This is a genomic window from Hydrogenophaga luteola (assembly GCF_042648585.1).
Lineage (GTDB): Bacteria > Pseudomonadota > Gammaproteobacteria > Burkholderiales > Burkholderiaceae_C > Hydrogenophaga > Hydrogenophaga luteola.
The window spans coordinates 384,102-439,501 of the sequence record NZ_JBHRXX010000002.1 but is presented as its reverse complement, the minus strand read 5'-3'; the positions used below and the strand labels follow the sequence as shown (position 1 = coordinate 439,501).

Genomic DNA, 55,400 nt, shown 5'->3' with positions numbered 1-55,400 from the left:
GCTCGCCGCACTCGGCGAGGCCCTGCCCGAGGGCACGGTGCTCGACGGCGAGATCGTTGTGTGGCGCGAGGGCAAGCCGCAGCCCTTCGCCGACCTGCAGAAGCGCATCGGCCGCAAGACCCTGGGCCCCAAGATCCTGCGCGAACTGCCCGTGGCGCTGCTGGCCTACGACCTGCTCGAACACGGTGGCCAGGACCTGCGCGAACAGCCGCTGCACACCCGCCGCGCGGCGCTGGACGCGCTGGTGCAGGACCTGAACCACCCGCTGCTGATCGCCAGCCCGCTGCTGACCGGCGACTCCTGGACCCAACTCGCGGCCCTGCGCGAACAGGCGCGCGAACGCGGCACGGAAGGCTTCATGCTCAAGCAGCGCGCCAGCGCCTACGGCGTGGGCCGCACCAAGGCCGCCGGCACCTGGTGGAAATGGAAGATCGACCCCATGAGCGTGGACGCGGTGCTGATCTACGCCCAGCGCGGCCACGGTCGCCGCGCCAGCGTGTACAGCGACTACACCTTCGCGGTGTGGAACGCACCGCCCGGCACCGAAGGCCGCGCGCTGGTGCCGTTCGCCAAGGCGTACTCCGGCCTGTCGGACGCCGAGATGGCGCGGGTCGACGCCATCATCCGCGCCACCACCATCGAGAGCTTCGGCCCGGTGCGCAGTGTGCGCCCGACCCTCGTCTTTGAACTGGGCTTCGAGGGCATCGCGCACAGCCCGCGCCACAAGAGCGGGATCGCGGTGCGCTTTCCGCGCATGCTGCGCTGGCGCGAGGACAAGCCGGTGGACGACGCCGACACGCTGCAGACGCTGGCGGCGCTGCTGCCGACCGCCAGCGCCTGAACCGAGCACCACCCGGCACCAGGAGATGGTGGGTGCGCAAGGTGGCTATGCGGCTTGTGGCAACAGAAAGCCGAAACGGGTGCCTCGCATCGGTTCGGAATGCACCTGCACCGCGCTGCCGTGAAGATCGAGGATGCGCTTGACGATGGCCAGGCCGAGGCCTGAACTGGCGCCGGCTGCACCGTCGTCGGGATCTGCGGCCCGCCAGTAGCGCTCGAAGATATGCGGGAGGTGTTCGCTGGGAATGCCTTTGCCGGTGTCGCTGACGCTGATCTCCATGTAAGCACCGTGGTTCTCCAGCGCCAGGCTCACCGAGCCTCCCGTCGGTGTGTGGCGCAAGGCGTTGTCGACCAGGTTCTGCAACACACGCTCGATCATGGCAATGTCCGCCCGCACCCGGGCCTTGCCGTGGCTGCCAGCGGAGAACTCGACCTTCACGCCGCGCGCCTCGGCGGTGAGCTGGTAGTTCTGCACCACGTCCTGGAGCAGTTCGGCCAGGCAGAACACTTCTGTCTGGGGCTTGGAGCGATCGGCATCGAGTTTGGACAACTCAAACAGATCGGCAATGCGCTTGCCGAGCAGGTCTGCGTGCCGCAGCGCGGTACGCAGGTGCCTGGTGCGGGATTCGACGTCGATGCCATCCCCACGCAGCATGACCGTTTCCACATAGCCCCGGACGTTGGAAAGCGGTGTGCGCAGGTCGTGCGAAATGTTGCTCACCAACTCGCGCCGCTGGCGGTCGCTGTCTTCAAGCTGCCGGAACTGCTCGACGATGCGGTCCTGCATGTCGCGCACCGATGCATGCAGCACCTCGATCTCGTCCCCGCGTCCGGTGATGGCGTTGGGGCTGCCTTGTGGCCGGAACGCACACAGCTCGTCCGTCAGTCTGCGCAACGGTCGCGTCAGGTGATGCCACGCCAGCCAAAGCACCAGCGCCGCGAGCGCAGAAACCGCGGCGGCAGCCACCGCCATGGCCTGCAAAGTGCCGGAATTGACCAGGCTGGTGGCTTCGGCCTGTGCCAGGCGGCTGTTGAGGATCATGTAGAGGTAGCTACCCACATGGCCATCGGCGTTCAACAGCGGGGCGACCGAAAAGACCGTGTCCTGCCCGGGTGCCAGCGGGTTGGAGCCCATGACCGGCAGGCGCACAGCGTCTCCTTCCGGCGCTTCCAGAAGTTGACGGACCGGTCGCAGGTCAACCGATGCGCCGACGGGGTCGGTGTGCTGCAGTCCTTCCAGGGCATGGGCCAACACCCGGCCTTCGAGGTCCAGAAAGTACACCTCCACGGCAGGGTTGATTTTCATGACGTGCATGGCCAGTTCCTGCACCCGGTCGCTGCGGGGATGACCTTGCGCGTCCAGCAAGCCGGGCTCCTGATGCGCGGCAACGTACTGCGCAAGGCCCAGGTTCATGCGCTGGCTCGCTTCCAGGGCGTTCTGTGCACTGAAGTGCTGGAGCAGCAGGTACATGCAGACACCCAGCAGCAGCATCAGGGGGGCGGTCAGTGCCGCAGCCCGCACATGCAGGCGTCGCCATGCAGGCACCGGAGGCCGGGTCGGGATGGGCATCATGCGGGTGCTTCGAAACGGTAGCCCACACCCCATACCGTGTGGATGAACCCGGCGTCTGTCCGCTCGTCGCCCAGCTTGCTTCGCAGCCGGTTGATGTGGCTGTTGACGGTGTGGTCGTAGCCATCGTGACTGAGGCCCCACACCTCGTCGAGCAGCTCGCTGCGGGTGAAGACCCGACCTGGCTGCTGCATGAAATGCCAGAGCAGATCGAATTCGCGCGGCGCCAGCGTGATTTCCGTCTGCCCCAGCCAGGCACGGCGCTGCAGGCGGTCCACCTTGAGGTGACCCTGCACGAGCGTGGTGGGCTTCTGTGAATTGGCGTCATTTCGCGCCGCCGTGGTGATGGCCGAACGCCGCAGCAGTGCCTTCACGCGCGCCTGCAGCTCGATCACGCTGAAGGGCTTGGTCAGGTAGTCGTCGGCGCCCAGCTCCAGGCCGAGCACCCGGTCCAGCTCCCCGCTGCGCGCGGTCAGCATCAGGATGGGCACCGGCGAGAGCTTGCTGCGCAGTTCGCGGCACAGGTCCAGGCCGTTCAGACCCGGCAGACGGATGTCGAGCACGATGGCATCCCACTGCCGCTGCATCGCAAGGTCCAGGCCACCCAACCCGTCATGGGCGATGGTCACGTTGGCGGGCAGTTCCGACAGGTGCAGGGCAATCAGATCGGCAATGTCGCGCTCATCCTCGATCACCAGGATGTTGCGGACCGCCGAATCGGCCCGAGGGGTCGTGGGGTGCGGGCTGAAAGTCCCGGTGGCGATTGCGTGGTTCATGGCTTTGGCGTGCTTCGGCGTGTCCATTCCGATTCGAGGCGCTCCAGATCGCCGGCCCAGTCGATCAGGGCGCTGCTGATGACTTCGGCGTCCTGGTCGTGGAACGCGGCGGTTCGATCCGCCTGCCGGGCCAGCCAGCGGTCACGCCGCCTGAGCAGTTGCTCGATCACCGGCAGGTACATCTGGACGAAGCCCGCCAACCACTGGCTGGAAAGGGCATGGCGTTGGGCGCTGCCCAGGTTCAGCCCCTGCAGCCAGTGAAGGATCGTCGGCGTGTCCAGCCAGTGACCGCCGGTCACCCAGCGGTTCACGGTGAAGATGGACACCGGCAGGCCCCTCGCATCCAGACCGATGGCGATCAGATGCGAGGGATCCGTGCGAATCCAGTGGTCTCGGTCTCGCGCCCTGCGCTTCCGTCCGGACCGGGTGGCATGGGCAAACACATGCACATGGCCATGCTCCAGGCCGTCGTCGCGGTGGCAATGGTAGAAAAACTGATAGCCGTGCTGCACATCCTTCACGTCAGCAGGCGGGTAGTGCTCCATGGCCACCACCGGTACACCACCCACCCAGCTCTGGATCAACGAACCATCCTCGGCGGTGGCCTGGGCAAAGCCCTGCAGGCTGAACTGCGCGGCTTGGAAGCTGCGACGCAGTTCAGCCATGGACAGGCGTTTGAGCGGCAGATGCATGGGGTTCTGTCGCTGTGGGCGGCGAAACCTTACGCGTCACTTCTTGGCGCCGCAGGCTCCGCACTTCTTGGCACAGCAGGCTCCGCACTTTTTGGCGCAGCAAGCGCCGCATTTTTTGGCACCGCACGCGCCACATTTCCTGGCGGTGCAGCCACCGCATTTTTTGCCGGCGCAAGCGGCAGCGGGGCGGCAGCGTGCGGCGCAACCTGCGCTGGCGCAACCAGCCAGAGCGGATGTGGTGACCACCGCCGTGGCCAGAGCGCGGGAGAGATGGGAGGCGAGTGAACTCATGGTGATGTCCTTGATGGAGTGGAGGGAACGAGAAAAGAAAGACAGGGTTGGGCCCAGGGCAACCCTGCCTACTGGTCCTTCAGGGTGATCCAGTTCTTGGTGGCCTGTGTGATGTGACCGGGTATGTCGACCTGCCAACGCTTCTGTACGGCCGGACTCAGGTTGAGATACAGCTTGCCGTCCACGATGGCAAAGGCGCTCGGGTCGATGTCCGGTTTGACACCCTGCGCAACGCCGTAAGCGCAATACCCGCCAAACTGCGGCTCGTAGCGCTGCGGGTCGTCCGCAAAGGCCTTCTGGTGGGCGACCGACGAAAACCAGTACACCGCCCCGTTGAACCGGGTGCTGAACTCCGGTTTGCCCTTGACCGGCTGCCCGACCTCGAAGTACGCCACCGGGTCGTACCCTTTCAAGGCCACCCCTTGTGCATCGACGTTCACCGGTCCTGCGGCGAACGCGACCGTGGGCGATAACGCCAGCAGCGCGGCCATCGCCAGCCAACGGCGGCGCCGCAGGTCGTGGGTGGGTGGCGGCATTCCAGATGGGTGTTGGGTGTTCATGCGCCGCAGTTTGCGGAAACCCCGTGCCCAAGTCCTCACCGAATCGTCACGGACTTCTCATGAATTGGGGGGCCGAGAAGACGCCAAGGCAGGCCCGGCGCCCCCCGTCACGATCCGTCGCACCCGCGGAACGGACGCGTCCCGCGGGGAGGGGTCAGAGGCTGCCGGTGTACTCGCCCCGCGCCGGGTAGTCCTTGGCGATGGCGAAGTCGATGGCGCCCAGCAGGTCCTGAAACGCGGGACGCGCAAACGGCATGGTCTGGGTCGACCCGTAGTACAGCGTGCCGTCGGGGCGGACGATGAAGACCCCGGGCTCGCTGAAGAGCTCGGGCTCATCGATGCCGATCGAGGTCTTGCCGCGCGAGGTGCTGATGTACAGGCCCCACTGGCGCGCGCTGCGCAGCGACAAGCTGTGACCGAAACGCAGTGCCTTGGCCTGGACCTTCTCGGCCATCGCGCGCGCCCGCTCCTCGCCATCGCTGCTGAGCGCCAGCACCTGAACACCGCGCTGGTGGAACTCGGGCACCAGGCGTTCAAGCTCCATCAGGTACTTGGCGCAGATCGGGCAATGCAGGCCGCGGTAGAACACGATCAGATCGAAACGTTCGCCCGGCTGGGCGCCGAGCACAAAGCGTTCTCCGCCCAGGAGGGGCACGTTCAGCGCCGGGACGGGCCAGCGGGGCATCAGGGTCGAGGGGGTCATGCCGTTCCTTCGGTTGGGGTTTGCACCGGCAAGCGGTGATGGGGTGACAACAGTCTCCAGTACCATCGGCAAATCAAAGTACACATTTGTTTGCTGTTCGTTCATAAACATGGCTGCGCCACCCGCCCGTCTCGACCGCCTTTCCGCCTTGCTCGAGGGCCTGGCCCCCACCGTGCTGCTCGACCCCGGCACCGCCGACGCGGACGGCGCAGCGGCGGCACCCACCCCCGAAGACCTGCGCCTCTACCTGCTGACCCGGGATGGCATGCGGCTGCGACTGGCCGGCAGGACATTGCCTGTCCACGCGCCGGCCATGGTGGTCATGCGCGCCAGCGCCCCGCACCGCCTCGAAGGCAAGCGCCTGGGCGGTCAGGGCCACCTCATCCGCGCGCGCGTCCGGCTCGCCGGCCCGGTGGCCGACCTGTTCCTGGAGGAGTTTGCCGAGCCCCGCGTGCTGAGCCTGGCGAACGACGAGCCGGCCCTGCGGCTGGCGGTGACGCTGATCGAGACGGAACTGGGTGCGCCGCGCTGCGGACAGCCGGCCCTGCTCCACCGCGCCGGCGACATCCTGTTCATCGGCCTCTTGCGCCATCTGGTGGCCCACCCCGGCCCCGGCGCCACCGGCCTGTTCAGCGGGCTCGCCGACCCGAGGATCGCCCGCGCGCTGGTGGCCATGCACCAGCGCCCGCAGGCCGACTGGTCACTGGAGCGGCTGGCGGGCGAAGCGGGCATGTCCCGCACGGCCTTCGCCAGCACCTTCCGCGAGGTGATGCGACGCACGCCCGGCCGCTACCTCTCGGCCATCCGGCTGGCGCTGGCGCGGCGTGCCGTCGATTCGGGCAAAGGGCTCAAGGAAGCGGCCCGCGTGGCCGGCTACGGGAATGTTTCCGCCCTGTCCCGCGCCCTGTCCCGGGCGCGGGCGGGCAGCGACAACGCCGACCCCGTGCCCGACGGGTTGTCGGCCGTTCAGGCGGTCTGAGTGCCGGGACCGAGCGCAGCCACCAGGTGGTCGATCAGCGCGCGCACCTTGGGCGCGGTGTGGCGCGAAGCGGCGAACAGCAGGTAAGCCGTGCCCTGGTAACGGGTGTCGAAGGTCCAGTCGGCCAGCAGGCGCACCACACGGCCGGCGGCCACGGCCTCGCGCGCGCCGAAGTCCGGCATGCAGCCAATGCCCAGCCCGGCCTCCACCGCGGCCAGCCGCATCTCGCTGTGGTTGACGGTGTAGCGGCCGGACACCGCCACCTCCACGGCTTCATCACCCCGCACGAAGCGCCAGCGCCCGTCGCGCTCCTGCTCGCCCAGGGCAATGCAGCTGTGCGCCATCAGGTCGTCGGGCGTGTGCACCGGCGGGTGCGCCGCCTGGTAGGCCGGGCTGGCGACCACCCACTGCTGCACCGGACACAGTGCGCGCGCCACCATGCCCGGCGGCGGGTCGTCGGTCAGGCGCACCACCAGGTCCACACCTTCGCGCAGCGCGTCCACCGGCCGGTCCTGCACCAGGAAGTGCACGTCCACCTCGGGGTAGCGCTGCAGGAAGTCCAGCACCGGCTGGTGCAGCACCTGGCGCGCGAAGGCCTTGGGCGCGCTGAGGCGCACGCGCCCGCGCGGCACGCCCACATGGCCTTCGGCCACTTCCAGCGTGGCGCGCGCGGCGGCCACCATGGCGCGGCCGTGTTCCAGCACGGCCAGGCCGGCGTCGGTCAGGCGCAGCTGGCGCGTGGTCCGCTGCAGCAGGGCCAGGCCCAGGGCTTTTTCCAGCCGCGCCACCTGTCGGCTGATGGCCGAGGGCGTGACGCCCTGCGCCCGAGCGGCGGCCGAGAAGCTGCCCGCCTCCGCCACGCGAACGAAGGCCACCAGCTCCTGCATCACATCCAGAAAATCATTGCTTCCCACGGCGCACAACTCCTGTTCCAGCGGCCAGTCTAGTCGGCGCGGGGCCGGCCCCGAACAATCGCCGCATGTCCTCTTCCCTTGCGCTTCCCGCTTCGTTCCCCCGCACGCTCCGCGTCGAATGGCTGCTGCTCCTGGTGGCCGCCATCTGGGGCGGCAGCTACAGCGCCGCCAAGGTCGCCACCGAACAGGTGCCGGTGCTGCAGTTCCTCTTCCTGCGCTTCGGCCTGACCTTCGTGCTGCTGCTGCCCGCGCTGCGCGGGCTGGCCGTGCCCCACTGGCGCGCCGCGCTGGCCGGCACCAGCTTGCTGGGCGCCAACCTGCTGGCCATCTACCTGTGCGAGACCTTCGGCGTGTCGCTAACCACCGCGTCGAACGCGGCCTTCCTGATCAGCCTGTGCGTGGCCTTCACGCCGCTGTGCGAATGGTGGTTGCTGGGCCAGAAGCCCACCGGCACGGTGCTGGCCGCGGCGGCGCTGTCGCTGGCGGGCGCGGGCTTGCTGGCGTTCCAGCACGGCGGCGGTGGGGCCGGCTGGTCCTGGGGCGACACGCTCATGGTGGCCGCGGCCTTTCTGCGTGGCGTCATGGTCTGCCTCACGCGCCGCATGGGCCAGCGCCACGGCCTGCCGGCGCTGACCACCACCGCGGTGCAGATGGGCGTGATGGCGCTGGGCACGGCCGTTCTGATGGCGGTGGCGCCCGGCCCGGGCTGGGTGCCGCTGCCCACGGGCGCCAGCTTCTGGGGCGCCATGGCCTTCCTCGTGCTGCTGTGCACGGTGCTGGCCTTCTTCGTGCAGAACCACGCGGTGGCGCGCACCAGCCCTTCGCGCGTGGCCCTGCTCATGGGCAGCGAGCCGCTGTGGGGAGCGCTGATCGCGGTGCTCTGGCTGGGCGAGCAGCTGACCTGGATGGGCTGGCTCGGCGGCTTGCTGATCGTGGCCTCGGCCGCCTGGGTGACGCGCCCGCGCGCTTGACCCCGGCCGGGCGCGGCGGCCGGCCCGCTGCCAGAATGGCCGCACCGTGCCCGCCCGCGCCAATGCCCCCCACCGCCCCGACGCCGCCGCCTGGATGGCCGCGCGCGGCTGGTCGCCCTTCCCCTTTCAGCGCGAGGTCTGGGACGCGATGGCGCGCGGCGAAAGCGGCCTGCTGCACGCCACCACGGGCGCCGGCAAGACCTACGCCGTGTGGCTGGGTGCGCTGCAGGCGCTGGCCGATGCGGACGCCAAGCGCACACCGCCGCTCACGGTGGTCTGGCTCACGCCCATGCGCGCGCTGGCCGCCGACACGCTGCGGGCATTGCAAGCGCCACTGCCCGACCTGGCGCCCGCCTGGACCGCCGGCGCACGCAGCGGCGACACGTCGAGCAGCGAACGCGCCAGGCAGGCCGAGCGCCTGCCCACCGTGTTGGTGACCACGCCTGAGAGCCTGAGCCTGCTGATCGCGCGAGCCGACGCGCAGGAGCAACTGGGCCGCACCGCGCTGGTGGTGGTGGACGAGTGGCACGAACTGATGGGCAACAAGCGCGGCGTGCAGGCGCAACTGGCCATCGCGCGGCTGCGGCGCTGGAACCCGGCGCTGCGCATCTGGGGCATGTCGGCCACGCTGGGCAACCTCGACGAAGCCATGCACACCCTGCTCGGCCGGCAGGCCGCAGCGGCCGGCCGCATGGTGCGCGGCCAGACCCCCAAGCAACTGACGGTGGACACCCTGCTGCCGCCGCGCGTGGACCGTTTCCCCTGGGGCGGCCACCTGGGCCTGGCCATGCTGCCGTCGGTGGTGAGCGAGATCGAGGGCAGCGGCAGCACCCTGGTATTCACCAACACGCGCTCTCAGGCCGAGATCTGGTACCAGGCGCTGCTGGACTCCAAGCCTGAGTGGGCCGGCCTGATCGCGCTGCACCACGGCTCGCTGGACCGCTCGGTGCGCGAGTGGGTGGAGGCCGGGCTCAAGGCGGGCGAACTGCGCGCCGTGGTCTGCACCAGCAGCCTGGACCTGGGCGTGGATTTCCTGCCGGTGGAGCGCGTGCTGCAGATCGGGTCGCCCAAGGGCATTGCGCGGCTGCTGCAGCGCGCGGGCCGCTCGGGCCACGCGCCGGGCCGGCCCTCGCGCGTGAGCATCGTGCCCACGCACAGCCTGGAGCTGGTCGAAGGCGCGGCCGCCCGCGCCGCTGTCTACGCCGGGCAGATCGAGGCGCGCGAGACGCCGCGCCAGCCGCTGGACGTGCTGGTGCAGCACCTGGTGACCGTCGCCCTCGGCGGCGGCTTCCAGCCCGACGCGCTGCTGGCCGAAATCCGCAGCACCGCCGCCTACGCCGAGCTGCCCGACGAGCACTGGCGCTGGTGCCTGGACTTCGTCTCGCAAGGCGGGCCGTCGCTCGCGGCCTACCCGGACTACCACCGCGTGGTGGCGGACGAACACGGCGTCTGGCGCGTGCCCGACGCACGGCTGGCGCGACGCCACCGCATGAACATCGGCACCATCGTCAGCGACGCCAGCATGGCGGTGCAGTACGTCGGCGGCAGCAAGATCGGGAACGTCGAAGAGAGCTTTGCCGCGCGTCTGAAACCCGGCGACTGCTTTCTGTTCGCGGGCCGGCTGCTGGAGCTGGTGCGCATTCACGACATGACGGCCTGGGTCAAGCGGGCCACCGGCCGCAAGCCCGCAGTGCCGCGCTGGAACGGCGGCAAGATGCCGCTCTCGACCACGCTGGCCGACGCCGTGGTGGCGCAGCTGGCGCGGGTGCAGGCCAGCGACTTTGACGACCCCGAGCTGCAGGCCGCACGGCCCCTGCTCGAACTGCAAGCGCAGTGGTCCGCCCTGCCTTCGCCCGACACCTTGCTCGCCGAGGTCATGCACTCGCGCGAGGGCACGCACCTCTTCCTCTACCCCTTCGCCGGCCGGCACGCGCACCTGGGCCTGGCCAGCCTGATCGCCTGGCGCGTGGCGCAGCACGCGCCCAACACCTTCTCCATCGCCGTCAACGACTACGGCTTCGAGCTGTTGAGCGCCACCGCCATCGACTGGCCATCGCTGCTGCCCGCCCTGTTGAAGGAACAGACCGACGACGAGGCCTTGCTGAGCGAGATCCTGCAGAGCCTGAACGCCAGCGAACTCGCGCAGCGGCGCTTTCGCGAGATCGCGCGCGTCTCGGGTCTGATTTTTCAGGGCCACCCGGGCGAGAAGCGCAGCAGCCGGCAGCTGCAGGCCTCCAGCAGCCTGTTCTGGGAGGTGTTTCGCAAGTACGACCCTGGCAACCGCCTGCTGCAACAGGCCGAGGCCGAGCTGCTGGCGCAGGAGCTGGAGATCGGCCGCCTGCGCGAAGCGCTGCGCCGCATGGCGCGGCAGTCGCTGGTGCTGAAGGATCTGGCGCGGCCCACACCCTTTGCCTTCCCGCTGATGGTCGAACGCCTGCGCGAAAAGCTGAGCAACGAAAGCGTGGCCGACCGCATCGCGCGCATGCTGGCGCAGCTGGAGAAGGCTGCAGGCGGCCACGCCGACAGCGACCCGGAACAGGTGCGCGGCTCGCTGGCCTTTGGGCGCGAGGGCGCGCCGGACAAGCCCCCCGCGGCGGCGAAGCGGGCACGGCGGCCACACCGCCCCCGAAGACCGCTTTAGGCTGCAGACTCCAGGCCCAGCCGCCACAATCCGTCGCTTCACCTTCCACACCACGCGACCATGACCCTCATCGTCCACCACCTGAACAACTCCCGCTCGCAGCGCCTGCTGTGGATGCTCGAAGAGCTGGAACTGCCCTACGAGATCCGCTTCTACGAGCGCGACAAGGCGACCATGCTCGCGCCGCCCGAACTGAAGAAGGTGCACCCGCTGGGCAAGTCGCCGGTGCTGGAAGACGGCAAGCTCAAGCTGGTGGAGACCGGCGCCATCTGCGAATACCTGGTCGACAAGACCGGCAAGCTCGGCCCCGCCAACCAGGGCGACGGGCTGCTGCAGTACCGCCAGTTCATGCACTACGCCGAAGGCTCGCTCATGCCCAACCTGCTGCTGATGCTGGCCATGAGCAAGGTGCCGCTGATCGGCGGGATCGCGGTGAAGAAGGTGCAGCCCATGGTGGACGTGCACCTGGACTATGTGGAGCAGGTGCTGGCCTCGCGCCCCTGGTTCGCCGGCAAGCAGATGACCGCGGCCGACATCATGATGAGCTTCCCGCTCGAAGCCGCCGTCTCGCGCGCCGGCCTCGGCCCCTCGCGCCCGGCCACCATGGCCTGGCTCAAGAAGATCCACGCCCGCCCGGCCTACCAAACGGCTCTGAAAAAAGGTGGCACCTACGACTACGCCTGACGGGCACGCCACTGTCCATTGGGCCGGCGAGGCGCTGCACCTGCTGCCCGCGCACGCGCTGTGGTGGCCGGCGGGCCAGGCGCTGTTCATCGCCGACCTGCACCTGGGCAAGGCCGCGAGCTACCGCGCGCTGGGCCAGCCCGTGCCCGGCGGCACCACGCGCGACAACCTCGCGCGGCTGAGCGATCTCATCGCGGTGCACCACCCCGAACGGCTGGTGTTCCTCGGCGACTTCCTGCACGCGGCCACCGGCCGCACGCCCCCGGTGCTCAAGGCCCTGCACGACTGGCGCGAACGCCACCGCAGCGTGGCGATGACCCTGGTGCGCGGTAACCACGACGACCGCGCGGGCGACCCGCCGCCCGAGGCGCGCATCGAGGTGGTGGACGAGCCCTGGCTGCTCGGCCCCTTCGCCTGCTGCCACCACCCACAAACCCACCCCACCCACTTCGTGCTCGCCGGCCACCTGCACCCGGTCTGCCAGCTCAGCGGCCCCGCGCGCGACGCGCTGCGCCTGCCCTGCTTCGTGAGCGAACCGGGCCAGGCCGTGCTGCCGGCGTTTGGCGCGTTCACCGGTGGGCATGCCCTGCCGGCTGCGCCGGGCAGGTGCTTTCATGCGATTGGCGGGCAGCGGGTGTGGGCTGTGCCGGGGCGTTGACGGTTTTCCCGCCGCGAAGTTGGGCACGTGCAGGCTGCTTGTTGGGTGTGCCTTCAGCCGCTATCGGCAAGCAACCACCATCCGAAAGCATGGGCTGCACGCTGTTCCCAACGACTCCTATCCGCCAGAGCGAATGGCTCTTCGCGACCCACCGCGGTCGTACAAGGACCCAAAGGGAAGTGGTCACTGGTTGGATGTGGATGCCGGGTTTCGTGCTTTACTTGTACCTGGATAGAAATCAGGCCTCCGCCTCCAACCCATTGACGCGATTGAGTTTTCTGGAGGTTGAAGTGACCAGAATATCCCGCACCGTCCAATTTGTCCCGCAGGTTCTGCGGGATGCATTACGTTAGGTCTTACGAGCATGGCACGAGAGTTCTATAAGCGTTTGCGCGACTACTATCAGAAGGTTGCGTAGGTTCTACGCGGTGATGCTGAGGCGGCGTCTATATTCCCGAATACCAGCGACATTGGCACTTCACGGGAACGAATTTACGCGGATTTCCTTCGTCAGCACGCCCCATCCAAATGCAATGTCTTCCTTGGTGGATTTCTCTTTCACGACGACGGCACCGAATCGAAGCAACTCGACGTGATTGTGACTACAGACACGGCACCCCGTTTTGACTTTCATAATGCGGACGGCGGTGGAAAATCGTTCTCTCCGGTTGAAGGGACACTCGGTGTTGCATCTATTAAATCAACACTGGACAAGAATCAGCTTTTCGACGCATTGGGCGGTATCGCGTCAATTCCACCTATGAAGAGCCTCGATGGGCGCGTCTCGTTCACAATCCAAATACCCAACTATGACGACTGGCCCTACAAGATAATTTATGCAAGTAGCGGACTTGAGGGCCACACAATTCTCCAACACGTCGACACATACTACAAAGAGAACTCCGACATCCCTATGAGCCGGCGGCCTCATCTGATACACGTTGCCGGAAAATATGCAATTTTTCGCGTCATCAAAGGAATGAAATTAGAATCAACCACTGGTGGCCCAGACGAGAAACCAGAAGTAGGTTCTTTTTGTCTCATCACTCGCGACCCCGACCTGCAAGCAATTGTTTGGGCACTGCATGGCCTCCAGCAAAACGCTGCGGCATCCACCGAAATCCTTTATTTATATGGGGACATCATTAACAACGTGCATAAAGCGGCCTAACAATCCGTTGCACACGGAGCAGCGGGTCACGCGGTATTGAAATCGAAATTCGTTCGCCGCGGCTTTGTGGACGATACCGTTGAATGGCAGCTTTCCCGCTTGTCCACCGACTGCTACTGGCCGGCAGTTGCAGTCCGTGGACAGTGCCGATTCCTGGCTTTGGTTGGCGAGAGCTCCTTCAGTGAAGGACATGTTCCCGGCACTGCCGCGTGCTCAAGCTCCCGGCCAGAAGCGGTCGTCATCAGTCCGACCTAGAACATCTCAAATGAAAGTGTCTTTTCGGCTCTTCCTCATCGTCTTGCTCGCACCAGCGTTGGTACACCTGACTGCGGTTCTCTTGGCTCCAATGTTGGTGTTCACCGCGTGGTTCAGCTACCCAATCAGCGTACTCGTCGCTGGAATTGCCGTTCCTTTGCTTCACGCGTTTTTGGTACGTCGCCCAAGAAGCGTGGCACAGCAGTTTGCACTTGCAGCCCCCATGGGCGCGGCGCTCGGGGCGGGCGTGTACGAAGTGCTGTTTTGGGGAGCCGAGTGGTCAGGAAGCATGGCCGCTGGGTACGCGGCATTCGGAGTTTTGAACAGCGTCCTATGCTGGCTGCTATACAACTGGGGGCCTCTGAGTGTTTCGGGTGAGGCTTGTTTTGTGCGTAGTCCTACGCCCCGATAAGGCCGCCGAACGGTACGTCCAACCGGCCGCTATTGGCCCGAATTGGACTTCCCGACTACGTGATCTGGCCAGGCAGTGTCGAATCGTTCGAGAACAGTTCCGGTCGCAAAATACCCACCATCCCAGAGCTCAAAGCTCACGCCTGGCCTGATGGCTGCTGAGAAAATTTCAGGTGTCACTACGACGCAGTCGACTCTAGCCGTATCACCGGGATGGAATGTCGAAGGCTCTTTTACCCACATTCCGATGGTGTTCAACCCGTCTACGCCGTTCATGGACATCGGCACGCGACGATGTAAGTCTTCACCGAACATAAACCAACGCCTGCGGTCCGGCGCCGCGTGCTCATTGAAGTGGAACCGTAGTTCCGCAGTGAACTGTGGGTTGGGTTTCATTTCAAATGAATATCCGCATGTGGCCGGTAGTATGAGTACGAGGCCGCTTCAGGAAGCTGACTCCCGGAGCGATGGCTCTACAAGTCAATGTCCACTGTCCGTGTTTTCCAGGGGAACCCGGTCCTGGCCCTTAGGAACTTGTCCGTTCTTCAGATCGGCCAGATTTCAACCTTTGGGAGATCACCCGTCAGGACACTCACACAGCCATTTTGGCTTGCCACGAAGTACTCCGAGAGACCTTTGACTTCGCTCCGAATAAAGCCAGGCCGAGAGGCTTCCAAGTCAAACCAACCGTTCTCTTCTATTCGGAAGAGCCAGCCTTGGGCCGCTGCACACGCAGGCCAAAACTCAAGTAGATCGCCTTCGTCCAGAAATCTGAAGCCTATGATTTCACTGAACCTAACGACTGCGACCTTCCTATCTCCACCCGACATAAGCGTTATGGCTAGTTCGCCCCATTCGAGATGAACACTCATGATGTCTGTTCCAGATTGAAATACCCATGGGGTTTCAATTGACGTGGCGATAACGCGTTGCATTCGAACTCCTTCCCGCTCCGAGGATCTGGCGTGTCTCGCGACTGCGTAGCGCAGCGCTCGTATTGACCAGCAGCCTATGTAATGTATTCCGCAGAACCTGGCCGTCCATCCACAGGCTGAGTCCCCGGTGACCTGCCATCCTCTCCAGCCTCCAGCGGCAGTCTTGCCCGAAATCGCCCCGGCATGCACAGCCTTGAACTTTGCCCCGCCCAGCCCCTCACACCGCCCATGCCCCACAGCCACCCCCACCTGATCGAGGCCCATGGCCTGTCCATGCAATACACCATCGGCACCCGCCAGGTGCAGGTGCTGCGCGATGTGAGCCTGCGCGTCGCGGCGGGCACGAGCGTGGCCATTGCCGGGCCTTCGGGGTCGGGCAAGACCTCGCTGCTGCTCCTTCTGTCGGGTCTGGAGCGGCCCGGCGCGGGGCGCATCCGCATCGACGGCACCGACCTGGGCAGCCTGAGCAGCGACGGCCTGGCCGACCTGCGGCGCGAGCGGGTGGGCATCATCTTTCAGAGCTTTCACCTGCTGCCCAGCCTGAGCGCGCTGGACAACGCCGCCCTGCCGCTGCAGATGGCGGGGGCCAGCGGCGCGCGCGAGGCGGCGGCGGAGATGCTGCAGCGGGTGGGCCTGGGGGACCGGCTGCACCACCGGCCATCGCAACTCTCGGGTGGCGAGCAGCAGCGCGTGGCGATTGCGCGGGCGCTGGTTCACCGCCCGCGCCTGCTGCTGGCCGACGAGCCCACCGGCAACCTGGACGACCAGACGGCCGAATCGGTGCGCGAGCTGATCTTCAGCCTCAACCGCGAGCTGGGCACGACCCTGGTGCTGGTGACGCACGACCTGGATTTCGCCGCCCGCTGCGACCGCGTGCTGCGCCTGCACGACGGTCAGCTGCATGAAACGCTGGAGGGGCGCGAAGCACCGACCACCCGCCAGCCGGAGGCGAGCGATGCCCTTTCTGCTTGACCTGGCCTGGCGCGACCTGCGCGCCAGCGGCCGGCGCCTGTGGATCTTTGTCGCCTGTCTGGTGCTGGGCGTGTCGCTGGTGGCCGCGGGCGGCGGCCTGTACCGCCAGGTGGCCGACGCGCTGCGCCACGACGCGCGGCTGATCTTTGGCGGCGACGTGGAGGTCGAATCGCCCCAGCCGCTGCCGGCCGATGCGCTGGCCTGGATGCAGGCGCGCGGCACCGTCTCGCGCGTGATCGAGCTGCGCACCATGCTGCGTCTGGAGAGCGGCCGCGCGCAGCTGATCGAGCTGCTGAGCGCCGACGCCGCCTACCCGCTGTATGGCGCGGTGGCGCTGCAGCCGGCGGGCACGCTGGCCGACACCCTGGCGCAACGGGACGGCCAGTGGGGCGCGGCGGTCGATGCCGCGCTGGCCACGCGCCTGGGCCTGAAGCCCGGTGACCGCATCGAGGTCGGTGACCTGACATTGACGGTGCGCGCGCTCACCATTCGCCAGCCCGACCGCAGCCTGCGCGCCGACTGGGGCGCGGCGCCGGTGCTGGTGGCCGAGGGCGCGCTCATGGCCACCGGCCTGGTGCAGCCGCTCAGCCGCGTCGAATACCAGTACCGCGTGCGCACCACCGAGCCGGCCAACGCGTGGCGCGACCAATTCATCGCCGCCTTCCCCACGCTGGACGCCGAGACGCGCAGCTTCGACGAGCGCAGCGACCGCATGGCCGAGGTGCTGGGCCAGATCGGCTCGGGCCTGCTGCTGATCGGTTTCTCGGCGCTGTTCATCGGCGGCTTGGGCGTGTTCAACAGCGTGCAGGCCTACCTGCAGGGCAAGCTGACCAGCCTCGCCACGCTGCGCGCGCTGGGTCTGCGCGACGGCCGGCTGGCTGCGTTTGTGTTGCTGCAGATCGGGCTGCTGGCGGTGCTGGCGAGCGCGGCGGGCGCGCTGCTGGGCATGGGCCTGGCGCTGGCCGGCGCGCAGCTGGCGGCCGACAAGCTGCCGGTGACGCTGCTGCTGCACAGCCTGTGGCCGCCCGCGCTGCTGGCGCTGGTGTTCGGGGTGTTGACGGCGCTGGCGTTTTCGCTGCCGGCGCTGGGGCGGGCCTTGTCGGTCAGCCCGGCCGCGCTGTTTCGCGGCGTGGAGGGGCAGGCGCTGCACACGCCGCGCCGCGCACGCTGGCTCACCGCCGCCGTGGCCGGCGCCACGCTGGCGCTGTTGGTGGCCACCCTGCCGGACCCGCGTTTTGGCCTCGCCTTCGTGCTGACCACGGCCGCGCTGCTGGGCGTGCTCGACCTCGCCACACGCGGCGTGCGCCGCGTGGCCGCGCGCCTGCAGCACCACCGGGCGCTGCCCTTGCCGCTGCAACTGGCGCTGGCCGGACTGCAGCAGCCGCATTCGCCGCTGCGCACCGCCCTGCTCTCGCTGGGCTCGGCGCTGACGCTGCTGGTGGCCTGCACCCTGGTGGTGGCCACGCTGCTGCGCACGGTGAATCAGACCGTGCCCGAGCAGGCACCGGCCCTGGTGTTCTTCGACGTGCAGACCGACCAGCTCCCGCTGCTGCGCGAGACGTTGCAGGCCTCACCCGGTCTGGAAGCGGTGAAGACCGCGCCGCTGGTGCTGGGCCGGCTGGTGGCTGTGAACGGCGAGGCGCTGCGCGAAAGTGGCGATGGCGAACGCGCCCGCGAATCGCACGACGAACACAAGCTGAGCGACCGCAGCGGCAACTTCGACGACGTGGTGATCGACCGTGGCGCGTGGTGGCCAGAAGACCACCGGGGCGAACCGCTGGTGGCGATGGAAGACAACGAAGCCGACGGGCTGGGCCTGCAGGTGGGCGACCGGCTGCGCTTCGAGATCATGGGCCAGCCGGTGGAGGCGACGCTAAGTGCCATCTACAGCCAGCGGCGCATGCAGTCGCGCCTGTGGCTCGAAGCCATCTTCAGCGACGGCGTGCTGGACCCCTTCATCACCCGCCACGTGGGCGCGGCCTGGATGCCGACCGACCAGACGCTGGACGCTCAGGACCGGCTCGCGGCGGCGGCGCCCAACATCGCCACCGCGCGCACCGAGTCCATGTTGCGCGAGACCCGCGCGCTCATGGGCCGCGCCACCGGCGGGCTGGCGGTGGTGGCGGGCGTGTGCCTGGCCGCGAGCCTGCTGGTGCTGGCCAGCGTGGTGGCCGCCAGCCGCAGCCGCCAGCTCTACGACTCCACGGTGATGCACGCGCTGGGCGCGCGGCATTCGCTGCTGCGGCGCGTGCTGGTGTGGGAATACGTGCTGCTGGCCGCCGTGACCGCCGGCTTCGCCCTGCTGGCCGGCAGCGCGCTGGCCACCGCGCTGCTGCAGTGGCGGCTGGACATGAGCCCGGCCGGCCTGTACTGGAGCGGGCTGCTGACCGCGGCGGGTGTGAGCGCGATGAGCTTGGGGCTGGGCGCGCGCTACCTGCTGGCGCAGATGCGCCTGAACCCCGCCATGCTGCTGCGCAGCGGGGGTTGAGAGGGGTTCACGGGTCTGCAGGAAGTCGGCGCTGGCGGAGTTGGATCAGTCAGGCTCCAGCAGGGCGAGAACGGCGTCGCGCCCGAAGCTCGCACCGGCGGGAACGCGCAGCGCTGCGATGCGTCCCGCCACCGGCGCCACGATGGGAACGCTGGCTTTGACGAGTTCGGCCACGCCGACCTCCTGTCCCACGGTCACGCTCTGACCGGGCTGCACATCCCAGCTTGACAACAACGCCTCGGCGTCGTCATCCAGTGAATCAAAGGCCACCGGATCCAGTCGCAGCTCAACCATGGGCGTACTGCCTTTCGAAGTCTGCCGCCAGCACGGCCCTGGCGGCGGCCACCAGATCAGCCACCTGTGGAATCACGGCCTGTTCGAGCACCCGGCTGTAGGGAATGGGCACATCCGGAACGGCCACGCGCCGCATCGGCGCCCGCAGCTTCACGCGCCCCAAGGCCTCGCCCACCACCGCCATCACCTCACCACTGAGCCCGTGGCTGCGGTAGTCCTCGTCGGCCACGAGCAAGCGCCCCGTGCGCGCCACCGAGGCGATCACCGCCTCCCGGTCCAGAGGGACCACGGTTCGCAGATCGATCACCTCCACATCAATGCCCTCGTCCGCCAGCCGGGCCGCCGCGATCTCGGCCTTGTGCACCATCTGGCTGATCGTCACCAGGCTCAGGTCGCGACCTTGGCGAACTGTGCGGGCACGGCCCAACGGGATGCGATACGGCGTCTCCGGCACGGCCACGGTGGCGCCTTCGAAATAGGACATCCAGGGCAGCCCCATCAGGCCTTTGTGAAACATGAAGACCACCGGGTTGTCGTCGGCAATGGCCTGCGCCATCAGGCCCTTGGCGTCATAGGCGTTGCTGGGCACCACCACTTTCAGCCCTGGCACATGCCCGAAGCTGGCGTACAAGCATTGCGAATGCTGGGCCGCATCGTTGTAGCCGCCACCGATGGCGGTGGTCAGCACGACAGGCAACTTCACCTGCCCCCCTGACATGTAGTGGTTCTTGGCCAGGTGGTTGTAGATCTGGTCGAAACACACCCCGAAGAAGTCGGCGAACATCAGCTCGACGATGGGCCGCTGCCCTTCAGCGGCTGCCCCCAGGGCCGCACCGATGAAGGCCGTCTCGGATATCGGCGTGTCGCGCACCCTGTCGGCGCCGAACCGATCGAACAACCCGGAGGTCGCGCCGAATATGCCGCCGTAGCGACCCACATCCTCGCCCATCACGAAAACCCGTTCGTCGGCGGCCATCGCCTCAGCGATGGCTTCGGAAATGGCCGCAGCCATGGTCAATTTGCGTTCGGTCATCACAGTGCCTCCTCGGCAAACACATGCGTCAGGGCCTCTGCGGCCTCGGGTTCAGCGCTGTCGCGCGCAAACCGGAAGGCCGCGGCCACCCGGGCGTGAATGTCGGCGGTCAATGCGGCCTCCGCTGCGTCGTCCAGCAGGCCATCCTGCTTCAGGCGCGCCGCCAGCGCGGGAATCGGGTCCTGCGCCCGCAGCGAGGCCACCTCGTCCTTGGGTCGATAGGTTTCAGGATCGCCCTGGAAGTGCCCGAAGAGACGGTCGGTGACCACCTCGATCAGCGTCGGCCCGCCGCCTTGGCGGGCGCGCGCCACCGCACCCCCGGCGGCCTCGAACACCGCCACCGGGTCGTTGCGCTCGACCAGCACCCCGGGCATCCCGTAGCCGGCGGCGCGCACATGGTTGAACGGCACGGCGGTCGAGTCGGCCTTGGCCACCGAAATGCCCCAGCGGTTGTCTTCGATCACGAACAGCACCGGCAGCTTCCACAGCGCCGCCAGATTCAGCGCTTCGTGGAATGCGCCCTGGTTGGCTGCACCCTCACCGAAGAACGCCACGGCCACCCGATCACTGCCACGCTGCCGGTAGGCCAGCGCGGCGCCACAGGCCTGCGGCGCGCCCGCCGCCACGATGCCGGAACAACTGAAGCGCCTGGGCGGATCGAAAAGGTGCATGTGTCCGCCCTTGCCGCGCGAGAGCCCTGTGACTTTGCCGAACATCTCGGCCGTCATTTCAGGAAGGGGCACGCCCTTCGCGATCGCAAAGTGGTGAGGCCGATGCGCACCGACCACCGTGTCGCCATCGTCCAGGTGCGCACACACCCCGACGGCCACCGGCTCCTGCCCGGCGGCCAGATGCATTTCGCCCGGTACCGGGCCGCTGCCGATGTCGAACGCGAGGCCTTTCTGAATCTTCGGCGGCAACTTGCCTTCCAGGTAGACCTGGGCCATGGTTTCCTCGTAATGGCGGATTTCCACCATTCGCGCGTACATCCAGCGCAGCTGGTCGGGGGTGGGGGACATGGGCTTCTCCGTGCCCGCCACAGGCGGGCGGTTGTCGGGACAGGCTGCGCTGAGGCGAGCGAAGCCGGGACGCTTGCGGGTGGAGACGGGCTCAGGCCCTGTCGGCGAAGAACTGGTGGTCGAGGATCATCTTCGTGCCGCCGTCTTCGTCGAGGAACACCACCGGACCATGGTTGGTGAACAGCAGTTCGCTGTCCTCCACAAAGCTGGTCAGCTCATGCAGCGCACCCAGCGGCTCATAGCCATAGTCCCCGGCCTCGGCGACGCCCATGCGGTAGTCCATGCGGCCTTTGATCATCAGGTACTCGCCCGCACCGTAGTGCCTGTGCGCCGGAAACGCCGAGCCCTTGGCGCAGCGGAACAGCACGGTCCAGACCCCGGTCTCGGAACTGGTGCGCAAGGTTTTGAAATCGATGCCGGGGCCAAATTCCACCCAAGGCTTTTCGCTGGCGCGCAGCAGCACTTCGGCGTTAGGGTTGGTGGTGGGGATGTTCATGTCCATGGTGTCTCCGTGTTATGGGTATGGGAGACGCCATGATGCGTGGCGGACGCCACGCTGTCTTGTCAAGGACTGACCGACGTTTGGTGTTCCTGCGCCAGCGAGAGTGCCTGCCGGCGGCACTCGCTGGCGCTCATGCCGAACGCCGCACGGAAACACTTGCTGAACTGGCTGGGGTCGTCAAAGCCCCAGTGGCCGGCAATCTCGGTCACCTGCCGTGCCGCCAGCAAGGGGCTTTCGAGGTCGCGCCGGCACATCGCCAGCCGACGCGCGCGGATGTGGCCACAGACCGTCTCGCCGCTGCCTTCAAACAGCTTGTGCACATTGCGCTCGGTCATTCGAAAGTGGCCGGCGATCGACGCCACATCCAGTGCAGCATCCGTCAGGTGTTCTTCGATGTAGGCCCGCACACGCTCCTGCAACATCAGGCGCAAGCTCGGCGCTGGCAAGGCCGGATGCTGGCCGAGGCACACGGCCAGCAGGTCCAGCGCGCTGTCCAGAACGGTTGGCCTGGCGCTGGGCGTCACCTGAGGCAGCCGATGGACCAGCGCCATCAGATGATCGACGAAGAGCCCTGCGGCTCCTTGGTGACCGTCGATGGGACGACCGACCAGATCGCGCACCCTCGGAATTCGCCTCAGCAACTGCGCCTCTGGCACGATCAAGGACAGTTGTCGCAGACGGTCACTCGTGGCAAATGCCATCGGCTGGGTGCTGTCCCAGAGCGTGAACATGCCAGCCTGCAATTCAATGTCGCTGCTGCCGTTCGGGCCGAAGCTCAGCCGTTCGCTGCCTTCTGCAACCATCACGACATTCAGGTAGGTGTTGTCGTCTCGGGCAATCTGCGGGGCGCGGCGTGAGCCCTTCACCCGGGCGCTGGCGGTGCAGTCGGTGATTCGAAGTTCCCCGACACGGAGCTGGCGCATGTAGGCCGGAAAACTCTCGCAGCGAATGCCCGGGATATCCCAAGCCAGATGCGCGTCCACAATGACCTCGCGCCAAGCGCCAAACTGCGCCGCAGGGGGCAGATCGACCGTGCTCCAGTGCTCGCTCACGGGTGCCATGCTGGTCTCCTGTTGTGGGCACAAGCCTATTTTTTTGGGACGCATCAGCGTAGCACGTCACCCCGTGACCTGAACAGGCCGGACTGGTGCGGTCGCGAACATGCGCTGGTGCACGAGTGAACGCCCCTTTCCACGTCATGAGGGTGAGCGACCAGCCCGCCGCTCTCCGTGCGCCGACGGCACAATGACCGATCTGCTCTCGGAACCTGCGCATGACCACGTTCACCAACCCCTACGCCAGCACCCGCCTGCCGCTGTTCGCGCGCAACGTCGTCAGCACCTCGCACCCGCTGGCCGCGCAGGCCGGGCTGCGCATGCTGCTGCAAGGCGGCAACGCGGTGGACGCGGCCATTGCCGCTGCCGCGGCGCTGACCATCACCGAACCCGTGAGCAACGGCCTGGGTTCGGACGCGTTCTGCATCCTCTGGGACGGCCAGCAGCTGCACGGCCTGAACGCCAGCGGCCCCGCGCCCATGGCCTGGACGCCGGACTACTTCCACCGCAAGCACGGCACCGATGCGCTCACGCCGCCCAAGCGCGGACTGGATTCGGTCACCGTGCCCGGCGCGGTGGCCGGCTGGGTGGCGCTGAGCGAGCGATTCGGAAAGCTGCCGTTCGCCGACCTGATGCAGCCGGCGATTGAACTGGCCGAGCGCGGTTATGCGGTGCCGGTGGTGGTGCAGCAGAAGTGGGCCGCGGCCACGCCCGAGCTGCAATCGCTGCCAGGGTTTGCCGAGGCATTCCTGCCCTGGGGCCGCGCGCCGCAGGTGGGCGAGCTGTTCCGCTTTCCGGCAGCGGCGCGTGGGTTGCGCGCCATTGCAGAGTCGAAGGGCGATGCCTTCTACCGTGGACCCATCGCGCAGGCCCTGGCCCGCTTCGCGACGGAACACGGCGGTTCGCTGACCGAGGCCGACCTCGCCGCCTACCGACCCGAATGGGTGACGCCCATTGCGCAGGACTACCGGGGTTACACGCTGCACGAGATCCCACCCAACGGCCAGGGGATCGCTGCGCTGATCGCGCTGGGCATCCTCTCCAACTTCGATCTCGCTGCCATGAAGGTCGACAGCGTGGCGGCGCAGCACCTGCAGATCGAAGCCATGAAGCTGGCCTTCGCCGACGTGTACCGCTTCGTCGCCGAACCCGGCGCGATGGACGTGACGGCCGCGCAGATGCTGGACCCGGCCTACCTGAAGCAACGCGCGGCGCTGATCGACATGAAGCGGGCGCAGGACTTCGGCGCCGGCAACCCGGCCAAGGGCGGCACGGTCTACCTGACCGCCGCCGACGAGCGCGGGATGATGGTCAGCTTCATCCAGAGCAACTACATGGGCTTCGGCTCGGGTGCGGTGGAACCCACCTTCGGCATCAGCCTGCAGAACCGCGGCCACGGCTTCAACCTCGGCACCGGCCCCGGCCGCAACACCGCCAACCTGGTGGCGCCGGGCAAGCGGCCTTTCCACACCATCATCCCGGCCTTCCTCACGAAAGACGGGCAACCGCTGATGAGCTACGGCGTGATGGGCGCCAACATGCAGCCGCAGGGCCACATGCAGACCCTGGTGCGCCTGCTGGACCACGGTCAGAGCCTGCAGGCGGCCTGCGACGCTCCGCGCTGGCGCTTCGACGCAGGCCTGCACATCAACGTCGAATCGGCCATGGACCCGGCCACGGTGCAAGGCCTGAAAGATCTGGGCCACCAGACCCGCCTGATCGACGACCCCTACCAGGACTTCGGCGCCGGCCAGTTCATCTGGCGCCTGGGCGACCCGGGCAGCGAAGGCTATGTGGCCGCGAGCGACCCGCGGCGGGATGGTGCGGCCGTGGGGTTCTGAGGCGACAGACAGCTTCGGCGCTTCTCTACAATCGCGCCCTTTTGCCCGAGGGAGCGCGCACCGTGAACATCGTCGTCCTGGAAGAACTCAAGGCCTACATCGAGCCGCTGACCCCTGACGAGCACGACGCGCTGGAGCGAAGCCTGCTGGCCGAAGGGTGCCGCGACGCGCTGGTGCTGTGGGGCGACATCCTGGTGGACGGCCACAACCGCTACGGCATCTGCACCAAGCATGGCCTACCGTTCCAGACCGTGCAGAACCCGCGCTTCCAGTCGATGGAGGACGTGCACCTGTGGATGATCGACCAGCACCTGGGGCGGCGCAGCCTGTCGGACTTCCAGCGCGGCGTGCTGGCGCTGCGCAAGCGCGAGATCGTGGCCGAGCGGCGCTCGCGCGCCAAAGCCGAGGCGGACAAGACCACCGCGCCGGTGCCCGAAGCGCCGACGGGCGACGCCCCCTGGGAAGGTGAGGCGCCCGCCGCCGCACTGGCCGCGGTGCTCGAACCCAAGCCCCTGCAGAGCCGCGAGGACATCGCGCGCGCCGCCCGCCTGAGTGCATCGCAGGTCGGCATGATCGAGAAGATCCAGAAGCAGGCCGCGCCCGAGGTGGTGGCCGCTGTGCGGGCCGGTGACATCTCGCTCAACGCCGCCGCCGTCGTCGCCACCCTGCCGGAAGAGGAACAGCGCGCCGCCGCGGCCGCCGGCAAGGACGAGCTGAAGCAGGCCGCCAAGCGCGTGCGCGAATCGCGCCGCAAGCCGCGTGAAGAGAGTGCCGAGAACGCCGGCAACGCTGCATCCGAAGCCTCGCCCGCCAGCGACGAGGTGAGCACCCTGCGCCAGCGCATCGCGCAGCTCGAAGCGGAGAACGCCGAGCTGCGCCAGCAGGTGCAGATGCTCAGCGCACAGCTGGTCTGACCCGGCCGCCGCGCGGGGCGCGTGCGGGACAATCGCGGGACCGCCCGCACGACCGCCCATGAACACCCTGCCCACACCCGCCACCCGCCCGCCCCACTGCTCGCACGGCCACGCCTTCGACAGCGGCAACCCCGCCGCCGAACGCGGCACGCGGCTGGTGATGTGGCTGACGCTGGTGACCATGGTGGTGGAGATCACGGCCGGCTGGTGGTTCAACTCCATGGCCCTGCTGGCCGACGGCTGGCACATGAGCTCGCACGCGGTGGCCATCGGCCTCTCGGCCCTGGCCTACGCCATGGCGCGGCGCCTCGCGGCCGACCCGCGCTTCGCCTTCGGCACCTGGAAGATCGAGGTGCTGGCCGGTTTTTCGAGTGCGCTGTTCCTGCTGGGCGTGGCGGTGCTGATGGTGGTGGGCTCGATCGAGCGCCTGCTGGACCCGCAGCCGATCCGCTACGTCGAAGCCATGGCGGTCGGCGTGCTGGGGCTGGTGGTGAATCTGGCCAGTGCCTTCATCCTCGGCGGTGCGCACCATGGCCATGACCATGGTCACGATCACGGTCACGCGCACAGCCATCACGAGCACCACGGGCATGACCACGACGGCCCGGGCCACCACGAAGACCTGAACCTGCGTGCGGCCTACCTGCACGTGATCGCCGACGCCGCCACCTCAGTGCTGGCCATCCTGGCGCTGGCAGGCGGCTGGTGGCTGGGGTGGAGCTGGCTGGACCCGGTGATGGGCATCGCGGGCGCGGTACTGGTGGCGCTGTGGGCCAAGGGCCTGATCGCCGAGACCGGCAAGGTGCTGCTGGACCGCGAAATGGACCACCCGGTGGTGGGCGAGATCCGCGAGGTGATCGACGAGCACCAGGCCGCCCACGGCCTGCGCCTGACCGACCTGCACGTCTGGCGCGTGGGCCGCGGCGCCTGGGCCTGCGCGCTGACCCTGGTCACCAACGACCCGGCGCTGACCGCCGACGCCGTGCGCCAGTGGCTGTCGGTGCACGAAGAGATCGTGCACGTCACCGTCGAGCTGCAGCGCGGCTGAGGCCGCGCCGCGCTCAGGCCGGCTGCAGGAACACGCGCGCCTTGCGCGGCGACACCACCAGCGTCTCGCCTTCCTGGAAGCCGAGCTCGCGGAACTGCTGCGCCGGGATCTGGGCCTCGATCAGCGGGTCGTGGCCTTCGCGCGGTGCCGCGTCCACGGGCATCAGCTCCAAGCGGGCGATGGGGCCGACGACGATGGCGCGGTCCAGGCGCGCGACGATGCCCTGCGGGCGTCCCGCGGCATCGACCTCGCCACCGGCCTGGTAGCGGTGCACGTCCAGGTCGTGCGGGCGCACGTAGGCGAAGGCCTGGGCGTTCTGGGCACCGGCGTGTTCGGGCGTCTGGATCGCGACACCGTCCAGGTGCAGCAGACCTTCGTGCGCGCGGCCGTGGAACAGGTTCACGTCGCCCAGGAAGCCATACACAAACGGGCTGGCCGGGTGGTCCCACACGTCCTGCGGCGAACCGACCTGCTCGACCACGCCCTGGTTCATCAGCACCACGCGATCGGCCACTTCCAGCGCCTCTTCCTGGTCGTGCGTGACAAAGATGGAGGTGACGTGCAGCTCGTCGTGCAGGCGGCGCAGCCACCTTCTCAACTCTTTGCGCACCTTCGCGTCCAGCGCGCCGAAGGGCTCGTCCAGCAGCAGCACCTTGGGTTCAACCGCGAGCGCACGCGCCAGGGCGATGCGCTGGCGCTGGCCGCCCGAGAGCTGCGAGGGGTAGCGGTCGGCAATCCAGTCCAGCTGCACCAGCTTGAGCAGGTCCGTCACCTTCTGCTTGATCTGGGCTTCGCTGGGCCGCTGGCCGCGCGGCTTGACGCGCAGGCCGAAGGCCACGTTCTCGAACACCGTCATGTGGCGGAACAGCGCGTAGTGCTGGAAGACAAAGCCCACGTTGCGCTCGCGCACGTGCACGTCGGTGGTGTCTTCGCCGCTGAAGTGGATGCTGCCGGTGTCCGGCGTTTCCAGGCCGGCAATGATGCGCAGCAGCGTGGTCTTGCCGCAGCCCGAGGGGCCCAGCAGGGCCAGCAGCTCGCCGGAATCGATGTCGAGGTGGACGTTCTTCAGCGCATGGAAGCTGCCGAAGTGCTTGTTGACGTCGCGGATCTGGATGCTCATGGTCTTTCCTCGTTCGGGTCAGGCGGCGGTGGCCACGGGGGCCGGCGCGGGCCGTGCATTCGGGTTCTCGGGCGGCAGTTCGGCAGACGCCTTCAGCTCGCGTTCGTGGCGCCACTCCACCACGCTCTTGATCACCAGCGTGACCAGGGCCAGCAGGGCCAGCAGCGAGGCGACGGCGAACGCCGCGACGGACTGGTACTCGTTGTAGAGCACCTCGATGTGCAGCGGCATGGTGTTGGTCTGGCCACGGATGTGGCCCGAGACCACGCTCACCGCGCCGAACTCGCCCATGGCGCGCGCGTTGCACAGGATCACGCCGTAGATCAGGCCCCACTTGATGTTGGGCAGGGTCACGCGCCAGAAGGTCTGCCAGCCGGTGGCGCCCAGAACGATGGCGGCCTGTTCTTCGTCGTTGCCCTGGGACTGCATCAGCGGGATCAGCTCGCGCGCGATGAAGGGGAAGGTCACGAAGAGGGTGGCGAGGATGATGCCGGGCACGGCGAACACGATCTTGATGTCGTGCGCCATCAGCCAGGGGCCGAGCCAGCCCTGCGCGCCGAAGACCAGCACATAGATCAGGCCCGCCACCACAGGCGAGACCGAGAACGGCAGGTCGATCAGCGTGGTCAGGAAGGACTTGCCCTTGAACTCGTACTTGGCAATCGCCCAGGCCGCGGCAATGCCGAACGCCAGGTTCAGCGGCACGGCCACGGCGGCGGTGATCAGCGTCAGGCGGATCGCCGCCCAAGCATCGGGTTCCTTGAGCGCTTCCCAGTAGGCGTCCCAGCCCTTGCGAAGGGCTTCGGTGAACACGGCCGCCAGCGGCAGCACCAGGAACAGGAACATGAACACCAGCGCGATGCCGGTCAGCGTCCAGCGGACCCAGGGCGCCTCGGTGGTGCCGCGCTGGGCGGTTCTGACGTTGTTCTGGCTCATTGCGAATTCCCCGCCGAACGCTTGCGCTGCCAGCCTTGCAATCCGTTGATGACCAGCAGCAGGATGAAGGAGATCACCAGCATCACCGTGGCCACCGCAGTGGCACCGGCGTAGTCGTACTGCTCCAGCTTGCCGATGATGATCAGCGGCGTGATCTCGGAGACCATGGGCATGTTGCCGGCGATGAAGATGACCGAGCCGTACTCACCCACGGCGCGGGCGAAGGCCATGGCAAAGCCGGTCAGCAGCGCGGGCGCGATGCTCGGGAAGATGACGCGGCTGAAGGTCTGCCAGCGCGTGGCGCCCAGGCAGGTGGCGGCCTCTTCCAGCTCCTTCTCGGCGTCTTCGAGCACCGGCTGCACCGTGCGCACCACGAAAGGCAGTCCGATGAAGATCAGCGCGATCACCACGCCGTTGGGGTTGAAGGCGAGCTGGATGCCGTGCGGCTCCAGCAGCGAACCGATCCAGCCGTTGCCGGCCAGCAGCGCGGTGAGCGAAATGCCGGCCACGGCGGTGGGCAGCGCGAACGGCAGGTCCACCAGCGCGTCCACGATCTTCTTGCCCGGGAACGGGTAGCGCACCAGCACCCACGCCACCAGCAGGCCGAACACCACGTTGACACAGGCTGCGATGAACGAGGCGCCGAAGGTCAGGCGGTAGGACGCCAGCACGCGCGGCGAGGTGACCGCCTCCCAGAACTGCGGCCAGGTCAGGGTGAAGGTCTTGAACACCAGCGCCGAAAGCGGGATCAGCACGATCAGGCTCAGGTAGAGCACCGTGATGCCCAGCGTGAGGTTGAAGCCCGGCAGCACGCGCGCGCTGCGGCGAGGACCGGAAGAAGGAGCCGTCCCGGCGGAAAGCGTGGCAGTGGTCATGGGAAGGAGCCCAAATCGGAACGAGTGACGTGTCTTTGAACAGGGGTGCGGTGGAACCGGCTTCGCCGGGCCACTCGCACCGTCCCCCTGCCCAGCGCCGCAGGCGCGCCAGAGCGGGGGGAAGCCGCGTCAGCGGCGCAGGGGGGTGTCCTTATTTACCCGCGGTGTACAGCTTGTCGAACTGGCCGCCGTCGTTGAAGTGCACCTTTTGCGCCTCGCCCAGCGAACCGAAGTACTGCTCGACGGTGAAGAACTTGATGGGCTTGAAGGCGCTGGCGTACTTCGTCAGGACGGCGTCGTTGCGCGGACGGATGTTGTGCTTCGCGGCGATCTCCTGGCCTTCGGGCGAATAGAGGAAGTCCAGGTAGGCCTTGGCGTCGGCGGCCGTGCCCTTCTTGGCCACGGTGCGCTCGACGATGGCGACCGGGTTCTCGGCCACGATGGACGCACTGGGGTGGATCGCGTCAACCCGACCCTTGCCGAACTCGTTGTCCACCGACACCACCTCGGACTCGAAGGTCACCAGCACATCGCCAATGTTGCGCTGCAGGAAGATGCCGGTGGCATCACGCCCGCCACGCGCCAGCACCGGCACGTTCTTGTAGAGCTTGCTCACGAACTCGGCGGCCTGCGCGTCGGTGCCGCCCTTGGCGCGCACCTGGCCCCAGGCGGCCAGGTAGGCCATGCGGCCGTTGCCACCGGTCTTCGGATTGACCACCACCACCTGCACGCCGGGCTTGATCAGGTCGTCCCAGTCCTTGATGCCCTTGGGGTTGCCCTGGCGCACCAGGAACAGCATGGTGGACGTGGTGGGCGCGGCGTTGTTCGGGAATTTCTGGCGCCAGTCCTTGGCGACCACGCCCTTCTCGGCCAGGAAGTCCACGTCGGTGGTGGTGTTCATGGTCACCACGTCGGCGTCCAGGCCATCGGCCACGGCGCGCGCCTGGGCACTCGACCCGGCGTGCGACTGGTCGACCTTGATGTCCTTGCCGGTGGTCTTCTTGTAGTGGGCGACGAAGGCCGTGTTCAGGTCCTTGTAGAACTCGCGCGCCACGTCGTAGGAGACGTTGAGCAGCGTGGTCTGGGCGGAAGCGGCGGAGGCGGCGGCGAAAGCGATGGCGCCGAGGGCGAGCTTGAAGGTGTTTTTCATGGAAATCGGGCTCCGATAGAAGGAATGCATGGCATTCTGAAACCGTGTCGTTCTAAATCAAACGACTTTGTTTTTGTTTTCTTATTCGAATATCGAATAAAGCTCAGGCCGCCAGCGGGAGCGGTTGCGACGGCGTGATCTCCGCCCCCAGCGCCTGCAGCAAGGCCAGGCCCAGCGGCCACTCCCCGTGCCCGGACTCCACATTGATGTGGCCTGCGTCGTTCAGGCGCATGAACTCGCTGCCCCAGGCGCGGGCATAGGCGCCCGCCAGCCGGACCGGGCAGTAGGGGTCGTTGCTGCTGGCCACGACGATGCTGGGGAACGGCAGTCGCTGGTAGGGCACGGGTGCGAAATCGGCCAGCACGCCGCGCCGCTCGGGGTCGGCCGGCGCCACCAGCAGTGCCGCACGGATGCGTGCCTTGACGGCGTCGGGCAGGTGGGTGGTGGCGATGCAGCCCAGGCTGTGCGCGGCGATCACCACATCGCCGGGCGCCTGCTCGATGGCGCGCGACAGCTGGTGCACCCAGGGCCGCCGGAGCGGGCTGAGCCAGTCGTCCTGTTCGACCCGCAGGACCTTGGGCAACCGGGTGGCCCAGAGGCTTTGCCAGTGGCCAGGACCCGAGTTGCGCCAGCCGGGAACGATGACAACGGTGGGAGAAGACATGCGGCGATTCTGGTCAGCACGCATCCAAACACAAACGACTGAGTCGTAGTTTGCTTATGCGTTTTGCGTCTATGACCGCCTAGACCGCCCCTGCGCAGAGCGGATTTGCCAGGGTGCACGCGCTGACTCAGGAGGAGACCGGCACGAACAGGCTTTGTTTCATGGTGTCGATCACGACGTGGGTGGTCATGCGCACCACCTGGGGGATGTGGGCCATCAGCCGCGCCGACAAGGCGTCGTAGGCCTTCACGTCGCTGGCCACCACCACCATCATGATGTCGAAGCTGCCCGTCACGTAGTAGACCTGCTGCACCGCCGGCTCACCCAGGGACCACTGGCGAATGCGTGGCAGGGCCTCGTAGTTGTCCTTGATCTCCAGCCCCGCCAGGAAGTGCATGGTGTTGCCCACCGCCTGCGGGTCCACCACCGCCACCTCGGCGCTGATGGTCTTGTCCTGGCGCATGCGCCGCAGGCGGCGCTGGACGGCCGATGCAGACAGACCCACCGCCTCGGCGATCACCTCGGCATTGAGTTGGCAATCTTTCTGGACCAGGTCCAGAATCTTGCGGTCGAAAACATCCAGGTCGCTGTCCATGCGGCGATTCTAGGCACAGCATCTGCGTGCCGCTGCCGCGCAGCACCGCCACCCGATTCGCCGCCTGGCCGCACCGTGCGCGGCGTTTTTGCCGCCACACCGCATTGCGGGCACAGATACTTCCCAAGCTTTTTGCGCTGAAAAAAGCAGTTTGCCCCGCACACCGGGACGCTGGCGGTGCTGTTCTGTCGGGTGTTCGATGTGCTTTCCTCTGGAGATTAAAAGATGAGTCGTTCGCTGTTGAGTTGGTTGGTCGCTGGCGTGGTGTCGGTCAGTGGTTTCGCGCATGCGCAGGACGTGGTCCGCATCGGGACGCTGTCGGACTACGCTCCCTTCGAGTACCGCGATGCCAAGGGTGAGCTCAAGGGCATGGAGATCGAGCTGGCCAAAATCATGTGCAAGCACATCCAGGCCAAGTGCGAATTCGTGACGATCGACTTCGACGCCCTGATCCCCGCCCTGAAGGCGAAGAAGATCGACGCGGTGGTGGCCCAGATGTCGATCACCGACGAGCGCAAGAAGGAAGTGGACTTCACCGACCTGTTCACGCTGGCCCCTGTGCAGTACGTGGCCAAGGCAGGTTCGGGCATCTCCGACGATCCGGCCACGCTCAAGGGCAAGACCGTGGGCGTGTACAGCGGGTCCACCCACGAAACCTACCTCAAGAAGCGCCTGCCCAAGGGCTCGTCGGGCATCGCGACCAAGTCGTACCCGTCGCAGGACCCGATCTGGCTGGACCTCGAAGCCGGACGGGTGCAGGCCGCACTGACGGACACCACGGTGGCCCACGAATGGCTGGAGAAGACCGGCAAGGCCAAAGGCTTTGCGCTGGTCGGCAAGCCGCTGAGCGACCTGGCCATCTTCGGTGAAGGCACCGGCATCGCCGTGCGCAAGGGCGACCCGCTGCGCACGCGCCTGAACGGCGCGATCAAGCAGGTGCTGAGCGATGGCAGCTTCGCCGCCGAAAACAAGAAGGTGTTCCCCTTCAGCATCGCGCCGACTGCCAAGTAAGCGGTCAGGTGTCCAGGCCAGGCCATCGGTTGCGATGACCTGGTTTTTTCTTTTCCGGATGTGAACGCATGGATGACTTGTGGCCGTACGCCGGTCAGTTGCTGCAGGGTGCCTGGATCACCGTGCAGCTGGCCGTCTGTTCGCTGGCGCTGGGCATGCTGCTCGGCCTGCTGCTGGCGGCGGGCAGCCTGAGCCGGCTGGCCTGGCTGCGCCGAGGGGTGATGCTGTGGACCGCCGTGCTGCGCGGCATCCCCGAGTTTCTGATCGTGCTGGTCTGCTACTTCGGGCTGTCCAACCTGATCAACACCCACTTCGACGGTGCCATCGACCTCAGCCCGTTCGCAGCCGGTGTGTTTGCACTGGCCATCGTGTTTTCCGCCTACGCCGCCGAGGTGTTCCGTGGCAGTTTCGCGGCCATCCCCAAGGGCCAGATCGAAGCGGCGCAGGCCCTGGGCCTGCGGCCCGTGCAGATCTTCTTTGCCGTGCGCCTGCCGCAGGCCTGGCGGATTGCCCTGCCCAGCCTGGGCAACCTGTGGCAGTCGCTGTTGAAAGACACCTCGCTGGTGTCCGTGGTCGGGCTGGAAGACCTGCTCAAGAAAGCCAACATGGCCGGACAGGCCACCCACCAACCCTTTGTGTTCCTGGTGGCGGCCGCGGCGGTGTACTTCGTCTTTCTCCACGCGTCCCAACCCGTCCAGCACTGGCTGGAACGGCGGGCGGGTGCGGGCTTCGGACCGAGGGCTGCATGAACCTCGAAGCACTGGAATCCTGGCTGGGCCTGCCCGCCGACAGCGCCCTGGAGGTCTGGGAAGGCCTGGTCACCACCGTGCAACTGCTGACAGGTTCGGTGGTGCTGGCCTTCCTGCTGGCGGTGCCCCTGGCACTGGCGGCCACCTCGGGCCATGCGTGGCTGGCCCGGCTCTCGCGCGGCTACAGCGCCGCGTTTCGCGGCACGCCGCTGCTGGTGCAGCTCTTCATCCTGTACTACGGCGTCAGCCAGTTCGAGGCGGTGCGCAACTCACCCGCCTGGTGGCTGCTGGAAGACGCGTTCCATTGCGGTCTGCTGGCGCTGAGCCTGAACCTGGCGGCCTACATGGCCGAGGACCTGCGCGCCGGCATCCTGGCGGTGCCCATCGGCGAGAAAGAAGCCGCATTGGCCCTGGGCATGAGTGTCCACCAGGTCAACCGGCGAATCGTGCTACCGGCGGCCTGGCGCATCGCCACCCCCGCCCTGGGCAACGAGGTGATCGCCCAGCTCAAGGCCACCGCCCTGGTCAGCACCATCACCGTGCTGGACCTCACCGGCGTGGCCCGTCGCCTGTCCACGGCGGCCTACACCACCGACGCCCTGGTCATGGCCGGCGTGGTGTACGGCGCCATCACCCTGCTGATCGTGCTGGCGGTGCGGCTCATTGAAAGACGCTTCGGCCCCGCCGGCCGACGTTAGACCGCCCGCCCAGAGGCTCCCCATGAACTCCGACATCCACATGAACACGCACACCCACCCCTTGCAGCAAGCCCTGGCCGACCAAGGCCTTTTCGTGCTCGACGGCGCACTGGCCACCGAACTGGAGCGGCGCGGTGCCGACCTCAAGGACCCGCTGTGGTCGGCCAAGCTGCTGATCGAGCAGCCCGACCTGATCCGGCAGGTGCATCTGGACTACTTTCTCGCGGGTGCCGACGTGGCCACCACCGCCAGCTACCAGGCCACCTTTGAAGCGTTCGCACGGCGTGGCCTCGGCCACGAACAGGCGGCGGACCTGATGCGCCGCTCGGTCCAGCTGGCCTGCGAAGCCCGCGACGCCTTCTGGTCAGAACCGATCAACCGTACTGGCCGGCGCAAACCCCTGGTGGCCGCATCGGTGGGGCCCTACGGCGCCATGCTGGCAGACGGCTCGGAGTATCGCGGCTATGAAGGTGTGTCCCGCGAAGCCCTGGCCGCGTTTCACCGGCCCCGGTTGCAGGTGCTGGCCCACGCCGGAGCGGACCTGCTGGCCTGCGAAACCCTGCCCTGCCTGGCCGAAGCCCTGGCCATTGCGGACCTGCTGCCCGAGTTCCCGGAGGTGCAGGCCTGGATCAGCTTTTCGTGCCGCGACGGCGAACACAACAGCCAGGGCGAACCGCTGGCGGACTGCGTGGCCGCGCTGGACAGCGTGCCCCAGGTGGCAGCGGTGGGACTGAACTGCACCGCGCCGGAGTTCGTGCCCTCGCTGGTGGAGCGTGCCCGTGCGCGCACGAGCAAACCCATCGTGGTGTACCCCAACTCCGGCGAACACTACGACGCGGTGGGCAAGGTGTGGCAAGGCGACGGCCAGGCCCACGACTTTGCCGCCCAGGCCATGCGCTGGCACAACCGCGGTGCCCGCCTCATCGGCGGCTGCTGCCGCACCGGGCCGGACGACATCCGCGCCCTGCGGCAAGCGGCCGAAGCGGAGGGAGCCCTCAAGCCGGCAGCGACCTGAGCCGCGGGCCTGCTCCACCAGAGCAGGCATGAGGAACCCCCTGATGTGTGTGACAGCGAACCAGCGGGCGCCTTACTTCTTGGTGTAGATCTGGTCGAACGACGCACCGTCGGCAAAGTGCTCCTTGGCCGCCTTCTCCCAGCCACCAAAGGCCTCGTCGATCCTGAACAGGTTGAGCTTGGGGAACTGCTTGCCGTACTTGGCCTGTGCCTTGGCCGAGATCACCGGGCGGTAGAAGTGCTTGCCGATGATGTCCTGGCCTTCTTCGGTGTACAGGTACTCCAGGTAGGCGGTGGCCACGGCGCGCGTGCCTTTCTTGTCCACGTTCTTGTCGACCACGGTCACCGCTGGCTCGGCCAGGATGGAGAGCGAGGGGTACACCACGTCGAACTTGGTGTTGAACTCCTTCTCCAGCAGGTAGGCCTCGTTCTCCCAGGCGATCAGCACGTCGCCCTGGTTGCGCTGTGCGAAGGTGATGGTGGAGCCACGGGCGCCCGTGTCGAGCACCGGGACGTTGCCGTAGAGCTTGGCGACGAATTCCTTGGCCTTGGCGTCGCTGCCGAACTTGCGCTTGGCAAATTCCCAGGCGGCCAGGTAGTTCCAGCGGGCGCCGCCCGAGGTCTTCGGGTTGGGGGTGATGACCTTCACGTCGGGGCGGACCAGGTCGTCCCAGTCCTTGATGCCCTTGGGGTTGCCCTGGCGCACCGCCAGGATGATGGTCGAGGCGTAGGGCGTGCTGTTGTGCGGCAGGCGCTTCTGCCAGTCCTTCGGAATCCAGCCGCCATTGGCGTTGAGCGCGTCGGTGTCACCGGCCAGTGCCAGGGTGGCCACGTCGGCGTCCAGGCCGTCGATGATGGAACGGGCCTGCTTACCCGAGCCACCGTGGCTCTGCTTGATGGTCACGTCCTGGCCGGTCTTGGCCTTCCAGGCCTTGGCGAAGGCGGCGTTGAACTCCACGTACAGCTCGCGCGTCGGGTCGTAGGACACGTTGAGCAGGGTCACGGGCGCGGGCTGGGCCCAGGCGGCGCCGCTGGCGGCGGTCAGCGCGGCGACGGCGATGAGGGAGGTGGCGAACTGGCGGCGGGTGGTCATGGTTTTGCTCCGGAATGGGTGATCAACGGAACGGATCATGAAAGCCGGCTCTCAAAACTGGAACGAATACGTTTTCAGTTATTTATTACCAAATCAACTGAGCAAACCGTCTGTCGTTGTCTATGGCGCCGATTCGGACAATCAAATGGCCAGAATTGATAGTTTTTAACAAAATTCAAGCCTTCCCCGATTGCCCCGCTGAGGAGCTTCCATGACCGCCCTGATCCGCCAAGTCCGCCCTGTCTGGTTGCAGATGCAGCAGCTGGAACTGCCAGCACCGCCGCATGCTTTGCGTCATGCCTTGATGGCCCTGGGTGTGGGCCTGCTTGTCATGGCCGGGCTGGCTGCGGGCAGCACCTTCTGGGCCCCCACCCGCCACTGGTGGGACGCCACCGGCGCCAGCAGCGGCATGACAGCCGGCGTACAGGCGTCGCTGATCGCAGCGCTGGCCACCGCGGTGGGCGCATTGCCCGTGTTCATGGTCGAGCGACTGGGCAAGCGACAGGAAGCGGCCTTCATGGCCTTCGCCGCAGGCGTCATGCTGGCCGCGGCATTCTTCGCGCTGCTGCTGCCCTCGCTGGACGCCGGTCGGGCGCTCATGGACTCCACGGCCGTCGGCGCGGTCGGCGCCGCTGGCCTCACCGCCCTGGGACTTGCCCTGGGCATGACGCTGATGCTCGCCATCGACCGCTTCACCCCGCACGAACATGCCGTGCTGCCGCCCGCCGCCGCCGGCCACGCCATGCCGCAGTCCGACGAGCACACCACCGGCCAGCGCGCCTGGCTCATGGTGCTGGCCATCCTGATTCACAACGTCCCGGAGGGCTTGGCCGTCGGTGCCGCCTATGCAGGCACCGCGCTGGGGGTCGACGGCAGTGAGGCGTTGAATACGGGCGCCTCGGTGGCGCTGGCGATCGGCCTGCAGAACATGCCCGAGGGTCTGATCGTCGCCATGGCCCTGCGCACACTGGGCCAGAGCGCCGGCCGTTCCTGGGCTGTGGCCGCGCTCACCGGCCTGGCCGAACCCTTCGGCGCCGTCGTTGGCCTTGCCGTGCTCGGGAGCCTGCCGGCCTTGTACCCGGTGGGTCTGGCCGTCGCGGCCGGCGCCATGCTGTTCGTGGTCAGCCACGAGATCATTCCCGAGACGCACCGCAACGGCTTCGAGGGCATGGCCTCGGTCACGCTGATGGCTGGCTTCATCTTCATGATGCTGCTCAACTCGATGGTGTGAGCAACGACGAAGCCATCTGGCACCGCTGCCGTGTGCGGGCAGGGTGCCTGCAAAGACTCAGGTACGAAAAACCGCCATCAGGGAAATGAGATCGGCGGACTGTCTCTTGAGGCTTTCAGAAGCCGCGGCGCTCTCCTCCACCAGCGCAGCGTTCTGCTGCGTACCCTGGTCGAGGGACACCACGGCCTGGTTGATTTCCCGAGCACTCGTGGCTTGGGCGGAACTGGAGGTGTTGATCTCCGCAATCAACTGACTGACTTGGTTGACCTGCCCCACGATCTCACTCATGGTCTTGCCTGCCACCTGAACCAGCGACTGCCCTTCGTCCACACGTTCAACCGATGCGTCGATAAGGGTCTTGATCTCTTTCGCAGCCTGTGCGGAACGTTGCGCCAGTGAGCGCACCTCCCCGGCCACAACCGCAAACCCTCGCCCCTGCTCTCCCGCCCGTGCAGCCTCAACCGCAGCGTTGAGCGCAAGGATGTTGGTCTGGAAGGCGATGCCATCGATCACCGCGATGATCTCGGCCATCTTGCGGCTGCTGTCGGTGATTCGCTGCATGGTTTCCACCACCTGAGCCACCACAGAGCCGCCGTCGTTCGCCACGTTCAGAGCCGAGCCTGACAACTGCGCGGCACTGCTGGCCGTTTCAGCGCTGCGCGCAATGGCATCCACCATGTTCTGCATGGACGCAGAGGTTTCCTCCAAGGATGCAGCCTGCGACTCGGTGCGAATCGAAAGGTCTGCGTTGCCGCTGGCGATTTCTGCCGAGGCAGTCGCCACGTTTTCCGCCGACTCGCGAACGCTGGACACCAGTTCAAGCAAACGCTTGCGCATGTCGTTCATGGATTGCACCAGATCGCCCACCACATCACGAGACGGCACTTCCATGGACTTCGTCAGATCGCCTTCAGCGACCGTGCGTGCGAAGTCGGAAGCCTTGCGCAGTGGCAGCACGATTGCACGATGGGTGGCCCACGACAGCAAGACAGACACGGACACCGCAACCACCATCACGACCAGCAGGAACAGTGCACCGCCCAAAGCTGATTCCTGGTTGGAGCTCACCAGGTTCGCCACACCCGCCTTCTCGGCGGTGACCATGTCGCGCAGGAGCTTGGAGGCATTCGCATACTCGGCATCAAGCGTGAACACGAAGCTGGCTGCAGTGGCCACCCCTGCGCTCTTGATGTCCAGGGTCTCACGAACAGTCTTGTCGTAAACCTGGAACACCTTGGACAGCTCCGCCATCTGCGTGCGCTGTTCCGTCGAAATGCCCGGATCATCCGCAACACTTTGGAGCTCTTTTCGGTACTGGTCCAGCTCTTTCAATATGCGACTGTCGAGTTCTGCAATGCGTTCAGCCTTCTGCCCGATGGACTCCCAGGACAGCGTCTGCATGACCTGCCCCTGAAGCCCCTTGATGGCGCCATCCAATGCCTGGATGCGCTCCATTCTGGGCATGTTGACTTCATTCATCGAGCGCTGCGCCTCCAGCAGGCGCATACCCAGCCAGGTGGTCAGCAGGGCCACGATGACCAGGGAGGCGATCGCCACCAGCGGCGCGAGTGAAAGCTTGGCACCCAAAGAGAGCCTGTTGAGCAGTTTCATGACGTCTTTCAGAACGACAGCATTGGAAGAACGCGATGCACAGCGTGCACCGCCGCAGTCCATCCTGCGCGCGGTACACGCATTGAAAGGCCAGCTCAGCGATAGATGCCGACGCCGATCAGACCCTTGCCGTCCGGCGTCTGGCGTACGTAAGAGCTTTTGCCTTCCACCTTCTTGGTCTGCGGATGGGCCCAGTCGTAGTCCACCCAGCCCGTTCCCTTGGCCACGACTTCCTTCATGGCCGGGAAGATGGCCTTGCCGTTGGCGTCCTTCATGTTGCTCATATCGCGACCCACCAGCTTGTCGTTGGCCCCGTGGGCGATGAAGGTGCCCTTGGTATCAAAGACGAACACGTACAGGTCTTTCTTGACCCATGCAGCCTTGTCTTTGGTGAAGTCATCCAGGGCCTTGGCATCCCCAGCCTTTTTCATGTGGTCGAAAGCCGCATTGACCATCTGCATGGCTTCATCTTTGCTGCCGCGGTCTTCGGCCAGAACGGGGGAACCCATCGCGAGGAGAGCGGCGGTGGTGAACACGGCGGACAAGGCATGGCGACGAATCATTTGTAAGCTCCAGAATGGATAGAAAAGTAGTGGGCTCGCGGCCACCGCGGCCTCACGGCGACATTGGTCGTCCCAGAACTATCGACCCAAGCGCGAACAGCTTTAGTCGGAAATAGCGTGGGGAATCACTCGCAGATCCGGCCTCTGACCGGGCGCAAGACTTCTGTTGCCTCATGTCTGCCCACTCCTGGCGCCCAGGGCATTCCCTTCCTCCTGAGGGGTAACATGCCCCGCATGAACGTCCATATCCGCTTCCTGGGTGCCGCCGGCACCGTGACCGGGTCCAAATACCTGGTCGAGTTCAACGGTCAGAGCCTGCTGGTCGACTGCGGGCTGTTCCAGGGCTACAAGCAGCTGCGCCTGCGCAACCGCGCCCCCCTGCCGGTGCTGCCCAACCACATCGGCGCCGTGCTGCTGACGCATGCGCACCTGGACCACAGCGGCTACCTGCCGCTGCTGGCCAAGGAAGGTTTCCACGGCAAGGTCTGGTGCACACCGGCCACGCGCGACCTTGCGCAGATCCTGCTGCCCGACAGCGGCCACATCCAGGAAGAAGACGCAGCCTTCGCCAACCGCAAGGGTTTCACCAAACACGCGCCCGCCCTGCCGCTCTACACCGAGGCCGACGCCCTCGACTCGCTCAAGCTGCTGCACGCCGTGCCCATGGACCGCGCCTTCGAGCCGCTGCACGGTTGGACCGCGCGCTTCATCCGCGCCGGCCACATCCTGGGCGCGGCCAGCCTGCTGCTGGAGGTGAGCGGCAAAAAGATCCTGTTCTCGGGCGACCTGGGGCGGCCCGACGACATGCTGATGCTGCCGCCCGAGAAGCCACCCGCCGCCGACGCGGTGGTGATCGAATCCACCTACGGCGACCGCGAACATCCCGACGAGGACGTGCTGGCCGAACTCGGTCCGGCGCTACAGCGCGTGGCCGCGCGTGGCGGCACCGCGGTGCTGCCGGTGTTCGCCGTGGGCCGTGCGCAGGAAATCCTGCACGCCATCGCCCTGCTCAAGGCCAACGGCGTGCTGCCGCACAGCCTGCCGATCTACCTTGACAGCCCGATGGCCGTGCACACCACCGACCTCTACGACCGCCACCTGGGCGAGCACCGCCTGAACGCCGCGCAGTGCCGCGACATGGAGCGCGTGGCGAAGATGGTGCGCAGCGTGGACGAATCGAAGGCGATCGCGCAGCAGCACGGCCCCAAGATCATCCTGGCCGCCAGCGGCATGGCCACCGGCGGCCGCGTGCTGCACCACCTGGCGCTCTACCTGGGCCACCACCGCAACATGGTGGTGCTCACCGGCTACCAGGCACCGGGCACGCGCGGCGATTCGCTGTCCCGCGGCAACAAGGCCATCCGCATCCACGGGCAGGACGTGTCGGTGCGCGCCGAGGTCGTGCAGCTGCAGTCCGCCTCGGCCCACGCCGACGCCAGCCAGCTCATGGACTGGCTGCGCACCTCACCGCACGCGCCTCACCGCGTGTTCATCACGCACGGCGACCTGGGCGCCTCCGACGCACTGCGCCAGCGCATCGAACACGAACTCGGCTGGCGCGCCCTCGTTCCCGAACACGGTTCCACCTGGGCTGTCTGATTCCTTTTCCGTTTTCATGAACCGTCTCTCACCGCTTCTGGCGGCTGCCGCGCTGGCCATCGCCCTGCCTGGCTTCGCGCAGACCGAACCCACCGCCATCCCGCCCGAGTTCACCCAGTGCCTCGACGGCTTGCGCGACAACGCGCGCCGCGAGGGCGTATCGGAAACCACCTTCCGCTTCCTGACCCGCGACCTCGCGCCCGACATGAGCGTGATCGACAAGCTGAACTACCAGCCCGAGTTCAGCATGCCGATCTGGGACTACCTCAGCGGTCTGGTCGACGACGAGCGCGTGCAGCAGGGTCAGACCATGTTGCAGCAGCACGCAGCGGTGCTCGAACGGGTGCAGCAACGCTTTGGTGTCGACCCCGCCACCGTGGTCGCGGTCTGGGGCGTGGAGAGCAACTTCGGCCAGAGCCTGGGCAAGTACCCGCTGGTGCAGGCGCTGGGCACGCTGTCCTGCTACGGCCGACGCCAGTCGTTCTTTCAAGGTGAGCTGTACGCAGCGATGCGCATCCTGCAGGCCGGTCACATCGCGCCCGAGCGCCTGGTCGGCTCCTGGGCCGGCGCCTTCGGCCACACCCAGTTCATGCCCAGCACCTTCGAGCGCCTGGCGGTCGACGGCGATGGCGACGGCAAGCGCGACCTGATGGACAACACCGCCGACGCGCTGGCCTCCACCGCCCACTTCCTGGCCAAGGCCGGTTGGCAGAGCGGCCAGCCCTGGGGCTTCGAGGTGCAGCTGCCGTCCGGCTTCAGCACCGACGGCGAGGGCCGGCGCAGCAAACGGCCAGTGAGCGAATGGGTGGCGCGCGGGCTGCGCAAGGTCGACGGCTCACCGTTGCCCACGGGCCTGGGCAGCGCCGGCCTGATGACACCCTCGGAACCGACCGGCCCCGCCTTTCTGGTGTTCAGGAACTTCGATGCAATCTACAGCTACAACGCCGCCGAAAGCTACGGCCTGGCCATCGCCCACCTGAGCGACCGCCTGCGCGGCGCCGGCCCATTCGCCACCCCCTGGCCCACGGACGACCCGGGCCTCTCGCGCGCCGAACGGCGCGAACTGCAGGTCCTGCTGCTGCTCGCCGGCCACGAGGTGGGACTGGTCGACGGCATGCTCGGCGACAAGAGCCGCGCCGCGATCCGCGCCGAGCAGGCGCGGCTGGGGCAGGAGGTCAATGGGCGTGGGGGGATGAAGCTGTTGAAGGCTTTGCGCTCCGAGACGCCGCCGTCACTGCCTGCCGCGGACATTACCCCAGCTTCACCGCCGTCCCGCTGACGGCCACCATCATCATCCCGTTGGTCTCGCCCAGGACCTCGTAGTCGAAGTCGATGCCGATCACGCCGTTGGCGCCCAGTTCCTTGGCCGCCTCGATCAGTCCTTCCAGTGCCGCGTCGCGCGCCCCGGACAGCGCGCGCTCATAGCCTCCCGCCCGGCCACCGACCACGTCGCGCACGGACGAAAACATGTCGCGGAAAATGTTGGCGCCGATGATGGCTTCGCCGTTGACCACGCCCAGGTACTGCTTCTGCTGGATGTCCGGTGGCGTGGTGGTGGAGAGGAAGAATCCGTCGGTGCTTTTGGAAAACCAGCCCATTCGTGTGCTCCGGTTGAAATGAAGACGCACCGCGTGGCGGGTGCCCACCCATTCTGACCCAACGTTCCAGCGGCGGAGGTCAGAGCCAGCCGAACTGCGCACGCACCTCGCGGGCCGTGACGTTGATCGGCGCGGTGCCGGCCTGGATGTACTGGCGCAGGTTGGTCGCGCGCACGCCACCGCCGTCCTGTCCGAGCACCGCCACGCCCTTGATGCGCCAGCCTCGCTCGCGCAGACCCGTCACATAGGTCAAGGCGTCGGGGTAGTCCATGAGGTCCGTGTGCACGGCATTCGGCAACAGGGAGAACAACACCGCATCGCAGCGCGAACGGTTCACCTCCTGTACAAAATCGTCCAGCGTCGTGCGGGTGTTCTGCAACGCGCCGACACGGGCATAGAAACGCACCGGTCTGCCGGATTGCAGCTGGATGTCGCGCACGCTGCGGTTGAAGCAACCGGTCAGGCTGCGGATGACGGAGGTCTTGCGGGTGTTGGCGTTGCCGATCAGCAGATATGCGTCCATGCTGCCATTCTCATGCAACGCGGCGGCCCCGCCGGTCGTCGGCGAATGCTCACCACAGGGACTGTGGGCGCCCATCGCGCAGGGTCCACGCGTGTTGCGCCATCGCCTGGGCCTCCTGTGCGTCGTGTGTGACGAGGATGGCCGTCATGCCCGCCTCGGCGATGCGCTCGCGGAACTCGTCGCGCAATTGCTCGCGCAGGTGGGCATCCAGCGCGCTGAAAGGCTCATCCAGCAGCAGTGCTCTCGGCTGGGTGATGAGCGCCCGCGCCAGCGCCACGCGCTGCTGCTCGCCGCCCGAGAGCGTCCAGACCCGAGCGTCGCCGTGACCACCCAGGCCAAAACGCGCCAGCATGGCTTGCGCGCGCTCGCGGGCTTTGGCCTTGCGCACGCGCTGCTCGATCAGGCCGAAGGCCACGTTGTCGCGCACGTTCAGATGCGGGAAGAGCGCGAAGTCCTGGAACATCAGAGCGAAGCCGCGCCGCTCTGGCGGCCAGCCGGTGATGTCCACGCCATCGAACCAGACGCTGCCCTGCTCCGGCGCTTCGAGCCCGGCGACGATCTTGAGCAGCGTGCTCTTGCCGCTGCCCGAGGCGCCGAGCAGCGCCACCGTCTCGCCCGCGTCAACGCGCAGGTTCACACCCGAGAGCAGCGGCCACTCCGCAGCGTCATGCCAGTGTTTGTGGATGTTGCGCAGTTCAAGCATGGAGGGCATTGTCCCTGTCGCGTCCCTCGATCAGCAGGAAGGCCAGCAGCGCCAGCGCCATCAGCAGCGCCGCGAGCACGAAGGCAGCGTCGAGCTGGACGGCACCGGGCCGGCCCAGGTGCTGGTGGATAAGGGTGGTGAGCGTGGTCCACTCGGGCCGCGAGAGGAACAGCGTGACCGCGAACTCACCCAGCGCGGTGGCGGCGGCGAAGGCCATGCCGCGCCGCAGCGCGGGTGCGATCAGCGGCAGGGTCACGCGACGGAACACGCGCCAGGGCGAGGCGCCGAGTGTGGCCGCGGCCTGCGCATAGTGGGCGGGCAGGCTGTCGAGCGCAGAGCTGACCGACTTGGTGACGAAGGGCCAGGCCAGCAGCGCATACGCCGCCAGCAGCACCGCGAGGCTCGCACTCCAGTCGGGGTAGAGCAGCAGCAGGCCAAAGGCCACGCTGACGGGCGAGACCACGAAGGGCAGGAAGGCCAGCGCGCGCCAGGCCACCGCGCCTTGCAGGGCAAAGGCGTGCGACAGGCCGAGCGTGGTTGCAAACACGACGGCCAGCACCGAGAAGCGCAGCGTGTTGCCCAGCGCGGTCAAGGTTTCGGGGTCGGTGAGCACGGCCGCACCCTGACCGGAAAAAAGGGCCGCCGCGGCGTGCCAGAGAATGGCCGCCAGCGGCGCAACACAGACCAGCACCAGCAGCCCCATCGCGCCGGCCACGCCGAGCCACTGAAGGGCGCCCGAGGGCCGCTGCCGCAGCACCGGTGTGACCCGCGCCGGCGCGGCCAGCCGCCGTTCCAGCCAGGCATAGGCCAGCGCGACCGCGCCGGTCAGCGCCATCATCCAGACCGCGAGCACACCCGCAAGGCCCAGCTCCAGCTCGTGCGCCACCAGGGTGTAGATCTCGACCTCGGCGGTGGCGAAGCGCTGGCCACCCAGCACCAGCGCGAGGCCGAAGCCCGCAAAGCAGTAGAGGAACACCAGGCACAGCGCCGACGCCAGCCAGGGTGCAATGGCCGGCCACTCGATGCGCCAGAACGCACGCCAGGGTGTGGCGCCCAGGGTGCGTGCGGCCGCCAGCCGCTGAGCGCCGACCTGTTCCAGCGCGTCGACCCCGGCGCGCACCACCAGGCAGAGGTTGAAGAACAGGTTGCCGTAGAGCAGCAGCCAGGGCGTGTCGGTCAGTCCGATGCCGGCCTCGGCCAGCGGCCCGCCGACCAGGCCGCGCGGTCCCCACAGCGCCAGCACGCCCATGGCCGCCACCAGGGTCGGCACCACGAAGGGCAGCATCAGCAGGCGCAGCACCAGTCTGCGGCCCGGAAACTCACGCCGTGCCAGCACCCAGGCACACGGCAGGCCCAGCAGCAGCGCCAGGGCGCAGGTGATGGCCGCCTGCGCGAACGACCACAGCACGCGCCAGCGCAGGTGATCGTCCTGCCAGACGTCGAGCCAGCGCAGCGGTTCGGCATCGGCCGCGCCGGGCGCCAGCCCCTCAGCCAGCAGCCGCAGCACTGGCGCCACCAGCACCACCGCCAGGAAAACCAGCGGCAGTGCAGGCAGCAGCCAGCGGCGGGACAGGCTCACTTGAGGACCGTTTTGGTCCAGCGCTGCAGCCAGGCTTTGCCCTTGCTGTTGATCTCGGCGGGAGCCGGGTTGTCAAACACCGTCGGTTCGACGGCATGCGCCTTCATCACGTCCACCCGCGCCGCGCCGGCTTCGGCCGGGTACATCCACATGGTGGTCTGCAGCGCCTGCTGCGCCGGCGCCGAGCGCAGGAACTCGATGAACTTGCCAGCGGCTTCGCGCGCCGCAGGGTTGCCGCCCTTGACCAAGGCCACACCCTCAACCTGGCGGAACACGCCGCCCTTGAGGAACAGGTTGGCGGTGGGCGACTCGGTGATCTTTTCCTTGCTGTAGAAGACCTCGGCCGCCGGGCTGCTGGCGTAGCTCACCACGATAGGGTGCGTGCCGCCGTTGCGCGTGAACTCGGTGTAGTAGGCCTCGGTCCATCCCTTGACCACCTTCACACCGTTGCCGCGCATCTGGCCCCACCACTCAAAAGCGCCCTCTTCGCCCAGGCCGGCGATGGTCGCAAACAGGAAGGCCTGGCCGGGGCTGGACGTGGCGGGGTTCTGCACCACCAGCAGCTTGGCGTAGGCGGGCTTGGTGAGGTCCTCCAGCGAGGCCGGCAGGGCCAGGCCTTTCTTCGCGAACCAGGCCTTGTCGATGTTGAGATTGACGTAGCCGAAATCCACCGGCACCACGCCGCCGTCCATGCTCACCGCGGCCGCGCGCTGCGCCGCGGGGCCGGTGTAGGGCTCGACCACGCCGGCGGCCAGCGCACGCGGCAGCAGGGTGTTGTCGATGCCAAAGGCCACGTCGGCAATCGGCTTGGCTTTCGTCAGGATGAGCTTGTTGGTCATCTCGCCGGCGTCACCGGCCTTGACGATCTGCAGCCGCACGCCCGCGTCCTTCTCGAACTGCGCCAGCAGCTCCTTGGGCAGGTCGAACGAGCTGTGGGTCAGCACGCGCAGCGGCATGGGTGCCTGCGCCTGGGCCAGGCCCGCGAGCGACAACGAAGAGAGGGAGAAGAGCGCCGAAAAGAGAAACCGCCGTTGCATGTGAAGCCGCCTTGTCAAAACGCCCGCGAGGGCTTGAGCAGGACGGACCACGGCAAACGGCGGACCGGCTTGTCACGCTCCCTACGCTGGCACAACCCAGATCAGGTGAGAGGGGTATTTCTCAGCGCCCAGGCCTTGCGGCGGCGCACCCCCGGTGAAACGCGAGATTGTAGGTTGTGGCAACGTCTGGCGGCGTATCCCGCTCCATGCCTGTCAGCCCAAAGGGATGTTGCTGGCGCGACGGGCGGGCCAAGCCCTAGCATGCGATTTTTCAAGGAAATGCCCATGTCACACACCCCGACCGTCCCCGCACTGCTGGTCACCCTGTGTCTCGGCTTCATTCCCTCTTTCGCAAGTGCACAGTCGGCAGCGCCGCTGCCCACCTTCCCGCCCGACGCCCAGCCGGTGGCGCCCGAGGTGTTGAAGGAAAGACTGACGGGGAACTCGTTCTCCTACCGCACTGCCAGTGGCGGCGAGGTCCGGCTGCAGTTCAAGAGCGATTTCGTGTACGTCAACGCGGGCCAGACCAACGACTCGGGGCGCTGGCGAATCGAAGGCAGCCAGATGTGCATTGAATGGAACCGCATACCAAACAGCGGCTGTTCCGAAGCACGCATGCTTGGCAACACGGTCTACCTCACACGCGTCGCCAACGGCGAGGTGATCAGACTGGAGTAATGCTGAGGCTCTGCAGCCAAGAAAAAAGGCCCTGACGGGCCTTTTTTCCTGAGGTCGGGTGCGACAACCCGGGCAATCAGCCGCCCTTCTTCGAGCGCTTGCCGGGGTTCTTCTTGGTGCGGGTGGCCACACCACGCTCCAGGCTCACGCGCTGGCCACGGCCGGGGGTGGGCAGCACCACGCCGTTGGCGGCGGTGGGACGGGGGGAGGCTTTGCGGTCGGCTTCGGTGACGATTTTGTTGCCCATGTCAGTCTCAAGGGAAAGTTGGTTGGAAACCCCGTATTGGACCACATGACCACGTCCCGCCCAGGTGCCGGGGTGCGGCGCTAAGCTCGCACCATGTTCGCGCTGCTCAAGACCTACTCCTGGCAGGAACTGCGCCACCACCCCTGGCGCACGGCCGCGGCCGTGGTGGCGGTGATGCTGGGCGTGGCACTGGCGCTGGCGGTGCAGCTGATCAATGCGTCGGCGCTGGCGGAGTTTTCCGGGGCGGTGAGCGCGGTGAACGGTCAGCCCGACCTCTCATTGCGCGCGCGCCAGGGCGGGCTGAACGACGCCCTGGTGGAGCCGGTGGCGCAGGCGCCGGGTGTGGCGGCCGCGAGCCCGGTGCTGGAAGTGTCCACATCGGTTCTGCTCGCCAATGACCAGCGCCTGGGCGTGCGGCTGGTCGGCGTGGATGCCCTGTCGGTGGCCGCCGTCTCGCCCGCGCTGATGCCGCTGCCCACGCCGGGCGACGATCCAACGGGCCGGGGGCGCTTCGAGCTGTTCGCCCCCGATGCGGTGTTCCTCAACCCGGCGGCGAGCCAGGCGCTGGCGCCTTCGGGCGATCTACCGGCCACGCTGCAGGTGCAGAGTGGCCTGGAGCGCGCGACCCTGCGGGTAGCCGGCACCGTCAACGCGTCCGGCGCACCCCTGATGGTGATGGACATCGCGGCGGCGCAGGCGCTGATGGACCGCATCGGAGAAATCAGCCGCATCGACCTGCGTCTGGCGCCGGGCACCGATGCGCAAGCCCTGCTGCGCGAACTCGCCCTGCCGCCGTATGTGATCGCCCAGCCGCCCGGTCAGGCGAGCGAGCGCGCCGATAACCTCTCGCGCGCCTACCGGGTCAATCTGACCGTGCTGGCCCTCGTGGCTCTCTTCACCGGCGGCTTCCTGGTGTTCTCAGTGCTCTCGCTGTCGGTCGCACGACGCCAGCAGCAGATTGCGCTGCTCGGCGTCCTGGGTCTCTCGGCGCCGGAGCGGCTGCGCCTGGTGCTTGCCGAGTCGGCGGTGCTGGGCCTGATCGGCAGCGCGCTGGGCGTGGCGCTGGGCACCGGGCTGGCGGTGGCTGCGCTGCGGCTGCTGGGAGGCGACCTGGGCGGAGGCTACTTTTCGGGCGTCGCGCCGTCGCTGCACTGGAGCACGCCGGCCGCCCTGCTCTACGGCGCGCTGGGTGTGGTCGCCGCCCTGGTCGGCGGCTGGTGGCCGGCGCGCGCGGCGGCGGCCATGGCGCCGGCCCTCGCGCTCAAGGGGCTGGGTGCAGCCGGTCCGATGTCCCGGCGAAGCCACTGGCTCGCTGTGGGGCTGGTGGTCCTGGCCGCGACCCTGGCCTGGGCACCGCCGGTTGCGGGCATTCCGCTGGCCGCCTATGTGTCGGTGGGCCTGCTGTTGATCGGAGGTATCGCGGCGCTGCCGCTGGTGGTGGGCGCCCTGCTGGACCGCGTGGCGCCTCGTGTGGCCGGGCAAGCCTTGCCCCTGCTGGCGGTCGAACGCTCGCGGCGCCTGCGCGAGACCGCCGCCGTGGCCACCAGCGGCGTGGTCGCAAGCCTGGCGCTGTCGGTCGCACTGACGGTGATGGTGGCCAGCTTCCGCGACTCGGTGGCGCAGTGGCTCGACGGCGTGCTGCCCGCACAGCTGTATGTGCGCAGTGCGAGCAGTGGCGCGCAAGGGCAGGTCCTGCCGTCAGACTTCGTGGCCGCGGTGCGCGCCGTGCCAGGCGTCGACCGCGTCGACCCGCTGCGCGCCACCGAGGTGCTGGTGGACCCGGCCCGGCCGGCGGTGACTCTGCTGGCGCGGCCGCTGGTGCACGACGACACCGGCGAGCCCGGCCAGCGCCTGCCCCTGATTGGTGACGCGGTGCAGGCGCCGCCCAACACCGTGGCGGTGTACGTGAGCGAGGCCATGATGGATTTGCACGGCGCGCGCCCGGGCGGCGCGCTGGACGCGCTCGCCCCGGCGTTCCCGAAGCTGCCGGCGGGCACCCGCTTCTTTGTGGCCGGCGTCTGGCGCGACTACGTGCGCCAGCACGGCAGCGTGGTCATCGATCTGGCGGACTACCAGCGGCTCTCGGGCGACACCCGCGTCAACGACCTCGCGCTGCACCTCTCGCCTGGCACCGACGAAGACGCGGTGCGCGAGGCCGTCCGTGCGCTGGCGCAGTCCGCGGGCGCACAGGACCTGATCGAGTTCGCTTCGGCGGGCCAGATCCGCGCCACCTCGCTGCGCATTTTCGACCGCAGCTTCGCCGTCACCTACTGGCTGCAGGCGGTGGCCATCGGCATCGGCCTGTTCGGCGTGGCGGCCAGCTTCAGCGCCCAGGTGCTGGCGCGGCGCAAGGAGTTCGGATTGTTGGCCCACCTGGGACTGACGCGCCGGCAGATCCTGGGCGTGGTCGCGCTCGAAGGCCTGTCGTGGACGACCCTGGGCGCACTCGCCGGACTGGCATTGGGTCTGGCCGTGAGCGTGGTGCTGGTGCACGTGGTCAACCCGCAGAGCTTTCACTGGACCATGGAGCTCTCTCTGCCCTGGTGGCGCCTGCTGGCGCTGTGTGCGGCCGTGGTGGCCGCCGGCACGGCCACCGCCTGGCTGGCCGGGCGCGCCGCCGCTGGGCGCGACGCGGTGCAGGCCGTCAAGGAGGACTGGTGATGAACGGTCTCACGCGCCGCGCGCTGATCGCCGCCGGACTGGCGGCGCCGCTGCCTGCGCTTTCACGCGATCTGGTGCCGCGCCCGCTGGTGTTCCCGCGCGACCACGGCACCCACAACGACACGCGCACCGAGTGGTGGTACCTGACCGGCCACGCGAAAGATGCCAGCGGGCGCGAGTTCGGTTTCCAGATCACCTTCTTCCGCAGCCGCGTCGATGGCACCGAATCGCTGCCGGGCCGCCTGGCCGCACGCCAGTTGCTGTTCGCCCACGCCGCCATCACCGATGTGCGCAGCGGCCGGCTGCTGCACGACCAGCGCCTGGCGCGCTGGAACGGCGAACCGCCGGCGCGCACCGAGCGTGCGGTGTTCGCCAGCGCCGAAGACACCCATGTGGCCATCCGCGACTGGTTCCTGCGCCGCGAGGCCGACGGCCGTTACACCACGCGCGCTTCGGGCGACGAGCTGCAGATCGACCTCGAAGCCACGCCCCGCCAGGCCTGGCTGCTGCAGGGCGACCAGGGCTTCTCGCGCAAAGGCCCCGAGGCTTCACAGGCCAGCTTCTACGTCAGCCACCCGCAGCTGGCGGTGCGAGGCACCCTGGGCGTGAAGGGCGAGCGCTTCGAGGTCCAGGGCACGGCCTGGCTGGACCACGAATGGAGCGAGGCGCTCATGCACCCCGAGGCCGTGGGCTGGGACTGGTTCGGCATGAACCTGTTCGACGGCCACAGCGTCACCGCCTTCCAGCTGCGGCGCGCAGACGGCAGCAAGCTCTGGGCCGGCGGGTCCTTCCGTGCCGCCGGCAGCGCCCAGAGCCCGACCGACATCTACCGCTTCCGGCCCGGAGAGCTGGACTGGGTGCCGCAGCGCCACTGGACCAGCCCGCGCACCCGCGCGCGCTATCCGGTGGAGTGGATGGTTCGCACCCCGGCGGACTTCTACACCGTCAAGGCGGTGATCGACCCGCAGGAGCTGGACGCCCAAGGCAGCACCGGCACGGTGTACTGGGAGGGACTGTCCAACCTGTACGACAGCAACGGAAAACACGTCGGCCGCGGCTACCTGGAGATGACCGGCTACGCGAAGCGGCTGGTGCTCTGAGCACACAAGGGCGGCGGACCGTCAAAACAAGGGAGAAACCCCTAAACCGCGCTCACTCGTTGCAACCCATAACGGTTTTACCCATAATGTTGCGCTGCACCATGGGTACCACCACTGCTCCCCTGCAAGTTGGCCTTGAGGATCTCCTCGGCGACATGCAACACGCCCGCCGCATCGGCGATATGGGCCGCCTCGCCCTGCTGGCCTACTGCGAGGTGCGCCGCTGGGCCCGCCAGGCCGGCGAGCCCGAACTGGCCGACCGCTCGACCGAACTGATCACCCGCCACCCGTACGCCAGCCGCGACCAGTTCATGGAACAGATCGACGACCTGATCTTGGCGCTGGAGCAGGCCCACAGCCGCGTGACCGGTCAGCACGCCCCGCAATGAGCCAGGCCGGCGCGAAGCCGGCACACTCGGGGGCATGAGCACCCTGTCTTCCGCAGACCGTCCCCGCGCCACCACCCCCACATCCCTGAGCGGATTGTTCCCGTTCCTGAGGCCCTACCGTTGGCAGATCGCCGGCGCACTGGTGTTCCTGACACTGGCCGCCGTGGCCACGCTGCTGTTTCCGCTGGCACTGCGCCAGCTGATTGACGGCGGACTGGTGTCGGCCGACCGCGGCGACCATACCATGGCCCTGCGCGGCCACTTTCTGCAGCTGTTTGCCGTGGCGGTGCTGCTGGGCCTTTCGTCAGCGGTGCGCTTCTATTTCGTCAGCTGGATCGGGGAGCGCGTAACGGCCGACCTGCGCAATGCCGTCTACAGCCACGTACTGCGCCAGAGCCCGCAGTTTTTCGAAACCACGCAGACCGGCGAGGTGCTCTCGCGTCTGACCACCGACACCACACTTGTGCAGACGGTGGTGGGTTCGTCGATGTCGATGGGCCTGCGCAACGCGGTCACCGGCATCGGCGCGTTGGGCATGCTGATCTGGACCAACCCCTACGTAATGACGCAGGTGCTGCTGATCCTGCTGCTGGTGGTGGCGCCCAGCATGTGGTTCGGACGGCGCGTGCGCAAGCTCTCGCGCGCCAGCCAGGACCGTGTGGCCGACTCCAGCGCCATCGCGGCCGAGGTGCTCAACGCGATTCCGGTGGTGCAGAGTTACGCGGCCGAGGACCGCGAGGCGCAGCGCTTCTCGGCCTCGACCGACAACGCCTTTCTCACCGCCGTGCGGCGCAGCCGCGCCCGCGCCGCGCTGATCGCCTTCATCATCATCAGCACCGCAGCCCTGCTGCTGTGGGGCCTGTACCAGGGCACGCAGGCGGTGATCGCCGGCCAGATCAGCGCCGGCCACCTGGGCCAGACGGTGGTCTACATCATCATCCTGGCGGGCGCGGTGGCGGTGCTGGGCGAGGTCTACGGCGACCTGCTGCGCGCGGCCGGTGCAAGCGAGCGGCTGATGGAGCTGCTGGTGCTGGAGTCGCCGGTGCAGTCGCCGGCGCAACCGGTGTCCGTGCCCTTGCCGCAAGGTGGCAGCACGGTGCGCTTTGAGCAGATCACCTTTCACTACCCCTCGCGCCCGGACCAGCCCGCGCTGTCCGGTCTGAGCCTGGACGTGCGTCCGGGACAGACCGTGGCCCTGGTCGGCCCCAGCGGCGCCGGCAAGACCACGGTCTTCGGCCTGCTGCTGCGCTGGTACGACCCGGCCACGGGCACCATCACGCTGGATGGCACACCGATCCAGCGCATGGGCCTGCAGGCGCTGCGCGAGCGCATCGGCATCGTGCCGCAGGACCCGGTGATCTTCTCCAGCAGCGCGATGGAGAACATCCGCTACGGCAAGCCTGGCGCCAGCGATGACGAGGTGCGCGCCGCCGCGAAGGCAGCCTTTGCAGACGAGTTCATCGTGCGCCTGCCCGAGGGCTACGGCACCTTCCTGGGTGAGCGCGGCGTGCGGATCTCTGGCGGCCAGCGCCAGCGCATCGCGATTGCGCGCGCCATGCTCAAGAACCCGCCGCTGCTGCTGCTCGACGAAGCGACGAGTGCGCTGGACGCGCAGAGCGAGCGCATGGTGCAGGCGGCACTGGAGTCGGCGATGAAGGACCGCACGACACTGGTGATCGCACACCGGCTGGCGACCGTGCAGCAGGCCGACCGCATTCTTGTGCTGGACCACGGGCGTCTGGTGGAGCAAGGCACGCACGCCGAGCTGGTGGCGCTCGGTGGGGTGTATGCGCGGCTGGCTGCTCTGCAGTTTTCTGCCTGAGCTTTGTTGGTTTGATTGCCCGCACCTCGCGCAGGGTGATGCGGGTGGGCGGGCGCAGTCCCCATTCGCGGTTGCCCGCACGGCGGACCACCACAGAGTCGTTGACGAACTGCAGCAGGCCCACCCGCACAGACACCCGCGAGGTGGGACGGAGAACGACCACCCGCACCACCTGCCCTTGCCAGCCAAGCCAGAGCGCTGAAGGAAAAGCGTCAGACCAAAGAAGTCAGACGTGGTGACAAGCCACCAGCCGCCCCTCCACCGCCCGCAACAACGGCAACTCGGAAGAGCAGCGCGCATCCGCCCGCGGACACCGCTTGTGGAACGCACAGCCCGACGGCGGATTCAGCGGACTCGGCAGCTCGCCCGTGATCGGGATCTTCTTCTGCCGTTGCGCCGGATCGATCGACGGTGTCGCCGACAGCAGCGCCTGCGTATACGGGTGCAGCGCGCCCGCGAACAGCGCATCCTTCGGCGCCGACTCCACCACGCGCCCCAGGTACATCACCATCACATGGTCGGCGATGTGCTCCACCACCGCGAGGTTGTGCGAGATGAACACATACGCCGTCTGCAGCTGTTCCTGCAGGTCCATGAACAGATTCAGCACCTGCGCCTGGATCGACACGTCCAGCGCCGAAGTCGGCTCGTCCGCCACCAGGATCTTGGGCTGCAGCACCATCGCGCGCGCAATCGCGATGCGCTGGCGCTGGCCGCCCGAGAACATGTGGGCGTAGCGGTCGGCGTGCTCGGGGCGCAGGCCTACGAGCTTCAGGATCGCCTGCACCTTCTGCTTTCGCTCGTCCGCCGACATGGTCGTGTTCAGCAGCAGCGGCTCGGCGATCTGGTGACCGATCTTCTGGCGCGGATTCAGCGACGCATAGGGGTTCTGGAACACCATCTGCACCTGGCTGCGCAACCGCTTGTACTGCGCGCGGTCGCCCGGCACCACCCACTCACCACCCACCTGCAATCGGCCTTCGGTCGGCTCCTCGATCAGCGTGAGCTGGCGCGCCAGCGTGCTCTTGCCGCAGCCCGATTCGCCCACCACCGCCAGCGTCTGTCCGGCGGCGAGCGAGAAGGACACGTCGACGAGGGCCTTGACGGTCAGCTTCGGTTTGAAGGCGCCCTGCGACACGCCGTAGTGGCGCGTCAGCGACTCGGCCTGCATCACCGGCGTGGCGTTCTGAAGATCCTGACTCATGACACCACCTCCTCGGCCACAAGGGGGAAGAAGCAGCGCACCTGGGCGCCCTCATGGGCGAGCAGCCCGGGGCGTTCGTTCTGGCAGCGCGGCTGAACCTTCGGGCAGCGCGGCGATAGCAGGCAACCGGCCGGCCGGTCGTGCTGGCCGGGCACGATGCCCGGCAGTGTGTGCAGGCGCCGGGCACCGCGGCTGTGCTCGGGCACGCTCTGCAGCAGCGCGGCGGTGTAGGGGTGCGAGGGCGCGGCGAACAGCCGGTCCACCGGGCCCTGTTCGACCACCTGGCCAGCGTACATCACGGCCACGCGCTGCGCCACCTCGGCCACCACCGCCAGGTCGTGCGTGATCAGGATCAGCGCCATGTGGTGCGCCTGCTGCAACTGCACCAGCAGCTCCATGATCTGCGCCTGGATGGTCACGTCCAGCGCCGTGGTCGGTTCGTCTGCGATCAGCAGCTTGGGGTTGCAGGCGATCGCCATCGCGATCATCACGCGCTGCGCCATGCCGCCGGAGAACTGGTGCGGGTAGCTGTCCAGCCGGCTCTGCGCGCCCGGAATCTCGACCATCTGCAGCAGTTCCAGCGCCCGCGCGCGCGCCGCCGCGCCGCGCAGGCCCATGTGTTCGCGCAGCACCTCTTCGAGCTGGTAGCCCACGGTGAAACACGGGTTCAGGGAGGTCATGGGGTCCTGGAAGATCATGGCCATGTCCTTGCCCAGGATCTTGCGGCGCTGAC

53 protein-coding genes and 1 riboswitch (2 of these 54 cut by a window edge) are annotated in these 55,400 nt (G+C 67.6%); of the genes, 24 read left to right on the top strand and 29 right to left on the bottom strand.

Features of this window, described 5'->3' with window-relative positions:
* Positions 1–841, top strand: the 3' portion of a protein-coding gene (locus tag ACFOPI_RS05880; protein WP_382172047.1) for an ATP-dependent DNA ligase. It extends 815 nt beyond the left edge of the window; 841 of the gene's 1,656 nt are visible here — the last part of the coding sequence; its start codon lies off the left edge, out of view; it ends in the stop codon at positions 839–841.
* A 45-nt stretch (positions 842–886) separates the two neighbouring features.
* Here ACFOPI_RS05880 and ACFOPI_RS05875 read toward each other — a convergent pair whose 3' ends face one another.
* The 5 genes from ACFOPI_RS05875 to ACFOPI_RS05855 all read right to left on the bottom strand — a co-directional run bounded on the left by ACFOPI_RS05875 (position 887) and on the right by ACFOPI_RS05855 (position 5,432).
* Positions 887–2,413, bottom strand: a complete 1,527-nt coding sequence (locus ACFOPI_RS05875) for a sensor histidine kinase (RefSeq protein ID WP_382172044.1) — start codon at positions 2,411–2,413, stop codon at positions 887–889.
* Positions 2,410–3,186, bottom strand: a complete 777-nt coding sequence (locus ACFOPI_RS05870; RefSeq protein ID WP_382172042.1) for a response regulator transcription factor — start codon at positions 3,184–3,186, stop codon at positions 2,410–2,412. Before ACFOPI_RS05870 ends, ACFOPI_RS05875 begins: the two co-directional genes overlap by 4 nt.
* Entirely contained in the window at positions 3,183–3,878 is a 696-nt protein-coding gene (locus ACFOPI_RS05865) for a DUF6969 family protein (RefSeq protein WP_382172039.1), read from the bottom strand. The genes ACFOPI_RS05870 and ACFOPI_RS05865 overlap by 4 nt, the downstream gene beginning before the upstream one ends.
* Before the next feature lie 359 nt (positions 3,879–4,237).
* Positions 4,238–4,729 (bottom strand): YHS domain-containing (seleno)protein, encoded by a 492-nt coding sequence (locus ACFOPI_RS05860; RefSeq protein ID WP_382172036.1) that lies wholly within the window; start codon positions 4,727–4,729, stop codon positions 4,238–4,240.
* Positions 4,730–4,883: 154 nt separating this feature from the next.
* Positions 4,884–5,432, bottom strand: a complete 549-nt coding sequence (locus ACFOPI_RS05855) for a peroxiredoxin-like family protein (protein ID WP_382172033.1) — start codon at positions 5,430–5,432, stop codon at positions 4,884–4,886.
* A gap of 109 nt (positions 5,433–5,541) precedes the next feature.
* On the opposite strand from ACFOPI_RS05855, the gene ACFOPI_RS05850 reads away from it, so the two are divergent.
* The gene (locus ACFOPI_RS05850) at positions 5,542–6,411 is read left to right on the top strand and encodes an AraC family transcriptional regulator (RefSeq protein ID WP_382172030.1); all 870 of its coding nucleotides are present in this window, start codon (positions 5,542–5,544) and stop codon (positions 6,409–6,411) included.
* Here ACFOPI_RS05850 and ACFOPI_RS05845 read toward each other — a convergent pair.
* Entirely contained in the window at positions 6,399–7,325 is a 927-nt protein-coding gene (locus ACFOPI_RS05845) for a LysR family transcriptional regulator (protein WP_382172027.1), read from the bottom strand. The genes ACFOPI_RS05850 and ACFOPI_RS05845 overlap by 13 nt on opposite strands.
* A 65-nt stretch (positions 7,326–7,390) precedes the next feature.
* Here ACFOPI_RS05845 and ACFOPI_RS05840 point away from each other — a divergent pair, with 65 nt between their 5' ends.
* The 5 genes from ACFOPI_RS05840 (at position 7,391) to ACFOPI_RS05820 (ending at position 13,450) form a co-directional block, all read left to right on the top strand.
* The gene (locus tag ACFOPI_RS05840) at positions 7,391–8,296 is read left to right on the top strand and encodes a DMT family transporter (RefSeq protein WP_382172024.1); all 906 of its coding nucleotides are present in this window, start codon (positions 7,391–7,393) and stop codon (positions 8,294–8,296) included.
* Between the two features lie 94 nt (positions 8,297–8,390).
* Positions 8,391–10,937 carry a ligase-associated DNA damage response DEXH box helicase gene (locus ACFOPI_RS05835; RefSeq protein WP_382173065.1) on the top strand — a complete coding sequence of 849 codons (2,547 nt, stop codon included), beginning with the start codon at positions 8,391–8,393 and terminating at the stop codon, positions 10,935–10,937.
* Between the two features lie 60 nt (positions 10,938–10,997).
* Positions 10,998–11,621 carry a glutathione S-transferase family protein gene (locus ACFOPI_RS05830; RefSeq protein ID WP_382172021.1) on the top strand — a complete coding sequence of 208 codons (624 nt, stop codon included), beginning with the start codon at positions 10,998–11,000 and terminating at the stop codon, positions 11,619–11,621.
* Entirely contained in the window at positions 11,599–12,279 is a 681-nt protein-coding gene (pdeM, locus tag ACFOPI_RS05825; protein ID WP_382172018.1) for a ligase-associated DNA damage response endonuclease PdeM, read from the top strand. The genes ACFOPI_RS05830 and pdeM overlap by 23 nt, the downstream gene beginning before the upstream one ends.
* A 448-nt stretch (positions 12,280–12,727) precedes the next feature.
* Positions 12,728–13,450: a DUF6602 domain-containing protein gene (locus ACFOPI_RS05820; RefSeq protein ID WP_382173064.1), complete on the top strand. Its 723-nt coding sequence runs from the start codon at positions 12,728–12,730 to the stop codon at positions 13,448–13,450.
* A gap of 1,211 nt (positions 13,451–14,661) precedes the next feature.
* Here ACFOPI_RS05820 and ACFOPI_RS05815 read toward each other — a convergent pair.
* A complete protein-coding gene (locus ACFOPI_RS05815; RefSeq protein ID WP_382172015.1) occupies positions 14,662–15,051 on the bottom strand; it encodes a hypothetical protein in 390 nt (129 codons plus the stop codon).
* A 228-nt stretch (positions 15,052–15,279) separates the two neighbouring features.
* On the opposite strand from ACFOPI_RS05815, the gene ACFOPI_RS05810 reads away from it, so the two are divergent.
* On the top strand, positions 15,280–16,023 hold the full coding sequence (locus ACFOPI_RS05810; RefSeq protein WP_382172012.1) for an ABC transporter ATP-binding protein: 744 nt from the start codon (positions 15,280–15,282) through the stop codon (positions 16,021–16,023).
* Complete coding sequence (locus tag ACFOPI_RS05805) at positions 16,007–18,511, top strand: ABC transporter permease (protein ID WP_382172010.1); 2,505 nt, start codon at positions 16,007–16,009, stop codon at positions 18,509–18,511. Before ACFOPI_RS05810 ends, ACFOPI_RS05805 begins: the two co-directional genes overlap by 17 nt.
* A 45-nt stretch (positions 18,512–18,556) precedes the next feature.
* Here the strand turns inward: ACFOPI_RS05805 and ACFOPI_RS05800 are convergent, their stop codons facing one another.
* From ACFOPI_RS05800 to ACFOPI_RS05780, 5 genes are all read right to left on the bottom strand, one after another.
* Positions 18,557–18,805 carry a biotin/lipoyl-containing protein gene (locus ACFOPI_RS05800; RefSeq protein ID WP_382172007.1) on the bottom strand — a complete coding sequence of 83 codons (249 nt, stop codon included), beginning with the start codon at positions 18,803–18,805 and terminating at the stop codon, positions 18,557–18,559.
* Positions 18,798–19,838: an alpha-ketoacid dehydrogenase subunit beta gene (locus ACFOPI_RS05795; protein ID WP_382172005.1), complete on the bottom strand. Its 1,041-nt coding sequence runs from the start codon at positions 19,836–19,838 to the stop codon at positions 18,798–18,800. Before ACFOPI_RS05795 ends, ACFOPI_RS05800 begins: the two co-directional genes overlap by 8 nt.
* On the bottom strand, positions 19,838–20,857 hold the full coding sequence (locus tag ACFOPI_RS05790; RefSeq protein WP_382172002.1) for a thiamine pyrophosphate-dependent dehydrogenase E1 component subunit alpha: 1,020 nt from the start codon (positions 20,855–20,857) through the stop codon (positions 19,838–19,840). Before ACFOPI_RS05790 ends, ACFOPI_RS05795 begins: the two co-directional genes overlap by 1 nt.
* A gap of 91 nt (positions 20,858–20,948) precedes the next feature.
* On the bottom strand, positions 20,949–21,353 hold the full coding sequence (locus ACFOPI_RS05785) for a 2,4'-dihydroxyacetophenone dioxygenase family protein (RefSeq protein WP_382171999.1): 405 nt from the start codon (positions 21,351–21,353) through the stop codon (positions 20,949–20,951).
* Positions 21,354–21,421: 68 nt separating this feature from the next.
* A complete protein-coding gene (locus tag ACFOPI_RS05780; RefSeq protein ID WP_382171997.1) occupies positions 21,422–22,411 on the bottom strand; it encodes an AraC-like ligand-binding domain-containing protein in 990 nt (329 codons plus the stop codon).
* A gap of 221 nt (positions 22,412–22,632) precedes the next feature.
* Between ACFOPI_RS05780 and ACFOPI_RS05775 the strand changes: the two genes are divergently transcribed.
* The 3 genes from ACFOPI_RS05775 (at position 22,633) to dmeF (ending at position 26,217) form a co-directional block, all read left to right on the top strand.
* Positions 22,633–24,255, top strand: coding sequence for a gamma-glutamyltransferase family protein (locus ACFOPI_RS05775; protein ID WP_382171994.1), 1,623 nt, complete (start codon positions 22,633–22,635; stop codon positions 24,253–24,255).
* Between the two features lie 62 nt (positions 24,256–24,317).
* Complete coding sequence (locus ACFOPI_RS05770) at positions 24,318–25,169, top strand: plasmid replication/partition related protein (protein ID WP_382171992.1); 852 nt, start codon at positions 24,318–24,320, stop codon at positions 25,167–25,169.
* A gap of 58 nt (positions 25,170–25,227) precedes the next feature.
* A complete protein-coding gene (gene dmeF / locus ACFOPI_RS05765) occupies positions 25,228–26,217 on the top strand; it encodes a CDF family Co(II)/Ni(II) efflux transporter DmeF (protein WP_382171989.1) in 990 nt (329 codons plus the stop codon).
* 13 nt (positions 26,218–26,230) lie between these two features.
* On the opposite strand, the gene ACFOPI_RS05760 is transcribed toward dmeF, so the two are convergent.
* The 6 genes from ACFOPI_RS05760 to ACFOPI_RS05735 form a co-directional block, all read right to left on the bottom strand.
* Positions 26,231–27,337: a sulfate/molybdate ABC transporter ATP-binding protein gene (locus ACFOPI_RS05760; RefSeq protein ID WP_382171986.1), complete on the bottom strand. Its 1,107-nt coding sequence runs from the start codon at positions 27,335–27,337 to the stop codon at positions 26,231–26,233.
* 18 nt (positions 27,338–27,355) lie between these two features.
* Positions 27,356–28,273, bottom strand: a complete 918-nt coding sequence (cysW, locus tag ACFOPI_RS05755) for a sulfate ABC transporter permease subunit CysW (RefSeq protein ID WP_382171983.1) — start codon at positions 28,271–28,273, stop codon at positions 27,356–27,358.
* Positions 28,270–29,148: a sulfate ABC transporter permease subunit CysT gene (gene cysT / locus ACFOPI_RS05750; protein WP_382171980.1), complete on the bottom strand. Its 879-nt coding sequence runs from the start codon at positions 29,146–29,148 to the stop codon at positions 28,270–28,272. The genes cysW and cysT overlap by 4 nt, the downstream gene beginning before the upstream one ends.
* A gap of 151 nt (positions 29,149–29,299) precedes the next feature.
* Positions 29,300–30,298 carry a sulfate ABC transporter substrate-binding protein gene (locus tag ACFOPI_RS05745; RefSeq protein ID WP_382171978.1) on the bottom strand — a complete coding sequence of 333 codons (999 nt, stop codon included), beginning with the start codon at positions 30,296–30,298 and terminating at the stop codon, positions 29,300–29,302.
* A gap of 103 nt (positions 30,299–30,401) precedes the next feature.
* Complete coding sequence (locus ACFOPI_RS05740) at positions 30,402–30,962, bottom strand: RBBP9/YdeN family alpha/beta hydrolase (protein WP_382171975.1); 561 nt, start codon at positions 30,960–30,962, stop codon at positions 30,402–30,404.
* Between the two features lie 127 nt (positions 30,963–31,089).
* The gene (locus tag ACFOPI_RS05735; RefSeq protein WP_308326508.1) at positions 31,090–31,557 is read right to left on the bottom strand and encodes an Lrp/AsnC family transcriptional regulator; all 468 of its coding nucleotides are present in this window, start codon (positions 31,555–31,557) and stop codon (positions 31,090–31,092) included.
* A 225-nt stretch (positions 31,558–31,782) separates the two neighbouring features.
* On the opposite strand from ACFOPI_RS05735, the gene ACFOPI_RS05730 reads away from it, so the two are divergent.
* The 4 genes from ACFOPI_RS05730 (at position 31,783) to mmuM (ending at position 35,030) form a co-directional block, all read left to right on the top strand.
* Positions 31,783–32,568 carry a transporter substrate-binding domain-containing protein gene (locus ACFOPI_RS05730; protein ID WP_382171973.1) on the top strand — a complete coding sequence of 262 codons (786 nt, stop codon included), beginning with the start codon at positions 31,783–31,785 and terminating at the stop codon, positions 32,566–32,568.
* Positions 32,569–32,636: 68 nt separating this feature from the next.
* A complete protein-coding gene (locus tag ACFOPI_RS05725) occupies positions 32,637–33,317 on the top strand; it encodes an ABC transporter permease (RefSeq protein ID WP_382171971.1) in 681 nt (226 codons plus the stop codon).
* The gene (locus tag ACFOPI_RS05720; RefSeq protein ID WP_382171968.1) at positions 33,314–34,015 is read left to right on the top strand and encodes an ABC transporter permease subunit; all 702 of its coding nucleotides are present in this window, start codon (positions 33,314–33,316) and stop codon (positions 34,013–34,015) included. Before ACFOPI_RS05725 ends, ACFOPI_RS05720 begins: the two co-directional genes overlap by 4 nt.
* Positions 34,016–34,037: 22 nt before the next feature.
* Positions 34,038–35,030: a homocysteine S-methyltransferase gene (gene mmuM, locus ACFOPI_RS05715; RefSeq protein ID WP_382171966.1), complete on the top strand. Its 993-nt coding sequence runs from the start codon at positions 34,038–34,040 to the stop codon at positions 35,028–35,030.
* A 72-nt stretch (positions 35,031–35,102) separates the two neighbouring features.
* On the opposite strand, the gene ACFOPI_RS05710 is transcribed toward mmuM, so the two are convergent.
* Entirely contained in the window at positions 35,103–36,122 is a 1,020-nt protein-coding gene (locus ACFOPI_RS05710) for a sulfate ABC transporter substrate-binding protein (protein ID WP_382171964.1), read from the bottom strand.
* A 211-nt stretch (positions 36,123–36,333) separates the two neighbouring features.
* Here ACFOPI_RS05710 and ACFOPI_RS05705 point away from each other — a divergent pair, with 211 nt between their 5' ends.
* The gene (locus tag ACFOPI_RS05705; protein ID WP_382171962.1) at positions 36,334–37,353 is read left to right on the top strand and encodes a ZIP family metal transporter; all 1,020 of its coding nucleotides are present in this window, start codon (positions 36,334–36,336) and stop codon (positions 37,351–37,353) included.
* Between the two features lie 57 nt (positions 37,354–37,410).
* Here the strand turns inward: ACFOPI_RS05705 and ACFOPI_RS05700 are convergent, their stop codons facing one another.
* Together ACFOPI_RS05700 and ACFOPI_RS05695 are read right to left on the bottom strand one after the other, a co-directional pair.
* Entirely contained in the window at positions 37,411–38,964 is a 1,554-nt protein-coding gene (locus ACFOPI_RS05700) for a methyl-accepting chemotaxis protein (protein ID WP_382171959.1), read from the bottom strand.
* A 95-nt stretch (positions 38,965–39,059) separates the two neighbouring features.
* Entirely contained in the window at positions 39,060–39,500 is a 441-nt protein-coding gene (locus ACFOPI_RS05695; protein ID WP_382171957.1) for a cache domain-containing protein, read from the bottom strand.
* Between the two features lie 261 nt (positions 39,501–39,761).
* Between ACFOPI_RS05695 and ACFOPI_RS05690 the strand changes: the two genes are divergently transcribed.
* Together ACFOPI_RS05690 and ACFOPI_RS05685 are read left to right on the top strand one after the other, a co-directional pair.
* Positions 39,762–41,126, top strand: a complete 1,365-nt coding sequence (locus tag ACFOPI_RS05690; protein WP_382171954.1) for an MBL fold metallo-hydrolase RNA specificity domain-containing protein — start codon at positions 39,762–39,764, stop codon at positions 41,124–41,126.
* A gap of 16 nt (positions 41,127–41,142) precedes the next feature.
* Entirely contained in the window at positions 41,143–42,405 is a 1,263-nt protein-coding gene (locus tag ACFOPI_RS05685) for a lytic murein transglycosylase (RefSeq protein ID WP_382171951.1), read from the top strand.
* Here ACFOPI_RS05685 and ACFOPI_RS05680 read toward each other — a convergent pair.
* From ACFOPI_RS05680 to ACFOPI_RS05660, 5 genes are all read right to left on the bottom strand, one after another.
* Positions 42,377–42,724 (bottom strand): heavy metal-binding domain-containing protein, encoded by a 348-nt coding sequence (locus ACFOPI_RS05680; RefSeq protein ID WP_382171948.1) that lies wholly within the window; start codon positions 42,722–42,724, stop codon positions 42,377–42,379. The genes ACFOPI_RS05685 and ACFOPI_RS05680 overlap by 29 nt on opposite strands.
* A gap of 79 nt (positions 42,725–42,803) precedes the next feature.
* A complete protein-coding gene (locus tag ACFOPI_RS05675) occupies positions 42,804–43,247 on the bottom strand; it encodes a hypothetical protein (RefSeq protein WP_382171945.1) in 444 nt (147 codons plus the stop codon).
* Between the two features lie 49 nt (positions 43,248–43,296).
* The gene (locus ACFOPI_RS05670) at positions 43,297–43,950 is read right to left on the bottom strand and encodes an ABC transporter ATP-binding protein (protein ID WP_382171942.1); all 654 of its coding nucleotides are present in this window, start codon (positions 43,948–43,950) and stop codon (positions 43,297–43,299) included.
* Entirely contained in the window at positions 43,943–45,529 is a 1,587-nt protein-coding gene (locus ACFOPI_RS05665) for an ABC transporter permease (RefSeq protein WP_382171939.1), read from the bottom strand. Before ACFOPI_RS05665 ends, ACFOPI_RS05670 begins: the two co-directional genes overlap by 8 nt.
* A complete protein-coding gene (locus tag ACFOPI_RS05660; protein ID WP_382171936.1) occupies positions 45,526–46,566 on the bottom strand; it encodes a thiamine ABC transporter substrate-binding protein in 1,041 nt (346 codons plus the stop codon). The genes ACFOPI_RS05665 and ACFOPI_RS05660 overlap by 4 nt, the downstream gene beginning before the upstream one ends.
* 60 nt (positions 46,567–46,626) lie before the next feature.
* Positions 46,627–46,729: riboswitch (TPP riboswitch) on the bottom strand.
* Between the two features lie 122 nt (positions 46,730–46,851).
* On the opposite strand from ACFOPI_RS05660, the gene ACFOPI_RS05655 reads away from it, so the two are divergent.
* Complete coding sequence (locus ACFOPI_RS05655) at positions 46,852–47,244, top strand: hypothetical protein (RefSeq protein WP_382171934.1); 393 nt, start codon at positions 46,852–46,854, stop codon at positions 47,242–47,244.
* A 76-nt stretch (positions 47,245–47,320) separates the two neighbouring features.
* On the opposite strand, the gene ACFOPI_RS05650 is transcribed toward ACFOPI_RS05655, so the two are convergent.
* Positions 47,321–47,491 carry a hypothetical protein gene (locus tag ACFOPI_RS05650; protein ID WP_382171931.1) on the bottom strand — a complete coding sequence of 57 codons (171 nt, stop codon included), beginning with the start codon at positions 47,489–47,491 and terminating at the stop codon, positions 47,321–47,323.
* Between the two features lie 93 nt (positions 47,492–47,584).
* Here ACFOPI_RS05650 and ACFOPI_RS05645 point away from each other — a divergent pair, with 93 nt between their 5' ends.
* The 4 genes from ACFOPI_RS05645 (at position 47,585) to ACFOPI_RS05630 (ending at position 53,463) form a co-directional block, all read left to right on the top strand.
* Positions 47,585–50,152, top strand: a complete 2,568-nt coding sequence (locus tag ACFOPI_RS05645) for an FtsX-like permease family protein (protein ID WP_382171928.1) — start codon at positions 47,585–47,587, stop codon at positions 50,150–50,152.
* The gene (locus ACFOPI_RS05640; RefSeq protein WP_382171925.1) at positions 50,152–51,252 is read left to right on the top strand and encodes a lipocalin-like domain-containing protein; all 1,101 of its coding nucleotides are present in this window, start codon (positions 50,152–50,154) and stop codon (positions 51,250–51,252) included. Before ACFOPI_RS05645 ends, ACFOPI_RS05640 begins: the two co-directional genes overlap by 1 nt.
* Positions 51,253–51,407: 155 nt before the next feature.
* Entirely contained in the window at positions 51,408–51,641 is a 234-nt protein-coding gene (locus tag ACFOPI_RS05635) for a hypothetical protein (RefSeq protein WP_382171922.1), read from the top strand.
* A gap of 34 nt (positions 51,642–51,675) precedes the next feature.
* Positions 51,676–53,463 (top strand): ABC transporter transmembrane domain-containing protein, encoded by a 1,788-nt coding sequence (locus ACFOPI_RS05630; protein WP_382171920.1) that lies wholly within the window; start codon positions 51,676–51,678, stop codon positions 53,461–53,463.
* Between the two features lie 226 nt (positions 53,464–53,689).
* Here ACFOPI_RS05630 and ACFOPI_RS05625 read toward each other — a convergent pair whose 3' ends face one another.
* Together ACFOPI_RS05625 and ACFOPI_RS05620 are read right to left on the bottom strand one after the other, a co-directional pair.
* Positions 53,690–54,667 (bottom strand): dipeptide ABC transporter ATP-binding protein, encoded by a 978-nt coding sequence (locus tag ACFOPI_RS05625; RefSeq protein ID WP_382171918.1) that lies wholly within the window; start codon positions 54,665–54,667, stop codon positions 53,690–53,692.
* Positions 54,664–55,400, bottom strand: the 3' portion of a protein-coding gene (locus ACFOPI_RS05620) for an ABC transporter ATP-binding protein (RefSeq protein ID WP_382171916.1). 241 nt of this gene lie beyond the right edge of the window; 737 of the gene's 978 nt are visible here — the last part of the coding sequence; the start codon falls outside the window, past its right edge; it ends in the stop codon at positions 54,664–54,666. The genes ACFOPI_RS05625 and ACFOPI_RS05620 overlap by 4 nt, the downstream gene beginning before the upstream one ends.

Bases quoted from the DNA above. Each gene is read 5' to 3' on its own strand.
- ACFOPI_RS05680 (WP_382171948.1), bottom strand. From the start codon at position 42,724: ATGGGCTGGTTTTCCAAAAGCACCGACGGATTCTTCCTCTCCACCACC.
- ACFOPI_RS05740 (WP_382171975.1), bottom strand. From the start codon at position 30,962: ATGTCTTCTCCCACCGTTGTCATCGTTCCCGGCTGGCGCAACTCGGGT.
- ACFOPI_RS05860 (WP_382172036.1), bottom strand. From the start codon at position 4,729: ATGAACACCCAACACCCATCTGGAATGCCGCCACCCACCCACGACCTG.
- ACFOPI_RS05700 (WP_382171959.1), bottom strand. From the start codon at position 38,964: ATGAAACTGCTCAACAGGCTCTCTTTGGGTGCCAAGCTTTCACTCGCG.
- ACFOPI_RS05645 (WP_382171928.1), top strand. From the start codon at position 47,585: ATGTTCGCGCTGCTCAAGACCTACTCCTGGCAGGAACTGCGCCACCAC.
- ACFOPI_RS05630 (WP_382171920.1), top strand. From the start codon at position 51,676: ATGAGCACCCTGTCTTCCGCAGACCGTCCCCGCGCCACCACCCCCACA.
- ACFOPI_RS05735 (WP_308326508.1), bottom strand. From the start codon at position 31,557: ATGGACAGCGACCTGGATGTTTTCGACCGCAAGATTCTGGACCTGGTC.
- ACFOPI_RS05870 (WP_382172042.1), bottom strand. From the start codon at position 3,186: ATGAACCACGCAATCGCCACCGGGACTTTCAGCCCGCACCCCACGACC.
- ACFOPI_RS05660 (WP_382171936.1), bottom strand. From the start codon at position 46,566: ATGCAACGGCGGTTTCTCTTTTCGGCGCTCTTCTCCCTCTCTTCGTTG.
- ACFOPI_RS05720 (WP_382171968.1), top strand. From the start codon at position 33,314: ATGAACCTCGAAGCACTGGAATCCTGGCTGGGCCTGCCCGCCGACAGC.
- ACFOPI_RS05635 (WP_382171922.1), top strand. From the start codon at position 51,408: ATGCAACACGCCCGCCGCATCGGCGATATGGGCCGCCTCGCCCTGCTG.
- ACFOPI_RS05830 (WP_382172021.1), top strand. From the start codon at position 10,998: ATGACCCTCATCGTCCACCACCTGAACAACTCCCGCTCGCAGCGCCTG.
- ACFOPI_RS05815 (WP_382172015.1), bottom strand. From the start codon at position 15,051: ATGCAACGCGTTATCGCCACGTCAATTGAAACCCCATGGGTATTTCAA.
- ACFOPI_RS05685 (WP_382171951.1), top strand. From the start codon at position 41,143: ATGAACCGTCTCTCACCGCTTCTGGCGGCTGCCGCGCTGGCCATCGCC.
- ACFOPI_RS05625 (WP_382171918.1), bottom strand. From the start codon at position 54,667: ATGAGTCAGGATCTTCAGAACGCCACGCCGGTGATGCAGGCCGAGTCG.
- ACFOPI_RS05690 (WP_382171954.1), top strand. From the start codon at position 39,762: ATGAACGTCCATATCCGCTTCCTGGGTGCCGCCGGCACCGTGACCGGG.
- cysT (WP_382171980.1), bottom strand. From the start codon at position 29,148: ATGACCACTGCCACGCTTTCCGCCGGGACGGCTCCTTCTTCCGGTCCT.
- ACFOPI_RS05800 (WP_382172007.1), bottom strand. From the start codon at position 18,805: ATGGTTGAGCTGCGACTGGATCCGGTGGCCTTTGATTCACTGGATGAC.
- ACFOPI_RS05760 (WP_382171986.1), bottom strand. From the start codon at position 27,337: ATGAGCATCCAGATCCGCGACGTCAACAAGCACTTCGGCAGCTTCCAT.
- ACFOPI_RS05730 (WP_382171973.1), top strand. From the start codon at position 31,783: ATGAGTCGTTCGCTGTTGAGTTGGTTGGTCGCTGGCGTGGTGTCGGTC.
- ACFOPI_RS05795 (WP_382172005.1), bottom strand. From the start codon at position 19,838: ATGACCGAACGCAAATTGACCATGGCTGCGGCCATTTCCGAAGCCATC.
- ACFOPI_RS05805 (WP_382172010.1), top strand. From the start codon at position 16,007: ATGCCCTTTCTGCTTGACCTGGCCTGGCGCGACCTGCGCGCCAGCGGC.
- ACFOPI_RS05725 (WP_382171971.1), top strand. From the start codon at position 32,637: ATGGATGACTTGTGGCCGTACGCCGGTCAGTTGCTGCAGGGTGCCTGG.
- ACFOPI_RS05710 (WP_382171964.1), bottom strand. From the start codon at position 36,122: ATGACCACCCGCCGCCAGTTCGCCACCTCCCTCATCGCCGTCGCCGCG.
- ACFOPI_RS05865 (WP_382172039.1), bottom strand. From the start codon at position 3,878: ATGCATCTGCCGCTCAAACGCCTGTCCATGGCTGAACTGCGTCGCAGC.
- ACFOPI_RS05840 (WP_382172024.1), top strand. From the start codon at position 7,391: ATGTCCTCTTCCCTTGCGCTTCCCGCTTCGTTCCCCCGCACGCTCCGC.
- ACFOPI_RS05775 (WP_382171994.1), top strand. From the start codon at position 22,633: ATGACCACGTTCACCAACCCCTACGCCAGCACCCGCCTGCCGCTGTTC.
- ACFOPI_RS05835 (WP_382173065.1), top strand. From the start codon at position 8,391: ATGGCCGCGCGCGGCTGGTCGCCCTTCCCCTTTCAGCGCGAGGTCTGG.
- ACFOPI_RS05855 (WP_382172033.1), bottom strand. From the start codon at position 5,432: ATGACCCCCTCGACCCTGATGCCCCGCTGGCCCGTCCCGGCGCTGAAC.
- ACFOPI_RS05650 (WP_382171931.1), bottom strand. From the start codon at position 47,491: ATGGGCAACAAAATCGTCACCGAAGCCGACCGCAAAGCCTCCCCCCGT.
- ACFOPI_RS05810 (WP_382172012.1), top strand. From the start codon at position 15,280: ATGCCCCACAGCCACCCCCACCTGATCGAGGCCCATGGCCTGTCCATG.
- ACFOPI_RS05655 (WP_382171934.1), top strand. From the start codon at position 46,852: ATGTCACACACCCCGACCGTCCCCGCACTGCTGGTCACCCTGTGTCTC.
- ACFOPI_RS05670 (WP_382171942.1), bottom strand. From the start codon at position 43,950: ATGCTTGAACTGCGCAACATCCACAAACACTGGCATGACGCTGCGGAG.
- cysW (WP_382171983.1), bottom strand. From the start codon at position 28,273: ATGAGCCAGAACAACGTCAGAACCGCCCAGCGCGGCACCACCGAGGCG.
- ACFOPI_RS05640 (WP_382171925.1), top strand. From the start codon at position 50,152: ATGAACGGTCTCACGCGCCGCGCGCTGATCGCCGCCGGACTGGCGGCG.
- ACFOPI_RS05785 (WP_382171999.1), bottom strand. From the start codon at position 21,353: ATGAACATCCCCACCACCAACCCTAACGCCGAAGTGCTGCTGCGCGCC.
- dmeF (WP_382171989.1), top strand. From the start codon at position 25,228: ATGAACACCCTGCCCACACCCGCCACCCGCCCGCCCCACTGCTCGCAC.
- mmuM (WP_382171966.1), top strand. From the start codon at position 34,038: ATGAACTCCGACATCCACATGAACACGCACACCCACCCCTTGCAGCAA.
- ACFOPI_RS05850 (WP_382172030.1), top strand. From the start codon at position 5,542: ATGGCTGCGCCACCCGCCCGTCTCGACCGCCTTTCCGCCTTGCTCGAG.
- ACFOPI_RS05675 (WP_382171945.1), bottom strand. From the start codon at position 43,247: ATGGACGCATATCTGCTGATCGGCAACGCCAACACCCGCAAGACCTCC.
- ACFOPI_RS05745 (WP_382171978.1), bottom strand. From the start codon at position 30,298: ATGAAAAACACCTTCAAGCTCGCCCTCGGCGCCATCGCTTTCGCCGCC.
- ACFOPI_RS05790 (WP_382172002.1), bottom strand. From the start codon at position 20,857: ATGTCCCCCACCCCCGACCAGCTGCGCTGGATGTACGCGCGAATGGTG.
- ACFOPI_RS05705 (WP_382171962.1), top strand. From the start codon at position 36,334: ATGACCGCCCTGATCCGCCAAGTCCGCCCTGTCTGGTTGCAGATGCAG.
- ACFOPI_RS05875 (WP_382172044.1), bottom strand. From the start codon at position 2,413: ATGATGCCCATCCCGACCCGGCCTCCGGTGCCTGCATGGCGACGCCTG.